The 57,671-nt window shown below is 63.5% G+C and carries 44 protein-coding genes and 1 tRNA gene (2 of these 45 running past the window's edge); 29 read left to right on the top strand and 16 right to left on the bottom strand.

Annotation, left to right across the window (positions count from 1 at the left end; translation table 11 throughout):
• Positions 1–1,933: the 3' portion of a UvrD-helicase domain-containing protein gene (locus tag ACIPHM_RS14275; RefSeq protein ID WP_400329019.1), read on the top strand. 389 nt of this gene lie to the left of the window's left edge; 1,933 of the gene's 2,322 nt are visible here — the last part of the coding sequence; its start codon lies beyond the left edge, outside the window; its stop codon occupies positions 1,931–1,933.
• Between the two features lie 138 nt (positions 1,934–2,071).
• Here ACIPHM_RS14275 and ACIPHM_RS14270 read toward each other — a convergent pair whose 3' ends face one another.
• The 3 genes from ACIPHM_RS14270 to ACIPHM_RS14260 all read right to left on the bottom strand — a co-directional run bounded on the left by ACIPHM_RS14270 (position 2,072) and on the right by ACIPHM_RS14260 (position 4,384).
• On the bottom strand, positions 2,072–2,884 hold the full coding sequence (locus tag ACIPHM_RS14270) for a BPSS1780 family membrane protein (RefSeq protein ID WP_400329016.1): 813 nt from the start codon (positions 2,882–2,884) through the stop codon (positions 2,072–2,074).
• Between the two features lie 31 nt (positions 2,885–2,915).
• Positions 2,916–3,887, bottom strand: a complete 972-nt coding sequence (locus ACIPHM_RS14265) for a homoserine kinase (RefSeq protein WP_400329014.1) — start codon at positions 3,885–3,887, stop codon at positions 2,916–2,918.
• A 125-nt stretch (positions 3,888–4,012) separates the two neighbouring features.
• Positions 4,013–4,384 carry a hypothetical protein gene (locus ACIPHM_RS14260; protein ID WP_400329011.1) on the bottom strand — a complete coding sequence of 124 codons (372 nt, stop codon included), beginning with the start codon at positions 4,382–4,384 and terminating at the stop codon, positions 4,013–4,015.
• A 354-nt stretch (positions 4,385–4,738) separates the two neighbouring features.
• Between ACIPHM_RS14260 and ACIPHM_RS14255 the strand changes: the two genes are divergently transcribed.
• Positions 4,739–5,977: a YeeE/YedE family protein gene (locus ACIPHM_RS14255; protein WP_400329008.1), complete on the top strand. Its 1,239-nt coding sequence runs from the start codon at positions 4,739–4,741 to the stop codon at positions 5,975–5,977.
• Positions 5,978–6,079: 102 nt separating this feature from the next.
• Here ACIPHM_RS14255 and ACIPHM_RS14250 read toward each other — a convergent pair whose 3' ends face one another.
• Positions 6,080–6,814 carry a TIGR00730 family Rossman fold protein gene (locus ACIPHM_RS14250; protein ID WP_400329005.1) on the bottom strand — a complete coding sequence of 245 codons (735 nt, stop codon included), beginning with the start codon at positions 6,812–6,814 and terminating at the stop codon, positions 6,080–6,082.
• On the opposite strand from ACIPHM_RS14250, the gene polA reads away from it, so the two are divergent.
• The 4 genes from polA (at position 6,815) to ACIPHM_RS14230 (ending at position 13,608) form a co-directional block, all read left to right on the top strand.
• Positions 6,815–9,553 carry a DNA polymerase I gene (polA, locus tag ACIPHM_RS14245; protein WP_400329002.1) on the top strand — a complete coding sequence of 913 codons (2,739 nt, stop codon included), beginning with the start codon at positions 6,815–6,817 and terminating at the stop codon, positions 9,551–9,553. It abuts the gene before it with no gap.
• Between the two features lie 258 nt (positions 9,554–9,811).
• Positions 9,812–11,194 carry an NAD(P)/FAD-dependent oxidoreductase gene (locus tag ACIPHM_RS14240; RefSeq protein ID WP_400328999.1) on the top strand — a complete coding sequence of 461 codons (1,383 nt, stop codon included), beginning with the start codon at positions 9,812–9,814 and terminating at the stop codon, positions 11,192–11,194.
• A gap of 246 nt (positions 11,195–11,440) precedes the next feature.
• Entirely contained in the window at positions 11,441–12,316 is an 876-nt protein-coding gene (locus ACIPHM_RS14235; protein ID WP_400328996.1) for a dienelactone hydrolase family protein, read from the top strand.
• 395 nt (positions 12,317–12,711) lie between these two features.
• Complete coding sequence (locus tag ACIPHM_RS14230; protein ID WP_400329109.1) at positions 12,712–13,608, top strand: ZIP family metal transporter; 897 nt, start codon at positions 12,712–12,714, stop codon at positions 13,606–13,608.
• A 285-nt stretch (positions 13,609–13,893) separates the two neighbouring features.
• Here ACIPHM_RS14230 and ACIPHM_RS14225 read toward each other — a convergent pair whose 3' ends face one another.
• The 3 genes from ACIPHM_RS14225 to ACIPHM_RS14215 all read right to left on the bottom strand — a co-directional run bounded on the left by ACIPHM_RS14225 (position 13,894) and on the right by ACIPHM_RS14215 (position 17,084).
• The gene (locus ACIPHM_RS14225) at positions 13,894–14,778 is read right to left on the bottom strand and encodes a sulfurtransferase (protein ID WP_400328993.1); all 885 of its coding nucleotides are present in this window, start codon (positions 14,776–14,778) and stop codon (positions 13,894–13,896) included.
• Positions 14,779–14,820: 42 nt separating this feature from the next.
• Positions 14,821–15,675 (bottom strand): DMT family transporter, encoded by an 855-nt coding sequence (locus ACIPHM_RS14220; RefSeq protein WP_400328991.1) that lies wholly within the window; start codon positions 15,673–15,675, stop codon positions 14,821–14,823.
• 293 nt (positions 15,676–15,968) lie between these two features.
• Positions 15,969–17,084 (bottom strand): aromatic ring-hydroxylating dioxygenase subunit alpha, encoded by a 1,116-nt coding sequence (locus ACIPHM_RS14215; protein WP_400328988.1) that lies wholly within the window; start codon positions 17,082–17,084, stop codon positions 15,969–15,971.
• 228 nt (positions 17,085–17,312) lie between these two features.
• On the opposite strand from ACIPHM_RS14215, the gene ACIPHM_RS14210 reads away from it, so the two are divergent.
• The 4 genes from ACIPHM_RS14210 (at position 17,313) to folE2 (ending at position 21,752) form a co-directional block, all read left to right on the top strand.
• On the top strand, positions 17,313–17,582 hold the full coding sequence (locus ACIPHM_RS14210; RefSeq protein ID WP_400328985.1) for an exodeoxyribonuclease VII small subunit: 270 nt from the start codon (positions 17,313–17,315) through the stop codon (positions 17,580–17,582).
• Between the two features lie 117 nt (positions 17,583–17,699).
• Positions 17,700–18,596, top strand: a complete 897-nt coding sequence (locus ACIPHM_RS14205; RefSeq protein ID WP_400328982.1) for a polyprenyl synthetase family protein — start codon at positions 17,700–17,702, stop codon at positions 18,594–18,596.
• A gap of 233 nt (positions 18,597–18,829) precedes the next feature.
• A complete protein-coding gene (dxs, locus tag ACIPHM_RS14200; RefSeq protein ID WP_400328979.1) occupies positions 18,830–20,746 on the top strand; it encodes a 1-deoxy-D-xylulose-5-phosphate synthase in 1,917 nt (638 codons plus the stop codon).
• 196 nt (positions 20,747–20,942) lie between these two features.
• Entirely contained in the window at positions 20,943–21,752 is an 810-nt protein-coding gene (gene folE2 / locus ACIPHM_RS14195; RefSeq protein ID WP_400328976.1) for a GTP cyclohydrolase FolE2, read from the top strand.
• 121 nt (positions 21,753–21,873) lie between these two features.
• On the opposite strand, the gene tsaD is transcribed toward folE2, so the two are convergent.
• A complete protein-coding gene (gene tsaD / locus ACIPHM_RS14190; protein ID WP_400328975.1) occupies positions 21,874–22,905 on the bottom strand; it encodes a tRNA (adenosine(37)-N6)-threonylcarbamoyltransferase complex transferase subunit TsaD in 1,032 nt (343 codons plus the stop codon).
• Between the two features lie 90 nt (positions 22,906–22,995).
• Between tsaD and ACIPHM_RS14185 the strand changes: the two genes are divergently transcribed.
• The 6 genes from ACIPHM_RS14185 (at position 22,996) to ACIPHM_RS14160 (ending at position 30,395) form a co-directional block, all read left to right on the top strand.
• Positions 22,996–24,279: an NAD(P)/FAD-dependent oxidoreductase gene (locus ACIPHM_RS14185; protein ID WP_400328973.1), complete on the top strand. Its 1,284-nt coding sequence runs from the start codon at positions 22,996–22,998 to the stop codon at positions 24,277–24,279.
• Between the two features lie 418 nt (positions 24,280–24,697).
• Entirely contained in the window at positions 24,698–25,144 is a 447-nt protein-coding gene (locus ACIPHM_RS14180; protein ID WP_400328971.1) for a GatB/YqeY domain-containing protein, read from the top strand.
• Between the two features lie 69 nt (positions 25,145–25,213).
• On the top strand, positions 25,214–27,094 hold the full coding sequence (gene dnaG / locus ACIPHM_RS14175) for a DNA primase (RefSeq protein ID WP_400328968.1): 1,881 nt from the start codon (positions 25,214–25,216) through the stop codon (positions 27,092–27,094).
• A 63-nt stretch (positions 27,095–27,157) separates the two neighbouring features.
• A complete protein-coding gene (gene rpoD, locus ACIPHM_RS14170; RefSeq protein WP_400328965.1) occupies positions 27,158–29,800 on the top strand; it encodes an RNA polymerase sigma factor RpoD in 2,643 nt (880 codons plus the stop codon).
• A 28-nt stretch (positions 29,801–29,828) separates the two neighbouring features.
• Positions 29,829–29,904, top strand: a tRNA-Ile gene (locus ACIPHM_RS14165).
• 212 nt (positions 29,905–30,116) lie between these two features.
• Positions 30,117–30,395 carry a hypothetical protein gene (locus ACIPHM_RS14160; protein WP_400328963.1) on the top strand — a complete coding sequence of 93 codons (279 nt, stop codon included), beginning with the start codon at positions 30,117–30,119 and terminating at the stop codon, positions 30,393–30,395.
• Positions 30,396–30,490: 95 nt separating this feature from the next.
• On the opposite strand, the gene ACIPHM_RS14155 is transcribed toward ACIPHM_RS14160, so the two are convergent.
• Positions 30,491–31,846: an MFS transporter gene (locus ACIPHM_RS14155; RefSeq protein WP_400328960.1), complete on the bottom strand. Its 1,356-nt coding sequence runs from the start codon at positions 31,844–31,846 to the stop codon at positions 30,491–30,493.
• Between the two features lie 123 nt (positions 31,847–31,969).
• On the opposite strand from ACIPHM_RS14155, the gene ACIPHM_RS14150 reads away from it, so the two are divergent.
• The 5 genes from ACIPHM_RS14150 to ACIPHM_RS14130 all read left to right on the top strand — a co-directional run bounded on the left by ACIPHM_RS14150 (position 31,970) and on the right by ACIPHM_RS14130 (position 38,407).
• On the top strand, positions 31,970–32,989 hold the full coding sequence (locus tag ACIPHM_RS14150) for an asparaginase (protein ID WP_400328957.1): 1,020 nt from the start codon (positions 31,970–31,972) through the stop codon (positions 32,987–32,989).
• Positions 32,990–33,007: 18 nt separating this feature from the next.
• Entirely contained in the window at positions 33,008–33,739 is a 732-nt protein-coding gene (locus ACIPHM_RS14145; RefSeq protein WP_400328954.1) for a GntR family transcriptional regulator, read from the top strand.
• A gap of 270 nt (positions 33,740–34,009) precedes the next feature.
• Positions 34,010–35,893, top strand: coding sequence for a methyl-accepting chemotaxis protein (locus ACIPHM_RS14140; RefSeq protein WP_400328951.1), 1,884 nt, complete (start codon positions 34,010–34,012; stop codon positions 35,891–35,893).
• Between the two features lie 204 nt (positions 35,894–36,097).
• Positions 36,098–36,481: a GFA family protein gene (locus ACIPHM_RS14135; protein ID WP_400328948.1), complete on the top strand. Its 384-nt coding sequence runs from the start codon at positions 36,098–36,100 to the stop codon at positions 36,479–36,481.
• Between the two features lie 312 nt (positions 36,482–36,793).
• A complete protein-coding gene (locus ACIPHM_RS14130; protein WP_400328945.1) occupies positions 36,794–38,407 on the top strand; it encodes a methyl-accepting chemotaxis protein in 1,614 nt (537 codons plus the stop codon).
• A gap of 209 nt (positions 38,408–38,616) precedes the next feature.
• On the opposite strand, the gene ACIPHM_RS14125 is transcribed toward ACIPHM_RS14130, so the two are convergent.
• Positions 38,617–40,113 carry an acetyl-CoA hydrolase/transferase family protein gene (locus ACIPHM_RS14125; RefSeq protein ID WP_400328943.1) on the bottom strand — a complete coding sequence of 499 codons (1,497 nt, stop codon included), beginning with the start codon at positions 40,111–40,113 and terminating at the stop codon, positions 38,617–38,619.
• A 195-nt stretch (positions 40,114–40,308) separates the two neighbouring features.
• On the opposite strand from ACIPHM_RS14125, the gene ACIPHM_RS14120 reads away from it, so the two are divergent.
• Positions 40,309–41,244 carry a LysR substrate-binding domain-containing protein gene (locus ACIPHM_RS14120; RefSeq protein ID WP_400328940.1) on the top strand — a complete coding sequence of 312 codons (936 nt, stop codon included), beginning with the start codon at positions 40,309–40,311 and terminating at the stop codon, positions 41,242–41,244.
• A 1-nt stretch (position 41,245) separates the two neighbouring features.
• Here ACIPHM_RS14120 and ACIPHM_RS14115 read toward each other — a convergent pair whose 3' ends face one another.
• Positions 41,246–41,563: a hypothetical protein gene (locus ACIPHM_RS14115; protein ID WP_400328937.1), complete on the bottom strand. Its 318-nt coding sequence runs from the start codon at positions 41,561–41,563 to the stop codon at positions 41,246–41,248.
• Between the two features lie 233 nt (positions 41,564–41,796).
• Between ACIPHM_RS14115 and ACIPHM_RS14110 the strand changes: the two genes are divergently transcribed.
• Both ACIPHM_RS14110 and ACIPHM_RS14105 read left to right on the top strand, forming a co-directional pair.
• Positions 41,797–43,389 (top strand): EAL domain-containing protein, encoded by a 1,593-nt coding sequence (locus ACIPHM_RS14110; RefSeq protein ID WP_400328934.1) that lies wholly within the window; start codon positions 41,797–41,799, stop codon positions 43,387–43,389.
• Positions 43,390–43,697: 308 nt separating this feature from the next.
• Positions 43,698–43,964, top strand: coding sequence for a hypothetical protein (locus ACIPHM_RS14105; protein WP_400328931.1), 267 nt, complete (start codon positions 43,698–43,700; stop codon positions 43,962–43,964).
• A gap of 208 nt (positions 43,965–44,172) precedes the next feature.
• On the opposite strand, the gene ACIPHM_RS14100 is transcribed toward ACIPHM_RS14105, so the two are convergent.
• Positions 44,173–44,901, bottom strand: a complete 729-nt coding sequence (locus ACIPHM_RS14100) for a hypothetical protein (RefSeq protein ID WP_400328928.1) — start codon at positions 44,899–44,901, stop codon at positions 44,173–44,175.
• 649 nt (positions 44,902–45,550) lie between these two features.
• Here ACIPHM_RS14100 and ACIPHM_RS14095 point away from each other — a divergent pair.
• Both ACIPHM_RS14095 and ACIPHM_RS14090 read left to right on the top strand, forming a co-directional pair.
• Positions 45,551–46,915 carry an MFS transporter gene (locus ACIPHM_RS14095; protein WP_400328925.1) on the top strand — a complete coding sequence of 455 codons (1,365 nt, stop codon included), beginning with the start codon at positions 45,551–45,553 and terminating at the stop codon, positions 46,913–46,915.
• A gap of 194 nt (positions 46,916–47,109) precedes the next feature.
• Entirely contained in the window at positions 47,110–48,324 is a 1,215-nt protein-coding gene (locus ACIPHM_RS14090) for a multidrug effflux MFS transporter (protein WP_400328922.1), read from the top strand.
• A gap of 40 nt (positions 48,325–48,364) precedes the next feature.
• On the opposite strand, the gene ACIPHM_RS14085 is transcribed toward ACIPHM_RS14090, so the two are convergent.
• Positions 48,365–50,743, bottom strand: coding sequence for a cytochrome P450/oxidoreductase (locus ACIPHM_RS14085; RefSeq protein ID WP_400328919.1), 2,379 nt, complete (start codon positions 50,741–50,743; stop codon positions 48,365–48,367).
• Between the two features lie 316 nt (positions 50,744–51,059).
• On the opposite strand from ACIPHM_RS14085, the gene ACIPHM_RS14080 reads away from it, so the two are divergent.
• The 3 genes from ACIPHM_RS14080 (at position 51,060) to ACIPHM_RS14070 (ending at position 54,859) form a co-directional block, all read left to right on the top strand.
• A complete protein-coding gene (locus tag ACIPHM_RS14080; protein ID WP_400328916.1) occupies positions 51,060–51,965 on the top strand; it encodes an IclR family transcriptional regulator in 906 nt (301 codons plus the stop codon).
• 261 nt (positions 51,966–52,226) lie between these two features.
• Positions 52,227–53,126: a hypothetical protein gene (locus ACIPHM_RS14075; protein WP_400328914.1), complete on the top strand. Its 900-nt coding sequence runs from the start codon at positions 52,227–52,229 to the stop codon at positions 53,124–53,126.
• A gap of 128 nt (positions 53,127–53,254) precedes the next feature.
• A complete protein-coding gene (locus ACIPHM_RS14070; RefSeq protein ID WP_400328911.1) occupies positions 53,255–54,859 on the top strand; it encodes an ABC transporter substrate-binding protein in 1,605 nt (534 codons plus the stop codon).
• 85 nt (positions 54,860–54,944) lie between these two features.
• On the opposite strand, the gene ACIPHM_RS14065 is transcribed toward ACIPHM_RS14070, so the two are convergent.
• The 3 genes in view from ACIPHM_RS14065 to ACIPHM_RS14055 are tightly spaced (at most 53 nt apart) and all read right to left on the bottom strand, a layout consistent with a single transcriptional unit that may run on beyond the window.
• Positions 54,945–55,835 (bottom strand): NAD(P)-dependent oxidoreductase, encoded by an 891-nt coding sequence (locus ACIPHM_RS14065; protein WP_400328909.1) that lies wholly within the window; start codon positions 55,833–55,835, stop codon positions 54,945–54,947.
• A complete protein-coding gene (gene ilvD / locus ACIPHM_RS14060; RefSeq protein ID WP_400328906.1) occupies positions 55,835–57,577 on the bottom strand; it encodes a dihydroxy-acid dehydratase in 1,743 nt (580 codons plus the stop codon). The genes ACIPHM_RS14065 and ilvD overlap by 1 nt, the downstream gene beginning before the upstream one ends.
• A 53-nt stretch (positions 57,578–57,630) precedes the next feature.
• Positions 57,631–57,671: the 3' portion of an SDR family NAD(P)-dependent oxidoreductase gene (locus ACIPHM_RS14055; RefSeq protein WP_400328903.1), read on the bottom strand. The gene runs 751 nt beyond the window's last position; 41 of the gene's 792 nt are visible here — the last part of the coding sequence; its start codon lies off the right edge, out of view; it ends in the stop codon at positions 57,631–57,633.

Below are 57,671 nucleotides of genomic sequence, written 5' to 3'. Positions count from 1 at the left end.
CGACGATGAGAAATTCCCACCCAAGAATCTCCAGTATTTCATCAACAACGCCAAGGAACAGGGCCTGCGCCCGCATGAGGTCGAGGCCAACGACGCGTTCAACCAGAAGTTCGTCGAGCTCTACGCCACGTATCAGGAGCAATGTCAGCGCGAAGGTGTGGTCGATTTTGCCGAACTGCTGCTGCGCTGTTTCGAGTTGCTAAAGCACAACGAACCGCTGCGCGTGCATTATCAGTCGCGCTTCCGTCACATTCTTGTCGACGAGTTCCAGGACACCAACAAGCTCCAGTACGCGTGGCTCAAGATGCTCGCGGGAACCCATGCCGCCGTGTTCGCCGTGGGTGACGATGATCAGAGCATCTACGCGTTTCGTGGTGCCAACGTCGGCAATATGGCCGACTTCGAGCGCGAATTTCGCGTTCGTCACATGATAAAGCTGGAGCAGAACTACCGTTCGCACGGCAATATTCTCGACGCCGCCAACGCGCTGATTTCGAACAACGCGCGGCGTCTGGGCAAGAATCTGCGCACCGACGCGGGGCACGGCGAGCCGATTCGCGTTTTTGAGGCGACCACCGATCTGCAAGAGGCGAGCTGGCTCGTCGACGAGATCAAGGGACTGGTCGCGCAAGGGCTCTCGCGGCAGGACGTGGCGATCCTGTATCGCAGCAACGCGCAGTCGCGGGTCATGGAGCACGCACTCGTGGGCGCGGGCATTGCGTACCGTGTGTACGGCGGTCTGCGCTTTTTCGAGCGTCAGGAAGTCAAGCACGCGCTGGCTTACCTGCGTCTGATCGAGAATCCGAACGACGATACGGCTTTCGCACGGGTCGTGAACTTCCCGACGCGGGGCATTGGCGCTCGCTCGCTGGAGCAACTGGCCGACGCCGCGCGTCTGTACAACTGCTCGATGTATGCCGCCGTGCCTTATATGACCGGCAAGGCGGGTACCAATCTGTTGGCGTTCGTGCGGATGATTGAACAGATGCGCAGCGATACGGGGCGCCTCACGCTGCCGGAAGTGGTCACGCACGTTATCGACGCGAGCGGCCTGATCGCGCATTACCAGACCGAGAAGGAAGGTCAGGATCGTATCGAGAACTTGCAGGAACTGGTGCACGCGGCCACGGCATTCATTGCCGAGGAGGGCTATGGGCTCGATGCGCCGGCACGGCTGGTGGCGATGCGGCCCGCGCTGCCGGGCGCGCCGGACGTGCTGGCGTCGCCCGATGGCGTGGTCGACGCCGATGCGCCGGTCGAGATGACGCCGCTGGCGGGGTTCCTCTCGCACGCGTCGCTCGAAGCGGGCGATAACCAGGCCGAAGCCGGGCAGGACGCCGTGCAACTGATGACGGTGCATGCAGCCAAGGGCCTTGAATTCACGGCGGTTTTCGTCACCGGTCTGGAAGAGGGGCTGTTCCCGCACGAGAACAGTGCGCTGGAGCTCGACGGCCTCGAAGAAGAGCGCCGGCTGATGTATGTGGCGATCACGCGCGCCAAGGAGCGGCTGTATCTGTCGTTCACGCAAAGCCGCATGCTGCATGGCCAGACGCGCTACAACGTGCGCTCGCGTTTCTTCGAGGAAATCCCCGATGAGGTGCTGAAGTTCCTCACGCCGCGGGCGCAGCCGGGGGCGCGTCTGGGGCATGCCGAGCCAGCCTGGGGGCGCGACTGGTTTGCGCGTCCGCAGACGAGTGCGCCGAAGCCGGACGAGTGGGCGGCCACGAAGTCGGAACAGGCGCTCGCGAACCGTTCACGCGCATCGGATACCGGCTTCAAGCTGGGGCAGGGCGTGTTCCATACGAAGTTCGGCGAGGGCAAGATCATCGGACTCGAGGGCGCGGGCGACGAAGCGCGCGCCCACGTGAAGTTCGGCCGCCACGGCGAGAAGTGGCTGGCGTTGGCCGTCGCAAAACTCCAGCCGATCGAGTGACGATGCGGTCATCGATTCGATGATGTCGCGGTCGCAGGCATGAAAAAGGGCACCCTTGGGTGCCCTTTGTTTTGGGTGTCGCTTCACGTTGCGTCACGTTGCTTCACGTCGCTTGACGTTGATCGACGTCTCTGGCGCTTACGCCTCGGGCGGCGAGACGTTCGGGTCGATGGCGCCGATCTCCTGCACGCCAAAGCAGCCACGATAGCTCGCGTAGAACGTGCAGTACATGATGGCGGCGAACAGCAGCGAGAGCGGCCAGATCACGAGCATCACGTACTGGAAGATGCCCAATACGGCCATCACGACCATCAGGATCATGGCGGTGGCCATCGCGAGCAACATCACGCAAAGACCGTAGACCACGAACGCGCGGAAGTTGCGAACACAGGCCGTCCAGCTGAAAAAGATGGCTTTGACGGGGGGGATGTCGTGCCAGGCGACCAATATCGGCGCGAACCAGAACAACATGGCCACCGGAATGTAGGCGAGGGCGAACGCGAGCACCGCTGCCATGCCGGCCGTGCCGTTCATGACTTCGTCGCGATTGACGCTGCCGTCGAACAGCAGCTTGTTGAGCAGTGCGCTGCCATCGAACAGCGACGAGACGAGATAGGCGATGACCGTCGCCAGCATGTAATAGCCGCCGAGGATCAGCAGTCTGCGCGCGATCTCCTTGCCGTGACCGCGAAAGCCGTCGAGCAGTACCTGCGGTAGCACCTGTTTGTTTTTGATGATGTCGCGGCAGGCGGCCATGAATCCTACCGACAGGCCCGGAACGAGCACCAGCGACACGAGTCCGCCGACCACGGGCACGATGGAAATCACCAGCATGCCGAACAGGTAGGCGAACAACAGGGTCATGATGGCGAGCGGGTTCTTGCGGAACAGCCAGATGCCCTGGCGCAGCCACACATAACCACTCTTCGGCGGGACTTCAAGCAATTGCATAGGGTTCGAATGACTCCGATTGGGCGCCGGGTTACAGCCAGGGAATGGAAACGGCTTCGATGCGTTGGCGCAGGATTCGTTCGAAATGCCCCGGATCGTGTGGCTTGAGCATTTCGGCCGCCCGAGGCAAGTGAAAATCATACAGGCGCGAGACCCAGAAGCGCAGCGCACCTGCTCGCAGCATGTCGCGCCAGTGCGACGCCTCGATGTCCGTGAGCGGGCGCACGGTTTCGTAGGCGCGCAGCATGGCGTGCACGCGGGCGTCGTCCAGCACGCCGGTCGTCAGGTCGCAGCACCAGTCGTTGACCGTCACGGCCAGATCGAACAGCCACTTGTCGCAACCGGCAAAGTAAAAGTCGAAGAAGCCGCCCAAACGCGGCGAGCCGTCTTTTTCCTTGTCGAACAGCACATTGTCGCGGAACAGGTCGCAATGGCACGGCCCTGCCTGCATGGCGCGGTAGTCGCTCGACGCGAAAAACGCTTCCTGATGCGCCATCTCGCGCTCGAGCAGCGTGCGCTCCGCATCGCTCAGGAACGGCAGCACCTGGGGCGCTGCCTCGCGCCACCACGGCAGGCTGCGCAGGTTGGCCTGCTCAAGCGTGAAGTCGCGTCCGGCCAGATGCATGCGGGCGAGCATTGCGCCGACGTGCGCGCAGTGTTCGGGCGCGGGCGACAGCTCGGAGCGCCCAGCCAGCTTGGTGACGATGGTCGCCGGTTTGCCGTTGAGCTCGCCGAGAATCTCGCCCGTGCGGTCCGGAATCGGATCGGGCACCGGCACGCTGTGATGGGCCAGATGACCCATCAATTGCAGATAGAACGGCAACTGCGTGGCCGTGAGCTTCTCGAACAGCGTCAGCACGAACTCGCCGCGCTCGGTCGTCAGGAAGTAGTTGGTGTTCTCGATGCCCGAGCTGATGCCGCGGAAATCGAGGACATTCCCCAAATCGTAGCGTTGCAGCCACTGGTGGAGCTGCTCGGGCGAGACAGAAGTGAAAACGGCCATGCGTGCGTTGAATGGATAAGACTCAGACAAACGGCCCGCGCACGGGCAGCGGGCCGCTGGTTCGAGACATACAGGAAACTGGCGCGCCGGCAATGGCGCGCGAATGGATCAGATTACCAGAGACGTCAGAATTTCAGTCCGACGGACGGCAGACGGTCGTTTTGCGACGTGTTGTCACGGGCGCGCGGCGAATTGTCGGGCGGCGTGGTCAATTGGTAGTTGGTGCCGAAACGGGAATGGACGTCGATCTCCGTGGGCTTGCCGCGATCGCGGTACTCGGTCACGGTGGTGCCCTGGTCGTTGACGTAATAGCTAGGCTTGCGCTCCTGGTTGACGTCGACCGACTGGTTGCTGGTCGCCGCGGCGCGGGCGTCCGCCTCGCGTTTGGCGGCCTGCGCGGCGGTTTCCGCGCCATCTTGGGCAAACGCATGACCGGCGAACAGCAGGCCGGCGCCGATCAGCAGGGGCAGGGCACGGGAAAAGCGCGTTTTCATCATTATTCTCCGAGGGCGGGAACGCATCTGCAACGTGCGGGGTAAGCCGGGCCGGTGCAGCGGGCTCCAATATGTCCATTCTATCAAACGTGCTCTGCTTCGCATTGTGAAATCGCGTTGGATGTGCCGTGGTTGCTTGCCTGCGCAGCGATGGTGCTTGTCGTATGAACGTTTTGTGACAGAACGCAGAGCCGGCGTGGCGACCGGCTAACGCCGAATCGGGAATTTCTATATTCCAGGGGGTTATAAGAAAATCACTAAACGGTCGTTTCCCTCGCGTTCCCCGTCTGGCATCCTGCGACGTTGTCTCAATGGGTGGCCGCGTGCCGCCCATCTGCATTCTGGAGTCAGAAAGTCATGTCGTCTTCCGCCGCTCAGGCCACCGTCAAAACGGTTCCGCCTTCGCCTTCCTCTTCCTACAATGCCCGTCCGCTGACTGTCGCGCTGCTGCTCATCGTCATTGGCATCGCCTATCTGCAGGCGACGGTCGGGCCCAAGCAGGCCGCGCTGGCCGGCGTCGGGGCATTGCTTGGTGTCGCGCTTTATCACGCCGCGTTCGGTTTCACGTCGGCCTGGCGCGTGTTCATTGCCGATCGTCGTGGCGCGGGCTTGCGCGCGCAGATGGTGATGCTCGCCGTCGGTGTCGTGCTGTTCTTCCCGGCGCTGGCCGAGGGAACGCTCTTCGGCAACAAGGTCGTCGGCCTCGTCTCGCCGGTCGGTGTGTCCGTGGCGTTCGGCGCCTTCATCTTCGGTATCGGCATGCAGCTCGGCGGCGGGTGCGCCTCGGGCACGCTCTATACCGCAGGCGGCGGCAATACGCGCATGATCGTCACGCTCGCGGCGTTCATCGTCGGCTCGGTTGTCGCCACCGCCCATCTGCCGTGGTGGGAGTCGCTGCCGCATATCAAGCCCGTCTCGCTGGTCAAGGTGTGGGGCCTGTGGCCTGCGCTCATCGCCAACCTCGCGCTGTTCGCCGCGATTGGCGTGTTCACGCTGTGGGCGGAGAAGCGTCGCCATGGCCGTGTCGTCGGTGTGCCGATGACGCACAGCGCCAAGGGCACGCCCAAGCTGCTGCGGGGTCCGTGGCCGTTGCTGTGGGGAGCGCTGGCGCTCGTGCTGCTCAATTACGCGACGCTCGTGCTCGCGGGCCGTCCGTGGGGGGTGACGTCTGCCTTCGCGCTGTGGGGCGCCAAGGCGTTCATGGCGCTCGGCGTCGACGTGGCCTCGTGGCCGTACTGGGTCAAGCAGGCCAACGTGCTGAACGCGCCGGTCTCGCAGGACGTGACGACGGTCATGGACCTCGGCATCATTCTCGGTGCGCTGGTCGCGGCATCGTTGGCGGGCAAGTTCGCGCCGGTGTGGAAGATTCCGCTGCGCTCGCTGCTCGCGGCGGTCGTGGGGGGCCTGCTGCTCGGCTACGGCGCGCGTCTGGCATACGGCTGCAATATCGGCGCGTACTTCAGCGGCATCGTCTCGGGCAGCCTGCACGGCTGGCTGTGGCTGGTGGCGGCGTTCTTCGGCAACGTGTTCGGCACGCGTCTGCGTCCGTTCTTCGGTCTGGAAGTCGAGACCACGCCGCGCGAAAGCGGCTGCTGATCTGCTTCACTCGGCGGCAGATCACCGTCTGCCAATGAAAAACGGCGCTCGCGATCACTCGCGGCGCCGTTTTTGCATTCGTGACGAAGATCACGAAGGCGCTTACAGATAGAACATCTTTTCGCTGGTTTCGGTTTCGGGCTCGATGTGGCCGTCGTAGAAGGCGAATACGGCCTTGAGGATTTCGTCCGGGTCGTCGATGACCTGCACCAGATCGAGGTCCTTTTCGCTGATGAGGCCCATCGGCAGCATGGTCGAGCGCACCCAGTCGAGCAGCCCTTTCCAGAACTCCGAGCCCACGAGAATCACGGGCACGTGACGCGACTTCTGCGTCTGGATGAGGGTGAGGACTTCGGACAACTCGTCGAGCGTGCCGAAGCCACCCGGCATGATGACGAAGGCGTCCGAGTTCTTCACGAACGTGACCTTGCGCGTGAAGAAGTGACGAAAGCGCAGCGAGATGTCCTGCCACTGATTGCCCTTCTGTTCGTGCGGCAGTTCGATGTTCAGGCCGACGGTCGGCGACGCGCCGCCATGGGCGCCCTTGTTGGCCGCTTCCATGATGCCGGGGCCGCCGCCGGAGATCACCGCAAAGCCGTTGTCCGAGAACTTGCGCGCGATGGTCATCGTCAATTTGTAGAACGGCGATTTGGGCTTGATGCGCGCGCTGCCATAGATGCTCACTGCAGGGCGGATCTCGGACAGGTACTCGGTCGCCTCGATGAACTCTGCCATAATCGTGAACATCTGCCACGACGCGCGCGCCTTCTTGGCGGTGGCGCGCTCATGGTCTGCCAACATGCGCAGACTCGGTATCTCTTTTCTTCTCTTGGTCATATGTCGGAACAGCAAAGTCTGGAAGGTAAGACGCTCTTATTGGTCGATGGTTCGAGTTATCTTTATCGAGCCTATCACGCCCTGCCGGATTTGCGCGGCCCCAACGGCGAACCTACGGGCGCGCTTCACGGCATCGTCAATATGCTGCGCCGCATGCGTAAAGACGTTCATGCAGAGTATAGCGCCTGCGTTTTCGACGCCAAGGGCAAGACTTTCCGCGATGATTGGTATCCCGAATACAAGGCGAATCGTCCGTCGATGCCGGAGGATCTGCGCGCGCAGATTGAGCCAATTCACGAAGCGGTGCGCGCCATGGGCTGGCCGCTGCTGATGATCGACGGTGTGGAAGCGGATGACGTCATCGGCACGCTGGCGAAGCACGCATCCGAGCGCGGCATGCGCGTGGTCGTCTCGACGGGCGACAAGGATCTGGCCCAACTCGTGAACGACCGCGTGACGCTTGTCAACACGATGACCAACGAAACGCTCGACGCCGCGGCCGTCACCGCGAAATTCGGTGTACCGCCCGAGCGTATCGTCGATTACCTCACACTCGTGGGCGACACGGTCGACAACGTGCCGGGCGTGGAAAAATGCGGGCCGAAGACGGCCGTCAAGTGGCTCAGCCAGTATGGCGATCTCGACCGTCTCGTCGCGAATGCCGCCGAGGTCAAAGGCGCTGTCGGCGAGAACCTGCGCCGTGCGCTCGACTGGCTGCCCATGGGGCGCAAGCTCGTGACGGTGGCGCTCGACTGCGATCTCGCGCCGCAGGTCACCTCTATCGAAGCGAGTCTGCAAACGCAGCCCGAAGATGTTGAAGTCCTGCGCGATTTCTTCTCGCGTCACGGCTTCAAGACGTTGTTGCGCGAAGCGGAAGCGGCGGTCGCCACGCAGGCCGGCGAGCCGGCCCCGGCGCCCATGGCCGACACTATCGAGCGTCAGTACGAAGCCGTGCTGACGTGGGAGCAATTCGACGCATGGCTGAAGACCATCGAAGCCGCGGAACTGACGGCGTTCGACACGGAGACGACCTCGCTCGATGCGATGCAGGCGCAACTCGTGGGTCTGTCGTTCTCGTGCGAGCCCGGTCGTGCCGCGTACATTCCGGTCGCGCACCGTGCACCGGGCGAAGTCGAGCAGTTGCCGCGTGACGAAGTGCTGGCGCGTCTGAAGCACTGGCTCGAAAGTCCCGAGCACAAGAAGGTCGGTCAGAACCTGAAGTACGACGCGCACGTACTGGAAAACTACGGCATCGCGCTGCGCGGCATTGCTCACGACACCTTGCTCCAATCGTATGTGCTGGAGTCGCACCGCAGCCACGATATGGACAGCCTCGCGTCGCGGCATCTGGGCGTGACCACCGTCAAATATGAAGACGTGTGCGGCAAGGGCGCGAAGCAGATTGGCTTCGACGACGTCACCGTCGAGCGGGCCACCGAATACGCTGCGGAAGACGCCGACATCACGCTGCGTTTGCACCGTGCGCTGTATCCCGACGTTGCGCGCGAGGCCACGCTGGAATTCGTCTATCGCGATATCGAAATGCCGACGGCGCGCGTGCTCCAGCGCATGGAGCGCAACGGCGTGCTGGTCGACACGGCGCGTCTGGCGGCGCAAAGCGATGAGATCGGCCGCAAGCTGGTGACGCTCGAAACCGAGGCGTACACGCTCGCCGGACAGCAGTTCAATCTGAATTCTCCGAAGCAGATCGGTGACATTTTCTTCACGCAACTGCAACTGCCGGTCGTCAAGAAGACGGCGAGCGGGGCGCCGTCGACCGATGAAGAAGTGCTCCAGAAGCTCGCAGAGGACTATCCGTTGCCGAAGGTGCTGCTCGAGTATCGCGGCCTCGCCAAGCTCAAGTCGACCTACACCGACAAGTTGCCGAAGATGGTCAACCCGGCGACGGGTCGCGTGCACACGAATTACGCGCAGGCCGTGGCGATCACCGGCCGTCTGGCGTCGAACGATCCGAACTTGCAGAACATTCCGGTGCGCACGGCTGAAGGCCGCCGCATTCGCGAAGCGTTCATCGCGCCGCCGGGCAGCCAACTGGTGTCGGCCGACTACTCGCAGATCGAGTTGCGCATCATGGCCCACATCTCGGGCGACGAAAGCCTGCTGCGGGCCTTCGCCAATGGCGAGGACATCCACCGTGCGACCGCGGCGGAGATCTTTGCCGTCACGCCGCTGGAGGTCTCCTCCGAGCAGCGCCGCTACGCCAAGGTCATCAACTTCGGTCTGATCTACGGCATGAGCGCGTTCGGGCTGGCGGCGAATCTGGGCATCGAGCGCGACGCCGCGAAGCAATACATCGACCGCTACTTCATGCGCTATCCGGGCGTAGCGCGTTATATGGACGAGACGCGCAAGAGCGCCAAGGCGCGCGGCTATGTGGAGACGGTGTTCGGCCGTCGTCTGTGGTTGCCGGACATCAACGGCGGCAACGGGCCGCGCCGTCAGGCCGCCGAGCGTGCGGCCATCAACGCGCCGATGCAGGGCACGGCGGCCGACCTCATCAAGCTCTCGATGGTTGCCGTGCAGCGCTGGCTGGACGACAGCGGCTTGCAGACGCGTCAGATCATGCAGGTGCACGATGAACTGGTGCTGGAAGTGCCGGATCACGAGTTGGCGGAAGTTCGCAAGCGTTTGCCGGAACTGATGTGCGGGGTGGCAAAGCTGCGCGTGCCGCTGGTAGCCGAAGTCGGCGTTGGCGAGAACTGGGAGCAGGCGCACTGAGCTTCTGCGCCATTGCGCCGTTGCGCGATGGCACGCCACGTGGCTGACGCCTAAAGTGCTTGCGTGACGTGGGGCGTAGCTTGCTGTGGCTGTCGCAATGCGTCGACACCTGACGTCACGATTGGGACCACGCAATAGCAGGAATAGGAACGCAGGAATACCCTAATCCCGCACTCTGCGGTAAGGTAATCGCTATCGCCGGTTTGGCACAGCCCGACCGGCCGGACGGTTTTCCAAGCACGGGGAGTTATTGTGAGTGTGCATCGCATTGTTGTGGTCGGCGGCGGCGCCGGCGGTCTCGAACTTGTCACCCGGCTGGGCGACAAGTACGGGCGTGGCAAGGACGTTCAAATTACGCTGGTCGACCGTTCGCTGTCGCACATCTGGAAGCCGTTGCTGCACGAGGTCGCAGCCGGGGTCATGGACACGGCGACGCATCAGCTCTCTTACGTGGCGCAGGCCAACTGGCACCACTTCGAGTTCGCGACGGGCGAGATGATCGGCCTGGACCGCGCGGCCAAGACGATTCGTCTGGCGGCGGTGCCTGCGGCGGCCGACGAAGGCGAGGGCGATCTGCTGCCCGAGCGCACCTTGCCGTACGACACGCTGGTGCTCGCCATCGGCAGCACGACCAACTTTTTCGGTGTGCGCGGCGCGCAAGAAAACACCATTGCCCTGGATACGGTCGAGCAGGCCGAACGCTTCCGTCGCCGTTTGATGGCCGCGTGCGTGCGTGCGCAGAACGCGGCCGAAACGCCGGAGCCGGCTGCTGCTGTTGCACCTGCGGCCGCCGGGACGCAACCGACCGGCGCGCTGCTGTCGCCGGCGGCGGGACATGGGCGTCCCAAAGTCAATCTCGTCATCGTGGGGGCGGGGGCGACGGGCGTGGAGCTCTCTGCGGAGCTGCGCAATACGGCGGAAGTGCTGCGCTCGTATGGTCTGAAGCTCGATCCGCGCAAGGACGTGCGCATTACCATCATCGAATCGAGCCCGCGCATTCTCAAAGCGCTGCCTGAACGGGTGTCGGGAGCGGTGGCCGGATTGCTCACCAAGCTCGACGTCGATATTCTGTGTGGCGATTCGGTGGCCGAAGTGCGTCCGAACGAAGTGACGACGACGAGCGGCAAGGTGCTGCCGGCCGACATCACGGTCTGGTCGGCAGGTATTACCGCACCGCCGGTGCTCGGCACGTTGGGGCTCGCCGTCAATCGTCTGAATCAGATCGAAGTGCTGCCGACGCTCCAGAGCAAGACCGATCCGGACATCTTCGCGTTCGGCGATTGCGCCAGTTGCGAGTGGCCGGAGCATGGGTTCGTGCCGCCGCGCGCGCAAGCCGCGCACCAGCAGGCGAGCTTTCTGGTCAAGGCGATCGACGCGCGGCTCAAGGGCCGAAGCCTGCCGACGTTCACGTATCGCGATTTCGGTTCGTTGGTCTCGCTGGGCAAATTTAGCGCGGTGGGCAATCTGATGGGCGGTCTGATCGGCGGCAGCATGTTCATCGAAGGGCTGTTCGCTCGGGTGATGTACACCTCGCTCTATCGGATGCACGTCGCCGCACTGCACGGTGTCTGGCGCATGATGCTCGATACTGTGGCGAATCGACTGCGCCGCTCCACCGTGCCGCGTGTGAAGCTGCACTGAGGTTTGTTCGCTGAGTGTTGTTGAGTATTGTTAGGGACGGCCGCGCGAGTTTCATCCTCGCGCGGCCGGCTTTTTAGGCGTTCCCGACCGTCTCACGCACGGTTTCGGATGAATCCGATCGCGCTCGCGGCGTTGTCCGAGTGCAAGCGCATTCCCTCTCTAGTAATATCCGAACGTCCGGCCTCGGGTCGGCGGCTCGTCTCGGTTTTCCCCTTCTCTTACTGACGCTTTCTCCTGGAGTGCGACATGTCGCAAGCGGATCTGGATAGTCTCGTGCCTGAAGTGGCACCGCGTAACCGGCGTGATTTTCTGAAGACCGCTGTCGGCTCGGCGTTCGCGCTGGCGGTACTGCCGGTGGCTGCCGAAACGGTCACCACCGACTCGCAAGGGCTCGACACGGGCGAACACATGCTCGACGTGCCTGGCATCAAAATGCCGGTGTACTACGCAAAGCCTGCCGGGAAAACGCATTTGCCGACGATCATCGTCGTCTCCGAGATCTTCGGCGTGCACCAGCACATTGCCGATATCTGCCGTCGCTTCGCGAAGCTCGGGTATCTGGCGCTCGCGCCGGAGTTGTTCGCACGCGCGGGCGATCCGCAGTCGCTGGGCACGATTGCCGAGATCCAGTCGCAGATCGTGGCCAAGACCCCGGACAAGCAAGTGCTGGGCGATATCGACGCAACGGTCAAATGGGCGGTCGCCAACGGCGGCGACGAGAAGCGGCTGGGCATTACCGGTTTCTGCTGGGGCGGACGCGTGACCTGGCTCTACGATGCGCACAACCCGAACATCAAGGCGGCGGTGGCCTGGTACGGGCGCATCGTGGGCGACAAGAGTGAGAGCTTCCCGCAAAACCCGATTGATATCGCGGGCAAATTGCATGGCCCGCTGCTGGGGCTCTACGGCGGCAAGGACACGGGCATTCCGGTGGCGAGCGTCGAGCAGGCACGTGAGGCGCTGGCGAAGGGCGATGCTGCATCGAAGGGCTCCACGCTGAAAGTGTTCCCGAACTCGGGGCATGCGTTCTTCGCGGATTACCGTTCGAGCTACGTCGAAGCGGACGCGAAGGAAGGCTGGACGCTGACACTCGACTGGTTCCGCAAGCACGGCGTCGCCTGAGTTGACGGCTTGCGCTGCGTGCCCGAGTTGCTGATCTGAGCTGTTCTCGATATCGCACGAGCCGTCGCGGGCTGAACTGGCTGCGCATCCGTCCGGGCGGCCGGAAATGCGGGATGTCGTAGTGTCGTGTGGATAGGGGGGGGCGCCTACGTTTGCCGATTTGCGCTGCCGACATCGCGGGCGGACCGTTGCGGGTTGAGCCGAGGGTGCTCGGGTGCCGCAAGGGCGGCCGGTTTGCCTACGTTTGCCAATTTGCGCTACCGATATCGCGGGTGGACCGTTGCGGGCTAAGCGGATGGCGTTCGCCTGGGATATCGTTGCGTCGGGCGGGTAGACGGTTTGCCTGCGACGGTAAAAGCTGGTTAAATCGCCGCCTTGCCTGCGGGAGAATCACCATCGACGCCATCTTTCTTTTCATCGTTATCGCTACGCTGGCTTCCGGCGTGCTGAGCCTTGCCGGGGCGGCGTCGCTGTCGCTGGGGCTGCTCTCCAAGCTCATCGACAAGATGGTCAGCTTCTCGGCGGGCGTGTTGCTCGGCACGGCGCTGCTGCATTTGCTGCCGGAGAGTCTGGAGTCGCACGTTGACGCGCACATCATTACGCGCTGGCTGCTCGGCGGCCTGCTGGGGTTCTTCCTGCTGGAGAAGCTGGCGCTGCTGCGTCATAGCCATCACCACGAGGGCGACGGCCATCATCACGAGCACGGCCACGACGCGCATGAGGCGGGCAAGGGCGGCTGGATGATTCTGGTGGGGAGCGCCATTCACAACTTTGCCGACGGCGTGGTGATTGCGGCGGCGTTCCTCACCGATCCCCGTCTTGGCGTTGCGGCGACGGTGTCGATTACCGTGCACGAAGTGGCGCATAAACTGGGCGACTTCATGGTGTTGCTCAATGCGGGCTTCAAGCGCCGCAAGGCGCTGGTGCTGACGTTGGCGTCGAGCCTGACGGCATTGCTGGGCGGCATGCTCGGATACTTCATGCTCGACCGCCTTCAGAGCCTGATTCCGTATTTGCTGGCGCTGGCCGCGAGCAGCTTCATCTACATCGCGGTATCGGATCTGATGCCGCAGATGCAGCGGCGAACGTCGCCGCGCGATGCGCTGCCGCAAATCCTGCTGATTGGCGTGGGGCTGGCATTGGTCGTGTGGCTCAACGGTCACGATCATGACCACGGGCACGGACACGACCATGAGAGCGGCGGAAGTGCGCTCGCGATGTCGCCAGAGGTGGGGGCGGCGCAAAGCGGCGGTGTAATGGGTGAAACAGGTGTAACGACCGGCAGCCGGTAACGCCTCGCCGCACGAGAGCGGCCGGGCACGGTTGACGCGTTGCGCCGGCAGGTGCGCACATGAGAAAGGGCGTCTCGAGAGACGCCCTTTCTCATTGAATGCCCCGGCATTGCCGCCAATCAGTCCGTATGGCTTACCGTCGCTTACAACGGCTTTGAGCCGTCTGCTGCGGATTCAGGTGGCGTTAGACGTTTAGTGACTTCGAATGACTTCGCGCGACGTCAAGCGACCCTAACCCTGCCCAGCCTCCGCCACAGCATTGGCCCCGCGCCCCGGGGCATCCGCTTACGGCTGTGCGCCGGTGGCAACCGGGCGGCGCTTGTCCGCACACCATTCGCTCCACGACCCCGGATAGAGGCTGGCGCCGTGCAGGCCGGCGACTTCCATTGCGAGCAGGTTGTGGCAAGCCGTCACGCCCGAGCCGCATTGCGAGATGACTCGCTCCGGCAGTCGGTTCGGGCCGATAACCTGCGTGAACTCTTCGCGAAGCGTGGCGGCAGGTTTGAAACGGCCGTCCGGTCCGAGGTTGTCCTTGAAGAAGCGATTGGCGGCGCCCGGAATGTGGCCACCGATCGGATCGAGCGTTTCGTTCTCGCCGCGATAGCGATCCGGTGCGCGCGCGTCGATCACCAGACGCTCATGCGAGGTGAGATTGCGCTCGATGGCGGCGGCATCGGCCGTCGTGGCCAGCGGCTCGCCCGGTGCGAAGTCACCGGCGGGCGGCTCCTCGGGCGGAGCGGCGTCGAGCGTGAAGCCTGCGGCTTCCCACGCTTGCAGGCCGCCGTCGAGCACCGCAACGGACTCGTGTCCCAGCCAGCGCAGCAACCACCACAGACGCGCGGCGTACATGCCGCCTTGCGCGTCGTACGCGACGACTTGCTGGCCCTTCGACAATCCGTAGGTTGCGAGATGTCGCACGAGCGTGTCGCGATCGGGCAGCGGGTGACGGCCGTTCTTGCCGGTCGGCTTTCCGGAAAGATCACGCTCCAGATGCGCATAGAACGCACCGAAGATATGACCCTTGACGTAGGCTTCCTCGCCGGCTGTCGGGTTGGCGAGATCGAAGCGGCAATCGAAGATGATCACCGGGGCGCCGCCGCCGGCGGCGGTTTGCATCAGCGCGTGGAGATTTTGCGGGCTGATAAGCGTGGTGAAGTGGGTGTGAATCATGACGTCTCCACAGACGGGCGTGGGGAATTCGTCCGGCGGCGATCACGCGGAGGCCGAGGGCCGGCGAAGTGCGGTCATGCCGCTCGCCACGATGAGCAGCATGCCGATCCAGCCGGCCAGTGCAGGCCAGTCGCCCCAGACAAGCATGCTGATCAGTGTAGCGAAGATTACGCCCGAGTATTGCAGATTCGCAGTGACAAGCGTATTGCCCAGGCTGAACGCCCGTGTGAGTGCGGTTTGCGCGATGAGTGCGGCAATGCCCACGCCTAGCATCAGGCCGGCGCCGCGCCACGTCAGCGCGTGCATGCCGTCGATGGCGACCCAGCCGAGGCCCAGCAATACGCCACCCGCCGAGAAATAAAAGACGATGCGCCAGTCCGGCTCGCCCGCAGCTCCCAGTTCCTTGACCTGCATGTAGGCCACGGCAGAGAACACGCCCGAGACGACGCCTGCGACCCCACCGCCCCAGGCCTGGCTATCGATAGTCGGCTGTAACAGCAGGGCGACGCCGACGAAGCCCGCGAAAACTGCCGCCACCAGTCGGAAATCGGTGCGCAGGCTCCCGCGGATCGCCGCCGTTCCCATGACGATCAGCGAAATCCAGATCGGCGACATGTAGTTGAGCGTCATTGCCGTGGAAAGCGGCAATTGGGTGAGCGAATAGAACCAGAGACCGAGCGAGATGACGCCAGCCGTGCTGCGTTTGACGTGGGAGCCCAAGTGCCGCGTGCGGATCGACTGGCCGCGAAAGCGAGCAATCGCCAGTAGGACGATCACGCCGATCAGGCTGCGGTAGAGCACGATTTCGCCGGTGTTGTATTCGTTTGCCGCCAGTTTGATGAAGAGCCCCATCAACGTGAACATGAAGGCGGAGACCAACATCCAGAGCGATTGCATGGCGAATTGTGGCCGACTGGCGGCGAGAAAGACGAATTAGCGCGTTTTGTGCCGAACGCAGGCAACGCATGCAGCACGAATCGCTGGCGCATGGTCATAAGGAAAGCATGGCGACGATTCTAACGAAAACGGCGGGCGCATGGCCCGCCGTTCAGCGAATTTTCGGCAAATATTTAATTCAGTCTCGCGAGCACCACAGCAGCACCCCTGCTACGCCATCACGGCCATCCGGTGAGATCTCGGCCGGGGGTTCCTGCTTTCTCGTGATGTGAGACGTCCTGGCCGTGCGGCGCTCAGAAGTCGCCCATCTGACGACGCAGGAACTCATGGAAATGCTGCATGCCGTCTTCCATCGGGCTCTGATACGGACCGACTTCCGACACGCCGCGCTCGAACAGGGCGCGACGCCCGGCATCCATGCGTTCGGCGATCTCGTCGTCTTCCCGCGCTGTTTCCATATACGCGGCGCGCTCGGCCTCGATGAATTCGCGCTCGAAGAGCGCAATTTCCTCGGGGTAATAGAATTCGACGATGTTCGTCGTCTTCTGCGGACCACGCGGAATCAGCCATGACACCACGAGCACGTGCGGATACCACTCGATCATCAGATGGGGGTAGTACACCATCCAGATCGCGCCGAAGTCCGGCGGCACGCCTTCGCGGTAACGCAGCAGCACGTCGTGCCACTTGCGATAGATCGGGCTGCCCGGTTTGGCGAGACCGTCGTGCACGCCTACCGTCTGCACGCTGTACCAGTCGCCGAACTCCCAGCTCAGGTCTTCGCACGAGACGAAACTGCCCAGACCGGGGTGGAACGGCACGACGTGATAGTCCTCGAGATAAACCTCGATGAACGTCTTCCAGTTGTAGTTACATTCGTGCACTTCGACGTGATCGAACATGAAGTTCGAAAAGTCGAGATGGTGTTTCACGCCGAGGCGCGAGAGGTCGGCCTGTACGTCGCGGCCCTGCGCTTCGAACAGCAGCCCGTTCCAGCTCTGCAGCGGGAACTTGCCGAGGTTCAGGCAGGGCTTCTCCGGGAAATGCGGCGCGCCGAGCAGTTCGCCCTTCGTGTCGTAAGTCCACCGGTGCAGCGGGCACACAATATTGGGTGTGTTCCCGCGACCACCTAGCATGATCGCCTGGCGATGACGGCAGACGTTCGAGAGCAGTTCGATGCCGTTATGCTCGCCCGCGCCATTGCGGACCAGCATGCGGCCTTCCTGCTCCGCCGGCAGGGCGAAATAATCGCCCGCTTCCGGGACCATCAGTTCGTGACCCACGTAGCGGGGGCCGTGTTTAAAGAGGACTTCACGCTCGCGGGCGAGGAGCGCCTCGTCGAAATACGTGTAGACCGGCAGTTGGCTCGAGGCCGGTTTCAATTGCAAAGCGCTGCTTAGATTGGACATTCCCACTCCCGACTAGCTTGAAAGCAGTGAACTACCCAACCATCGAAAAATCGATTTAGGGGAACCGACGATTATACCCGGTATGGACTTCCGGGGGCCGCTAAGTCCATGATTTACGTTAAATATTGTCCGAAAAAAGTCATCGCGACCCGTTTTGAGGCAATTTACGCTCTGCGAGCTAGTGCGCTTTTGCCGTAAAATGGAACATTCGACCCGAATTTTGCGTTTATGGCCAAGACTGCAAAGTCGCAAGACGCGGCGCCAGAGGTGCCGCAAGACCTTCCCGAGACCTACGAGGCTGCGCTAGCCGAGCTGGAAAAGCTCGTCGGGCGCATGGAGGGTGGCGAGCTGGGACTGGAGGAATCGCTGGGCGCCTATCGGCGCGGCGCCGTGCTGGTGAAGTATTGCCAGGGCCTGCTCGAGAAGGTTGAGCAGCAGGTGAAGGTGCTCGAAGGCGAGACGCTCAAGCCGCTCGAACCGGCGCGCGACGAGTTCTGAGTCGCACCCCCGATTGAGCAAGGCGGCAAGACGACCCACGACCCAAAGCGTTCCCAGGCGACACCGGGGCGCCTCAATAACACGCACGGCCTGAAGGGTACGTGCAGGACGAAGACGATGGCGGATCAGAATATCAAGGCCTGGATGCAGGCAGTGCAGGCTCGTGTGGAACAGGCGCTCGACGCCGCGCTGCCCAAGGCAGCCGATGGCGGCTCGGCGCGACTCAACGAATCGATGCGATACGCCGTGCTCGGCGGCGGCAAGCGGGTGCGCCCGTTGCTGTGCTTCGCCGCGGGCGAAGTGACGCAGGCCAGCGAGACGGCCCTGGACCGTGCGGCATGCGCGGTCGAAATGATTCACGCCTATTCGCTGGTGCACGACGATCTGCCGTGCATGGACGACGACGAAATGCGCCGCGGCAAGCCGACCGTCCACGTGCAATATGACGAACCCACCGGCCTGCTCGCCGGCGATGGCCTGCAAACGCAGGCGTTCGTGGTGCTGGGCGAAGCCACGGGCGATCTGAGCGCGGCGCAGTCGCTCGCGCTGGTGCGCGAACTGGCGCTGGCTTCGGGCGCGCTCGGCATGGCCGGCGGTCAGGCCATCGATCTGGAAAGCGTGGGTATCAAGCTCACGCAGTCGCAACTGGAAAACATGCACCGCCTGAAGACGGGGGCGCTGCTGCGTGCCTCGCTGCGTATGGGGGCGATTTGCGGCCGTGCGCTGTCGGACGACGAAACCGTCGCGCTCGATGCCTATGCGGCCGCTGTCGGACTCGCCTTCCAGGTCGTGGACGATATTCTCGATGCGACGGCCGATTCGGCCACGCTGGGCAAGACGGCGGGCAAGGATGCCGCCAACGACAAGCCGACGTATGTGTCGCTGATGGGCCTTGACGGTGCGCGCGGCTATGCCGAGAAACTGCGTGCCGACGCTCATGCGGCGAGCGCGTCGCTGGGTAACGCGGATCGTTTGCGTGCGCTGGCCGATTACGTGGTCGATCGCATCAACTGATCGAGCGTAGTGGTGTGGGCCGGCATCCGCCGTATGTGCGGAGCGCCGGCGGGACAGATTTCTGAACGGTTCCGCGAGCGCGGCAGGATTGCGTGGCGGGAGCGGTATGCAGTAGATACAAGCATGGGGCAAGGAGGGTCGGCGCGATCTCCCCACAGAACGCACCGGCAGGAGATCGGGAACAGCTCACAGGGGGTGCTGCCCGGTATAAAACGCCTATATATGGAACGACGATGTACGAACTTCTAAATACTATCGATGACCCGGCCGATTTGCGGCGTCTGGAGCGTCGTCAACTCGCGCCGCTGGCCGAAGAGCTGCGTGCCTTCGTGCTCGAGAGCGTGTCGCGCACGGGCGGCCACCTGTCGTCCAACCTCGGCACGGTCGAGTTGACGATTGCGCTGCATTACGTCTTCAACACGCCGGAAGATCGCATTGTCTGGGACGTGGGCCACCAGAGCTATCCGCACAAGATCCTGACCGGGCGTCGCGGCGCCATGGGTTCGCTGCGTCAGCTCGGCGGCATTTCGGGCTTCCCGAAGCGCGACGAATCGCCGTACGACACGTTCGGCACGGCGCACTCGAGCACGTCGATCTCGGCGGCCCTCGGCATGGCGCTCGGCGCTCGCACGAAGGGCGAAAACCGTTTCGGTATCGCGGTGATCGGCGACGGCTCGATGACAGCCGGCATGGCGTTCGAAGCGATGAACAACGCGGGCGTTCACGAAGACGTGCCGCTGCTGGTCATCCTGAACGACAACGATATGTCGATCTCGCCGCCGGTCGGCGCGCTCAATCGTTATCTGGCGCGCCTGATGTCGGGCCGTTTCTACGCCGCCGCGAAGAAGGGTGTGGAGAAGGTGCTGAGCGTGGCGCCGCCGGTGCTGGAACTGGCACGCAAGTTCGAAGAACATGCCAAGGGCATGGTCGTGCCCGCCACGATGTTCGAAGAGTTCGGCTTCAACTACATCGGCCCGATTGACGGTCACGACCTCGACTCGCTGATCCCGACGCTCGAAAACATCAAGAATCTGAAGGGGCCGCAATTCCTGCACGTCGTCACGCGCAAGGGTTACGGCTACAAGCTCGCCGAAGCGGATCCGGTGCTGTATCACGGCCCGGGCAAGTTCAACCCGGCCGAGGGCATCAAGCCGAGCACGAGCAGCAAGAAGACTTACACGCAAGTGTTCGGCGACTGGCTGTGCGATATGGCCGCTGCGGACAAGCGCATCGTGGGGATCACCCCGGCCATGCGTGAGGGTTCGGGGATGGTGGAATTCGAGAAGCGCTTCCCGGATCGTTATTACGACGTGGGCATCGCCGAACAACATGCCGTGACGTTCGCTGGTGGCATGGCGACCGAAGGCCTCAAGCCGGTTGTCGCCATCTATTCGACGTTCCTGCAACGCGGTTATGACCAACTGATTCACGACGTCGCCTTGCAGAACCTGCCGGTCGTCTTCGCATTGGATCGTTCGGGTCTCGTTGGTGCCGACGGGGCAACGCACGCCGGGGCTTACGACATTCCGTTCATGCGTTGCATCCCGAACATGGTCGTGATGGCGCCGTCGGACGAAAACGAATGCCGTCAGATGCTCTACACCGGTGTGCAGATCGATGGTCCGTCGGCTGTGCGTTACCCGCGTGGCGCGGGCACGGGCGCTGTAATCGAGCAGACGATGACGGCGTTGCCGATCGGCAAGGGTATCGTGCGTCGCGAAAGCCAGGCCGAGGCCGGGCGCCGCGTGGCGATTCTGGCGTTCGGCAGCATGGTCGCGCCGTCGCTTGCCGCTGCCGCGCAACTGGACGCTACCGTGGCCGACATGCGCTTCGTCAAGCCGATCGACGATGCGTTGATCGCGCGACTGGCGCAGACGCATGATTATCTCGTGACGGTCGAAGAGGGTAGCATCATGGGGGGCGCCGGTTCTGCGGTCGCAGAATCCCTGTTGGCCAGTGGGGGTAATCGACCCGTACTACAATTGGGCCTGCCTGATCGCTTCATCGATCATGGCGACCCGGCGTTGCTCCTGTCGGGCGTGGGTCTCGACGCCGCAGGCATCGCCAAGTCGATCTGCGAGCGCTTCGATCTCAAGCCGGCAGAGGCATCGCAGGCAGCGGGCAAGGTCACAACGAAGCTCGTCGCCTGAACCACCCGGTAGTCTTGAATGTCTGAACGATCCGGCTTGCGCGCCGGATCGTTTCATTTTGCATAGCGCTTTTCCATCGCGTGCCGGGAGTCTCCGGCACGTTCCCGGTGGCACTCGCCAGAGGCTTGCGAGCCGAGCATTGGATACGTTTGCCCATTGCCTCCCCCGTCGGCTTGCCGGCAAAGAAGGAAATTAGATGAATCAGATGAACCCCGCTTTCGTCATGCCGGACGTGCAGAGCACCGTCGACACCCGGCAGATTCCGATTCAGCGCGTTGGCGTGCGTGGTGTGCGTCATCCGCTGTCGGTGCGTCTGGCCGATGGTGATGTGCAGGCCACCATCGGTTTGTTCAACCTCGACGTGCATTTGCCAGCCGACCAGAAGGGCACGCATATGTCGCGCTTCGTGGCGCTGCTCGAAGCGAATCGCGAACCGCTGGACGTCGCCGGTTTCCGTGCCATGCTCGACAGCATGCTGGAGAGGCTCGAAGCCGAAGCCGGTCGCATCGAAGTGACGTTCCCGTACTTCATCAACAAGACGGCCCCCGTCTCGGGCGTGCAGAGTCTGATGGACTACGAGGTCACGCTCACGGGCGATGTGCGTAACGGCGAAACGCGTGTGTGGCTCAAGGTGCTTGTGCCGGTCACCAGCCTATGCCCGTGCTCGAAGAAGATCTCGCAGTACGGCGCGCACAATCAGCGCTCGCACATCACCATCGATGCCGAGATCGTGGGCGATATCGCTGTCGAGGATCTGGCGCGCATGGCGGAGGAAGAGGCGTCGTGCGAGTTGTGGGGGCTGCTCAAGCGTCCGGACGAGAAGTTTGTGACCGAGCGCGCCTACGAGAATCCGAAGTTCGTCGAAGATCTGGTGCGTGATGTGGCGACACGTCTGAACAATGAGCCGCGTATTGCGGCCTATGTGCTTCAGGCGGAGAACTTCGAGTCGATCCACAATCACAGCGCTTATGCCGTGATCGAGCGCGACAAGCGTCTGGCTGCCTGATCGCCTGATGGCCTGAAAGCTCGTTGTGACGGCACCTTCGGGTGCGTCGTCGGCGACAAAAAACCGCTCCTCGGAGCGGTTTTTTCTTGGGCGCTTGCCAGCCGTCAAGCCGGGCAGTGCGTCACGCGCTGCGTACGATGTCCGCGAGATCCCATCGCGGGCGAACGGTATAGGCGTACTCGCTGTCCGCTTCGTCCGGCCAGTGTTTGAGGCGCATGGCACCGGCAAAGGCGATCATCGCGCCGTTATCCGTGCAGAACGCGAGGTCCGGATAGTGCACGCGATAACCGCGACGACGCGCCGCTTCGTTCAGTCCTGCGCGCAATTGCGCGTTCGCGCCGACGCCGCCGGCCACGACCAGCGTCTTCATGCCGGTCTGCTTGAGCGCGGCCATCGATTTGGCGACGAGCACGTCGACGATCGCGTCGACGAAACCGCGCGCGAGATCGGCTTTTTCCTGCTCGCAGACATTGCCGCCGAGATTGCGCACTTGCGTGAGCACGGCGGTCTTCAGGCCGCTGAAGCTGAAATCGAGGTTGCCCGAGTGTTTCATCGGTCGCGGCAGATCGTAGCGGCCCGGCGTACCGAATTCGGCCAGACGCGAGACGGCCGGCCCGCCCGGGTAACCGAGGCCCAGCAGTTTGGCGGTCTTGTCGAAGGCTTCGCCGGCGGCGTCGTCCAGCGTTTCGCCGAGCATTGCGTACTGACCGAAGGCGCGGACTTCCATCAATTGCGTGTGGCCGCCCGAGACGAGCAGGGCGACGAACGGGAAATCGGGGGCGTCAGGGGCGAGTAGCGGCGACAGCAGATGGCCTTCCAGGTGATGCACGCCGACGACCGGGCGGTCGAGTGCGAAGGCCAGCGCGTTTGCGACGCTTGCGCCGACCAGCAACGCACCGGCCAGTCCGGGGCCTTGCGTGTAGGCGATGGCGTCGACGGCAGAGAGCGGCTTGCCCGCTTGTGCGAGCACATCTTCGGCCAGCGGCAGTGCGCGACGAATATGGTCTCGCGACGCCAGCTCGGGCACCACGCCACCGTACTCGCGGTGCATGGCAATCTGCGAATGCAGCGCGTGCGAGAGCAGCCCGGCCTCAGTATCGTAGAGGGCGAGCCCGGTTTCGTCGCAAGAGCTTTCAATGCCTAGAACCAGCATGGCGGGAGGAGATGCGCGTGGCGTCAATGAATGTGGGTAACCCGGAAGTATACCAGTCGACCCCATCGCCTGCCGGTTACAATGCGCGCCATGGAAAAGTTCGATGTAGCGATTGTGGGTGCTGGCGCGGCCGGCCTGATGTGCGCGGCCGTGGCTGGGCAACTGGGCCTGCGCGTGGTGCTCATCGATCATGCGACGCGTCTGGCGGAGAAAATCCGCATCTCGGGCGGCGGACGCTGCAATTTCACCAATATCAATGCCGGGCCGGCGAACTATCTGTCGGAGAACCCGCGTTTTTGCCGTTCCGCGCTCGCGCGTTATACGCCGCGAGATTTTTTGGATCTGCTCAAGTGTCACCGCATCGCGTGGCACGAGAAGCATCGCGGGCAACTCTTCTGCGACGAAAGTGCCGAAGACGTCATCGAAATGCTGCGAAAGGAGTGCGCCGCGGGTCACGTGCATTGGCGTATGCCGTGCGCGGTGCATACCGTGGCCTACACCGAGGCGGGTGGGGTACATCGCTATCATTTGACGACAGATGCCGGGCATATCGCCGCCAAACGTCTCGTGATCGCGACCGGCGGTCTGTCGATTCCGAAAATCGGGGCGACGGACTGGGGCTACCGCATCGCGCGTCAGTTCGGGCTGGAGATCGTCGAGCCGCGTCCGGCGCTGGTGCCGTTGATGTTCGACGCCTCCACGTGGGCGCCTTTCGCGGGCTTGTCGGGGCTGTCGCTGGAGGTCGAGGTCAGCACCGGTAAGGGCAAGGAGGCGGGCAGTTTCGTTGAGGACCTGCTCTTCACGCACCGAGGTCTGTCCGGCCCCGCCATTCTGCAAATCTCCAGCTTCTGGACGCCCGGGCAACCGATCACACTCGATCTGGCGCCATCTTCGGATATCGCGGCGGCGCTGTTCGAGGCGAAGGGGGCGTCCAAGCGTCAATTGAGCAACCTGCTGGCACAGTGGGTGCCGGCGCGGCTGGCCGACGCCTGGGTCATCAACAGCGGACTCTCTGCGCAGGCACGTGTTCAGGAATTGCCGGACAAGGCGTTGCGGGCGTTGGCGCAGGCGTTTTCTGGCTGGACGCTCAAGCCTTGCGGCTCGGAGGGATGGCGCAAGGCGGAAGTGACGCGCGGGGGTGTCGATACGCGGGCCTTGTCTTCGGCCACGCTGGAGGCTCGCAGTCAGCCGGGGCTGCACTTTGTGGGCGAAGTCGTCGATGTGACGGGGTGGCTGGGCGGCTACAACTTCCAGTGGGCGTGGGCATCTGCCGTGGCGTGCGCGCGGGCGATGTCTGAAAGTATCCATCCCGCTCAGGCGGCTGCGTCGGGCTCGGGTGAGGAGAGTCGAGCAACACCGACGGGCGCCCAGTGACGCTTGACGCCGACGAATGACGCCAGCAGGGGACGCGCTGTCATAGACGGGCACTCGGACGCTGTGCTACGCTCTCTCCTTCGTGGAGACGGCGCTATCTCGGTTGCAACGATCGTTTCGGCACATTGCCGATAGCGGTTCGAGGCGCCTCCGAGGCATTTCCTCGTGATTAGCGTCCAACACGCCAACGGTGGCGGGCGTGCGCCGGTGCCGAGGTGGCCGAGTCTCCGGCGAGCCCGCTTGTGATCGCATGTGCGATCGTTTCCTCAAGCGGGTTTTTGCGCTTTATACCCCTGCTTGTCCCTGCGCCAGTGCGTCGGCTGCGGCCGCGGGCGGTGAGTGTCCCACCGTAGTCGTCCTTTTCTTTGGGGCGGCATGCACTACACTGAAACGTAATCGAATTCCGGAATCCCAGCTCATGAGTCTGAAAGAACGCATCAACGAAGACATGAAGACGGCCATGCGTGCCAAGGCTGCCGACAAACTGGGGACCATCCGGCTGCTGCTCGCGGCAATCAAACAGAAGGAAGTCGACGAGCGCATCACGATTGACGATGCGGCCACCGTCGCCATCGTCGACAAGCTGATCAAACAGCGCAAGGACTCCATCAGCCAGTTCCAGGCGGCTGGTCGCACCGATCTGGCCGACAAGGAGGCCGCTGAACTCGAAGTGCTTCAGGTCTACATGCCGGCGCAGCTCTCGGCAGACGAAGTCGCGCAAGCGGTCAAGGCGGCCGTGGCTCAGACAGGCGCCGCTGGCCCGCAGGACATGGGCAAGGTGATGGGCGTGCTCAAGGGCCTGTTGGCCGGGCGCGCCGATATGACCGCCGTGTCCGCGCAAGTGAAGGCGGCGTTGGCTGCGTAACCCGGTGGTGCGGTTCGGTGCCGTCGCGCGTGCGACGGTGCGGCACCGCGCTGCGATGGCATCGATCCAGTGATTCCCCAGTCGTTCCTGCAGGATTTGCTCAACCGCGTCGATATTGTCGAGGTGGTGGGTCGTTATGTGCAGTTGAAGAAGGGTGGCGCGAACTTCATGGGGTTGTGCCCCTTTCATAACGAAAAGTCGCCCTCATTTACCGTAAGTCCCACCAAGCAGTTCTATCACTGCTTCGGGTGTGGTGCGCACGGCAGCGCGATCAGCTTCCTGATGGAGCATGCCGGGCTCGGATTTGTCGAAGCTGTTGAGGAGTTGGCCCGCAATGTCGGGCTGGATGTGCCGCGTGAGGCGCCGATGCCGGGCGCGCCAGCCCCAGCCGCGCAGCGCGCGCAAACGCTCGGTCTGGTGGACGTGATGACGCGTGCCTGCGACTACTATCGCAAGCAATTGCGCGGTGCGCCGGTCGCCATCGATTATCTGAAGCGACGCGGGTTGACGGGCGAAATCGCCGCGCATTTCGGTCTGGGCTATGCCCCGGATGGATGGCAGAACCTCGAGACCGCGTTCGAGAATTACCGTGACGACCAGTTGGTCGACGCCGGTCTCGTCATCGAGAGCGAGAAGGGCGAAGCGGGCAGCACGAAGCGACGTTACGACCGTTTCCGCGATCGGATCATGTTCCCGATCCGAAACACGAAAGGCCAGGTGATTGCCTTCGGCGGCCGCGTGCTGGACAAGGGCGAGCCCAAGTATCTGAATTCTCCCGAGACGCCGCTCTTCAGCAAGGGCAGCGAGTTGTACGGGTTGTTCGAAGCGCGCATCGGTATTCGCGACGCGGGTTACGTGCTGGTGGTCGAAGGATACATGGACGTCGTTGCGCTCGCGCAACTGGGCTTCCCGCATGCGGTGGCCACACTCGGCACCGCGTGTACGCCCATGCACGTGCAGAAGCTGTTGCGCCAGACCGAAACGGTGGTGTTCAGTTTCGACGGCGACGCGGCGGGCCGCCGGGCAGCGCGCCGCGCGCTCGAAGCGTGTTTGCCGCATGCCGACGACAACCGGAGTTTCAAGTTCCTGTTCCTGCCGAGCGAGCACGATCCGGACAGCTACGTGCGCGAGCACGGCACGCAAGCGTTTGCCGACGAAGTGTCGCGCGCCATGCCGATGTCGCAGTTCCTGATCGGCGAGGTGACGGCCGGCAAGGAGATGAATCAGCCGGAGGGCCGGGCCCGGGCGCTATTCGAGGCCAAGCCGCTGTTGCAGCAGATGCCGGCGAACGCATTGCGCGGCCAGATCATCCATGCGCTTGCCGATAGGGTCGGCAGCTCGGTGGAAGAGGTCGCCGAGTTGTGCGAGTTGCAGATCGGCGCGGCACGCCGTCAGAACGCGTGGGACAAGACGCCGGCCAAGCGCGAGAAGCGTCGCGTGGTGGGCACTGAGCACAGGGCCTTGCAGAATCTGCTGATGTTCCCGGCGCTTGGAAACGAATTGACGCAGGAAGAACTCAGGATCTTGTGCGAAGTGGGGCAGCACGCCGAGATTTTTTCGGAAGTGCTGACGCATTGCCGCGAGATGGGCGCGCAGGCCGACTTTCGTTATATGTCGGCTCGGCTGCGGACATCGCCGAATTGGGCGAGTTTCGACGACATCATTCGCGAAATTCTCTCGTTTGGTGAAAATACCCGCGACCTGATGCCCGACCCAAATGACGAGGCGCAGGTTGAGCGTCGCGAGGAGCAGATTGCCCTGCGGCTCACCGAGCTGCGCAGCGCAGTCCAGCGCCTGCAGTACGACCGGCTGTGCGAAGAAGTGGAGACGATTTTCAAGCGGGCGTCGCTGACGTCCGATGAATTGCGCCACGCTCAGGCGCTGTCGCGGCAACGCGACGAACTGAAGCGGTGGCTGGCTACGGCCGGCACAGGAGGCACGCGAAGTTGAGGTAAGCCCGCGTGCTACAATAGAAGGTTTTCAGTGGGCTGTTTTCTGGCAAGCGAGATCGCTATGGCAAAGATGACAACGACCAGCGGAAAAAAGACGGTTATCCCTTCACCGACGGCAAAGCGCGCGACAAGCGCGGCGGCGGCATCTGGTGGAAGGGGGGCGTCTCGTTCTGCGAAAGCTGGCGTTGTAGGAAAAGCCGGTGCGGCGTCGCAAGCCACGAAGAAAACGGCCAGCCAGGCAAGTTCGGCGAAACGTACTACGCAAGTTAAGGCAGCCGCCGGCGCAAAACAGACGACCGGCAAGACGGCTGCGAAGGTGACCGATGTCACCAAGCGCAAGAGTGCGACCGCCGCAACGGTGGGGGCTGCGAAGGCAGCCAAGCCGACGGTGAAGTCCGAGCCGCCCGTCAAGGCCGTCAAAGCGGCCAGGGCGGCAACGGCCACGAAGGCGACGGCCGGCGGGAAACCGCAGGCTCGACAACCCGCTGAAAAAAGCGCGAAGAGCGCAACCACCGCCAAGGCTTCGGGCCTGGCGGGCAGGAGTACGCCTGCAACGCGAGCCCCACGCAAGACCGGGGCTTCCAGCAAACCGGAGGCAGTGGTGGAGGTTACGCCGGCAGCAGTTGAGCCGGTCGTCCCAAAGGCACGCGGCAGAGCCGCGAAGACCGCCGCCCCGGGGGCGCAGAACGTTGCAGCGAATACTAACGATCAACCCGTGAACGAAGATCAGACCAAAGTGGAAAAGCAGAAGGCGCGTGATCGCCGGGCAAAAGAGAAAGCACTGCTCAAGGACGCATTTTCCTCGCACCAGCCCGGTACGGCCGAGGAACTTGAGGAGCGTCGTGGCAAGCTGCGGACACTGATCAAGCTGGGCAAGGAACGAGGCTTCCTGACCTTTGCAGAGATCAACGACCACCTCCCCGACGATGTGGTGGAGGGTGATGCGCTGGAAGGCGTGATCGCCACGTTTAACGACATGGGCGTTGCCGTCTACGAGCAGGCACCCGATGCCGAAACGCTCTTGCTGAACGACAATGCGCCGAATGCTGCAACGGACGACGAAGTCGAGGAGCAGGCGGAAGCGGCCCTGTCGACGGTCGATTCCGAGTTTGGCCGCACGACCGATCCGGTGCGTATGTACATGCGCGAAATGGGTACGGTCGAGTTGCTCACGCGCGAAGGTGAAATCGAGATCGCCAAGCGCATCGAGGAAGGCCTGAAGCACATGGTGCAGGCCATTTCCGCGTGCCCCACGACGATTGCCGAGATTCTGGCGATGGCCGAGAAGGTCGAGCGTGAAGAGATGCGCATCGACGAAGTGGTCGACGGCCTGATCGATCCGAACGCGGAAGCCAATGCGGCAGCAGCGGCGTCGGATGACGAAGACTTCGACGCCGACGCTGACGCAGAAGAGGAAGAAGAGGAAGAAGAAGGCGACGACGAGGACGATAGCGGCGGCAGCGGCGGCGGTGCTTCGGCAGCGCAGGTCGAGCAGCTCAAGCGCGACTCGCTCGCCAAGTTCGCCGTGATCGCCGATTGGTTCGGCAAGATGCGTCGTGCGTTCGAGAAGGAAGGCTACCAGTCGAAGCCGTACGTGAAGGCTGGCGAGTCGATCCAGGCAGAGCTGATGACGATCCGCTTCACCGCGCGTACCGTCGAGCGTCTGTGCGACACGCTGCGCTCGCAAGTGGACGAAGTGCGCAACATCGAGCGTGCGATCCTCAACATCGTGGTCGACAAGTGCGGCATGCCGCGCGCGGATTTCGTGTCGCGTTTCCCGGGCAACGAAACCAATCTCGACTGGATCTACACGGTCGTGGCCGACAACAAGGGCTACAGCTCGGTGGTCGAGCGTAACGTGCCGGCCGTACAGGAATTGCAGCAAAAGCTGATTGACCTGCAAGCGCGTGTGGTGTTGCCGCTGACCGAGTTGAAGGACGTCAATCGCAAGATGTCGGAAGGCGAGCGCCGCGCCCGCAAGGCCAAGCGCGAGATGACCGAAGCAAACTTGCGTCTCGTGATTTCGATTGCGAAGAAGTACACGAACCGTGGCCTTCAGTTCCTGGATCTGATTCAGGAAGGCAACATCGGCCTGATGAAGGCGGTGGACAAGTTCGAATACCGTCGTGGTTACAAGTTCTCGACGTACGCGACGTGGTGGATTCGTCAGGCCATCACGCGATCGATCGCGGACCAGGCCCGTACCATCCGTATTCCGGTGCACATGATCGAAACGATCAACAAGATGAACCGGATTTCGCGTCAGATTCTGCAGGAAACCGGTGTTGAACCGGATCCGGCGACGCTGGCCGAGAAGATGGAAATGCCGGAGGACAAGATCCGCAAGATCATGAAGATCGCGAAGGAACCGATCTCCATGGAAACGCCGATCGGTGACGACGACGATTCGCATTTGGGTGATTTCATTGAAGATACCGGCACGGTAGCGCCTGCTGACGCCGCGTTGCATGGTAGTATGCGCGACGTCGTGAAGGACGTGCTCGATTCGCTGACCCCGCGTGAAGCCAAGGTGCTGCGCATGCGTTTCGGTATCGAAATGAGCACGGACCATACGCTCGAGGAAGTCGGCAAGCAGTTTGACGTGACGCGCGAGCGTATTCGTCAGATCGAAGCCAAGGCACTGCGCAAGCTTCGTCACCCGAGCCGCTCCGACAAGCTCAAGTCGTTCCTCGAAGGCAATTGATTGCGCCTGAGCGAGCGCCAGTAGTTGAGGGCCGTTAGCTCAGCGGTTAGAGCAGGGGACTCATAATCCCTTGGTCGCTGGTTCGAACCCAGCACGGCCTACCAATATCTACGCGGCCTTGCGCCTGTGTTTTGAAAGTGCCCGCCCTTTGTGGCGGGCATTTTTTTGCCTATCGTGGACTGACGAGCAGGGAAATCGTGCGCGGCGCAGTCGATTCGGGTGTATCGCAAACACTTTGATAACGCTGACGTACGAACGGCCGCCGGCCCATATGGGTTGTGATCCGAACGGAAATGGAAATGGAGTGGGGGCGGGAATGGAAGTGGAAGACGGCGTGATCGATGCGCACGACGAACAGTCCGGACGGTTCATCGTGCGCTTCGGATCGGGAATCTACGCATTGTTCGAACTGCTTCGGCAGCCCGGACAGGAGAAGGGCAGCGAGCGGCTCGCGGTTGGTGACACGGTTCGCGCTGCGCCGGACAGCGTCGGCAAGATCGTCATGCTGAACATGTCGCGCAAGCGGCCGCTTCTGGTGACTGGACTGACCGGCCCGAGCAGCGAGCCGGCGTGTCGTCTTGCGATGCGCGAGTAACGCGAGTTTCCACTCGGACTCGCGCCGGCCGTCTCGTGATGAATCGCTTCGATGGGGCGTTCGAGGCGGCGCGTTGATGCCACGCGCCGGGCGCGTCACACCGACACCGTCTCCCCCTCGCGTCGGCCCAACTTCGGTCCGACGCCGGGTTTGACCTGCAACATTGCGAAGACACCGACCGCTGTCGCCACCGAAGTCGCAATGAACATCGACGAATAACCATACTTCGCCGACAGAATGCCCGCCAGCGTGGGTGCCAGCACCGAGGCAATGTTCGCGATGAAGTGCATCAACCCGCTAAATGTGCCCACACGCGTTGGCGCCGTGTCGATCACCACCGCCCAGTAAACCGAGTTCGGCAGCGCATTGAGCGCATTGCCCAGCGTCATCAGCGCGATCACGGCCCACACGCTCTGCGCCTGCGACACCATCAGGAAGCACAGCGTCGTGCAGGTCAGCGACGCTGCCGCAAACCAACTGCGCGCGATCACCAGCTTGCCCGTCTTGCGGTACAGCCAATCCGAAATGCGACCGCCGAGCAGCACCGTCACGCACGCGCCCGTCCACGGAATCATGCCGATGTACCACAGCGACGACAGCGTGAAGTGGAACTCGTCCGCGAGATATTTCGGCGTCCACGTCAACAACATGAAGTTCACATAGACGAACGCGAAGTAGCCGATGGAGTTGAATACCAGCGTCTTGCTCTTGAAGAAGCTCCACCACGGCATATCGCTTGCTGCCGCAGCCGCCGACGGATTGTGCGCCGGGCGTCCCGCCTGAATCAGTGCCACTTCAGCGGCATTCACACGAGGATTGTCCTCCGGGCGATTCGTATAGACGCGCGCGAACAGCGCAATCAGCACGAAACCCGCAACGCCGAGCACGATGTACATCGTGCGCCAGCTATCGGTCAGCAACAACAGTCCGACCGCGACCGGTGCCGTGAGCAGGGCGCCCAACGGCGTGCTCAGCAGCCCGATCGACACGGCGAAACCGCGCTCCGACGGCGACGCCCACGCCGACATCGTCTTGTTGATGATGGAGTAGGCCGGTCCTTCGGCAAACCCGAACAACACTCGAATCGTGGCGAAGCCCGTGAGCGCCGATCCACCGAATACCGCGATGCCCAGATCGCCCGCCCAGATCATTGCGATGGCAAACGCCGACCACGCCACGCCCGCAATCACCCAGACTGTCTTCGCGCCCAGCCGGTCGGCCAGCGCGCCGCCGAACAATGCCCCGAACATGTAGCCATAACCGAAGTAGCCCAGCACCGCGCCCCAGCCCGCCCGGTCGAAACCGTATTCGGCCGTGATCTGCGCGGCCGAATACGAAATGGCCCCGCGATCGATGTAGTTCACAAGGGCGATCACCACGATCAGTGCGAACACCGCGAATCGGTATCGCGTCGCCCCGGCGGCCAGATGGCCCACAGTTGTTGGTTGCATGACGTCTCCTGAATATTGATGTCTCTGGCGGATTTCTGCGAAGTTGCCGATGCCCTTCGCAAACGATTGTCGATTATATATAATGCACAATGCATATCAACTGAAATCTAAAAATCGTCCTCCATGCCCCACTCACATCCTGTGCTTCCCCTGGTTGCCGTCGCCTCGCTCGGCGGCACGATCAGCATGACGCCCTCCGACGCTGCCGGCGGTGTTGTCCCCACGCTCGACGCCACGCAACTGGCCCGCTCGGTGCCTGGTCTGTCTGACGTCGCAACGATCCGCACGGCGTCGCTTCGTCAGTTGCCGAGCGCCTCGCTGGGCTACGACGACCTGATGGCGGCCCTCGCCTGGGCCGAGCAGCAAATCGAGGAAGGGGCGAGCGGCGTCGTGCTCACGCAGGGCACCGATACGCTGGAGGAGACGGCCTTCCTGCTGGATCTGTTCTGGAAGTCGCCTGCGCCGCTGGTCATTACCGGTGCGATGCGCGCGCCGCAGGCCGCAGGTGCCGACGGCCCCGCCAACCTGTTGGCCGCCGTGCGCACGGCCTGCCACCCGGACAGCACCGGGCGCGGCGTGCTCGTGGTGATGAACGACACCGCCCATTACGCGCGCTGGGTCAGCAAGAGCGACGCGCTCGCCGTGCAGGCGTTCGCCTCGCTCGACGGCGGTGCCGCGGCACGTCTTGTCGAAGGCCGTCCGACGTTTTTCCATGCGCGCCCGGTGCGCGCGCAGTCGTTGCCGCGTCCGGTGCGCGACTGGCCGAAGGTGGCGTTGGTGAGTGCCGTGCTGGGAGACGACGGCGAGTTGGCCGAGATGGCGGTGAGGGGCGGATACGAAGCGGTCGTGATTGCCGCGCAAGGTGCGGGGCATGTGTCGTTCGGATTTGCGCAGCGCATTGGGGAGCTGACATCGCAAGTGCCGGTGGTGATCGCGAGTCGCGCGGCGGCTGGCTCGACGGCTTCGCAGACTTACGGCTATGTCGGTGCTGAAATCGACCTCGCGCGTCGCGGCGCGCATCTGGCCGGCTGGCTGTCCGGGCTCAAGTCGCGACTGCTGGTGAGCGCGCTGCTGGCCACGGGTACGGCGCCCGCCGAGCTCGGAGATGCGCTGGCAAATTGGAGTAAACTCACGCGTCAATAATCTTCACACGGCACCCCTTTGAAAAGCACGTCCTCCGCCTCTGCTGCTGTGCCGGGCGTCGCGTCCGGCACGGCCAGCACCTCCGGCCGCCGTCGGCTCACGGCGTATCAATACGCCATCGAAACCCTGCGCACCGAGATTCTGCAAGGCCGGTTGAAGGCGGGCGACCGCCTTCGGCAGGACGATCTCGCGCGTCGCCTCGAAATGTCGACCACGCCGGTGCGCGAAGCGCTGCGCACGCTGGTCTCCGAAGGTCTGGTGTTTTTCGACGTCCATCGCGGTGCTGTGGTGCGGGGTCTGACCATCGACGACGTCAACGAGCTTTACCGCTTGCGCATGACGCTCGAGCCGATGATGGCCGAGCAGGCGATGGCCACGATTCGGGATGAGGACATCGCACACGCCGAGGCGCTGCATATCGAGATGCTCGCGACCTCGGATGTCGTCAAATGGACGGAGCTCAATCAGGCCTTTCACGCGGCGTTGTGGACGTCGCAGGACAACTCGCGTCTCGCGCATCTGATCAAGACTTTGCGCGATGCGTCCGGCCCGTACATCGCGCTGTCGCTTTACATGCGGCCCGTGCACGTCGACGTGAGCAATCAGGAACACCAGAAGATGCTCGACGAGTATCGCGCTCGCGACGTGGCCGCCGCGCGCAAGCACACGCAGGCTCACCTCGACGCCACGCTGCACATCATCGTCAAGGCCATCGAGCAAACCGAAGCGGAAGCGGCCGCTAACGAGTGAGGCTTGCTGCCCGGCCGGTAGTGCCCCGCGCGGTGCCGGCTGTCATTGTTTGCCGTTTGCATCCCTGATGTTTCGCTATCCGTAACGAATCGTGCGCGAGCGGTGGCGGCGTACTTCGGTGCATTTCGATGAGTTTTGGGGTTAACACCTAAAGTTTTCTCAACGCACGCCGTAATTCCCTGGGTGGATTCTCCCACCTCGTGGAGCCGGTAGCCTGGGTGCCGGTCTCCTGTCTTTTGACCCCCGTAGCCGCAGGCCCATCCCGACAGCATGACAGTCTCTTCGCTTAGAACACGCATCATTCTGATCGCGTGTGCCACCGTCATTGGCGCACTGATCCTCTCCGGCATTACCACCTACGTCATCGTGCGCAGCAGCATGATGTCAACCATTTCGAACACGCTCGATGCCGTGGCACGTGGCAACACGCTGGCCGTCGAGCGCTGGGCGGCTGCCAAGGGCCAATCGGTCGTGGGCACCGCCGCCGCCGTCGAAAAGGGCGAGCAGGGTGTGGCGCTCACGAAGTTACTCGGCGCCACCAATGGCTTCCCGATTTCCAGCATCGGCTGGAGCGACAAGTCGTATTTCTCGAGCGGCCCCACGCCGCCGGACTACGATCCGACCGCACGTCCCTGGTATAAGGGCGCGACCGGCGCGGGCAAGCTGACGGTCGTCAAGCCGTACGCCGACATTGCGTCGGGCAAGCTGTACGTGTCGTTTGCCGCACCGATCATTCGTGAGGGCCAGACGCTCGGTGCCGTGAGCGGCGCCGTGCCGCTCGACGCCGTGCAGGACGTCGTCAAGGCCGTGCACCCCACGCCGTCGAGCCTTGCATTCGTGGTCTCGCGCGACGGCCTCGTGATCGCGCACCCCGACGAAAAGCGCATGCTCAAGCAGTCGAGCGACCTCGCCGCCACGCTCACGCCCGACGCGCTCGCCAAGCTCGAACATGCCACCGAGCCGATGGAAGTCGACCTCGATGGCGTGGCCAAGCTGGTCAAGGCGCAGCCGGTGCCCGGCACCGACTGGCTCTTCGTCGTCGCCCTCGACAAATCCGAAGCCACGGCAGGTTTGTCGAGCGTGTTGAGCGGCACCGTCATCTCGTTGATCGTCCTGACGCTGTGCGCCATCGGTATCGCCAGCTTCTTTACGTCGAAGGCCTTCCGCCGACTCTCGCAAGTGCGCGACGCGATGGATACCATCGGCTCCGGCGGTGGCGATCTGACCCGCCGTCTCGATGTCATCGGTCATGACGAAGTCGCGCAAATCTCGCGCTCGTTCAACGCTTTCGTGGACAAGATCAGCACCGTCATGCTCGACGTGCGCTCCGGGGTTCACGGCATGACGTCGGCCACGAGCGAGATCGAAATGGGCAACCGCGATCTGTCGCAGCGCACCGAAGCGTCGGCGGGCACGTTGCAGGAGACGTCGGCGGCGCTGACCGAACTGACGGCGAGTGTCAAGCAGACGGCCGAGGCCGCCGAGCACGCCACGCGCCTTGCCACCGATGCGAGCGACGCGGCAGCGCGTGGCGGCGATGTCGTCACGGGTGCCGTCACCACGATGAGCGAAATCGCGCAATCGTCCGAGCGCATCACCGAGATCATCGGTGTGATCGACGGCATCGCTTTCCAGACCAATATTCTGGCGCTCAACGCGGCCGTCGAAGCCGCCCGTGCTGGCGAGCAGGGCCGCGGCTTTGCCGTGGTGGCCGGGGAAGTGCGCACGCTGGCGCAACGCAGCGCCGCAGCCGCGCAGGAAATCAAGACGTTGATCGAAGCCTCGGTGCAGAACGTCAAGAGCGGCACGCAGCGCGTGCAGGCAGCGGGCAATACGATGGGTGAAATTGTCGACGGCATCGGCCGCGTGCGTCGCCTGATCGGCGAGATTCACACGGCGATGATGGAGCAGAGCACCGGCATCAGCCAGATCGACCGCAGTGTGGCAGAGATGGATCAGTCGACGCAGCAGAACGCGGCGCTGGTCGAAGAGTCGGCCGCCGCATCGGCCATGCTCAGCGAGCAGGCGCGCAATCTGGCCGATACGGTCGCGCTGTTCCAGTTGCGCGAACATAGCCGTCACGGTGCCACAGTGGTTCATGCACAGCTCGGTGCGCGTGGCCCGCAGCGCGACGAGCCGGCGCTGGCTGCCTGAGTATCCGAACGTTTCACCTCCCCGCTAGGCGAGACCGGCGCTATGCCGCCGGTTGCCGCCCGCCCGCCGGATTTTGCCGCACAATAGGCCGCACGCCGGCGGGTTCTCTTCAAGACTTCCCAGCCTCCCGATCCTTCGACGCCGCTTCGCGTCGACCGAGCGATATTCGCCGGCGGTGTCCCCAATATTCCGAGGAGATGCGTCATGGCGAATCAGCAAAACCAGCCGAGTCAGTCGAGTCATCAGTACGCAGGTGGATGCCATTGCGGTGATTTGCGCTTCACCGCAAATATTGATTTATCCAAAACAATTGTGTGCAATTGTTCGATCTGTAAGAAGCGTGGATTGATTCTCGCTTTCGCGCCGATCGCGGAGTTTTCGCAAATCGCGGGTGCAGGAAAAGCGCGGGAATATCTTTTCAATAAGCACCGCATTCGTCATCAGTTCTGTCTCAATTGTGGCGTCGAGGCATTCGCCTTTGGCGAAATGCCGGACGGATCGAAAATGGCAGCCATTAACGTGCGCTGCATTGACGACATCGATCTCGATTCCGTTCACCCCACGCCGTTCGACGGTGCCAGCCGCTAAGCACGGACGCTGCATACCCGGGCCCGATTTCGTATTGGGCGAAAGATCGGGCAATCGTTGTTCAATTGATTAATATCTCATTTAATAGATTATTGAATATATATTGATGGATATTATTGAGCGCTTCAGTTGTCGTCGGGTTTGCTTTGCGAAACCGGCGCAAGAAGAATACGGATGCTGGTTTTATTTTTCGATTTTTGAAATATTTTGAAAGCCAGCTCGTGAGAATCAGGGGTTTATTGGCTCAAGTTTCTTGAATGGTTGCCCGTTACTGCATGCGATTGTTCTTGTTTTGTCGCATATGGAGCGGGCATGAAGTTCTTGGGTAGTCTCAAAATCGGCACGCGGTTGACCGTCGGATTTGCCGTCACGCTGGTCCTGTTGTGCATTGTGGGCGGCATGGCCGTGTATCAGGCGTCGCGCATTTACGGTGGCACCCGCGACCTCGCTGATAACTGGCTGCCCAGCGTGCAGACGCTTGGCACCGCGCAGGTGGCCGCCAACTCGGCGCGCCGGGCAACGCTGGCCATGCTGCTCGCCGCGTCCGATGCCTCGCGCTCGGACGAGATCGGCAAGCGCCGGGCCGCGATCGACCTGATGAACAAGACGCTCGACAGCTACAACAGCATGGTCGCGTCGAGCGAAGACCGTCGCGCGTACGACGCCGTGAAAGAGGCCTGGTCGAACTATCTGGCCATCGACAATCGCGTCGCCGAGCTGGAGTTGGGCGACGATACCGCAAAAGAGCAGGCGCGCACGCTGGTCACGACCGACGCCGTCAAAAATTTTGGCGCACTGAGCGATCGGCTCGCCGAACACGTAGCCGTCAATCGCGCCGGTGCGAACGCCGCAACCGATGCCGCCGCAAGCGACTACCAGACCGCTTTCGTCGCGACCATCGTGCTGATTGTGCTGGCGCTCGCCGTGGCTGTTGTCATCGCGTGGCTCATCACGCGCTCGATCACGGTGCCGATCGGCCGCTGTGTGGAGATTGCGCAGACGGTGGCGCGTGGCGATCTCAGTTCGCATATCGACGTGCACGGACGGGACGAACTCGCCCAACTGCTGGGTTCGCTCGCGGATATGAACGGCAAGCTCGCGCAGGTCGTGGGGCAGGTGCGCAACACCAGCGAGAGCATCGCGACCGGCTCGGCGCAGATTGCCGCGGGCAACACCGATCTGTCTTCGCGCACGGAGCAGCAGGCGGCGTCGCTGGAGGAGACGGCGGCGAGCATGGAAGAGCTGACGACGACCGTCAAACAGAACGCCGACAATGCGGAGCAGGGCAACGTGCTTGCCTCGACTGCATCGCAGATTGCCCAGCGCGGCGGCGAGGTGGTGCGTCAGGTGATCGAGACGATGCGCGAGATCTCGGACGGCTCGGCACGTGTGGCCGATATCACGAGTGTGATCGAGGGCATTGCGTTCCAGACCAATATTCTGGCGCTCAACGCGGCGGTCGAAGCGGCCCGTGCCGGCGAGCAGGGACGTGGCTTCGCCGTGGTCGCAGGCGAAGTGCGCACGCTCGCACAGCGCAGCGCCAACGCCGCGAAGGAGATCAAGGAGTTGATCGATGCGTCGACGCGTCAGGTCGGCGAGGGCGCGAAGCTCGTCTCCGAGGCCGGCGGCACGATGGACGAAGTGGTGAATGCCGTCAAGCGCGTGACCGATCTGATGGCGGAAATCGCTGCCGCGTCGACCGAACAGCGCACCGGCATCGAGCAGGTGAATCAGGCAGTGATGCAGATGGACACGGTCACGCAGCAGAACGCCGCGCTGGTGGAAGAGGCCTCGGCTGCCGCGCAGTCGATGGCAGCGCAATCGAGCGGCTTGCGTGAGTTGGTGTCGATCTTCCGGATCGAAGGCTCGGCCAATCTGCGGCCCGCCATGCGTGAGGGGCATCAAGTCCCCCGAATCGCCGCCTGAGTTTCTTGACGGGCTGATTCGCGCCTTGCGACGCCATAAAAAACGGCTCGCCTGAGCAGGCGAGCCGTGAATGCCGGAACGCTCTCACCAGCGTTCGGGCCATGGAACCGCATGCGTCCCATGTTCTTCTCGGCACCAACGTGTGCGGTCGATGCCGGTCAATCGGCTTCGGGCCGCTCGCCCCCCGGCGTTGGCGGCCAACGCCGATGTCATTTCCCCGCCAGCATCGAGCCGCGCTCGCGCAGGTTGACGTGCAACCCGAACGCCCGCTCCAGCGCGTGGGGCGTTTGTCCGCCGTAGCGTAGCGCGTCGCGGTAGTAGTCGCGCAGCACTTCGCGATAGCTCGGGTGCGCGCAGTTATCGATCACGAGATTCACGCGCTCGCGTGGCGCGAGGGTGCGCAGATCGGCCAGGCCCTGTTCCGTCACAATGATGTCCACGTCGTGCTCGTTATGGTCGACGTGCGGCACCATTGGCACGATGCTCGAAATCTTGCCGTCCTTGGCAATCGATTTGGTCGCGAAGATCGCCATGCGGGCATTGCGGGCGAAATCGCCCGAGCCGCCAATGCCGTTCATCATGTGCGTACCGCCGACGTGGGTGGAGTTCACGTTGCCGTAAATATCCGCTTCGAGTGCGGTGTTCAGCGCGATCAACCCCAGGCGCCGGATGACCTCCGGATGATTGCTGACCTCTTGCGGGCGCAGCACGAGCTTGTCGCGATAGCGCTCCAGGTTCTTGAACACGCGATCCTGCACCGCCTGCGACACCGTGATCGATGAGCCCGAGGCGAACACCATCTTGCCCGCCTCCATCAGATCGAACGTCGAGTCCTGAAGCACTTCCGAATACATCGTCAGGTCTTCGAACGGGGAATCGATGAAGCCCGTGAGCACGGCGTTGGCAATGGTGCCGATGCCCGACTGAATCGCGGGCAGCGTGCGCGGCAGGCGCCCGCGCGAGACTTCGTGCTGGAAGAATTCGATCAGATGACCGGCGATGTTCTGCGTGTCGGCGTCGGCGGGCAGCGCGTTCGACGCGCTGTCCGGCGTATCGGTAATGACGATGGCCGCGATCTTCTCGGGCGCAATCTTCACCACGTTCGTGCCAACGCGGTCGCGCACGTCGACGATGGGCAGCGGTGCGCGGTGCGGGCGCTGACCCGGAATCCAGATGTCGTGCATGCCTTCGAAGGCGAGCGGCTGCGCGAGGTTGATCTCGACGATCACTTTTTTCGCAAGAATCGCGAAGCTCGCCGAGTTGCCGACCGACGAACTCGGCACCAGCCCGCCGTCTTCCGTGATGGCGACGGCTTCGATGACAGCCACGTCGAGCTTGCCGAACTGACCGGTGCGCAGGAATTCGACCGTCTCGGACAAATGCTGATCGACGAACATCACGTCGCCGCGATTGATCGCGCTGCGCAGCGTGGTGTCGACCTGGAACGGCAAGCGCTTGGCGAGTACGCCGGCTTCCGTGAGGGTCTTGTCGGAGTCGTGCCCCAGCGATGCCCCGGTGATCAGCGTGATCTTCATGGGGTGGGCCTTCGCCCGCCTGGCCAGTGCAATCGGCATGTCCTTGGCGTCGCCGGCGCGGGTGAACCCGCTCATGCCGACCACCATGCCGTCGCCGACGAGCTTGGCAGCGTCGTCTGCGCTCATCACCCGGTCGCGAAGCGACGCCGGGCGAATGCGGTCTTCAAACATCGTGAGGCTCCTCGTCTCTCTTATTCGAATCTCTTGATTTCTCGGCGCGACCGCTATGCATGAGCCGGTCTGCGCGTGACTCGAAGTGTATTGACCCGTCGGCTACATTTCCAATATATTGAACACGTTGTTTTCATACTTTTAATGTATTGACGATGCGAAGCCCGACGGCATCGGGCTTACGGGGGAGCGGTCATGGAATTGCGGCATCTGCAATATTTCATTGCTGTCGCACAGGAGCGGCATTTCACGCGGGCGGCGGCGCGTGTGGGCATACAACAGCCGCCGCTGAGCTTGCAGATCCGGCAACTTGAGGCGGAGCTGGGCGGCCCGTTGTTTGTGCGTTTGCCGCGCGACGTCGTGCTCACGGAATTGGGTGAGGCGTTCTTGCCGGAGGCGCGGCAGATTCTGGAGCGGGTGGAGCGTGTCAAACGGCGCATGCAGCAGATCTCTCGGGGCGAGGCGGGGCACATCCGCATCGGTTTTGCCGGGGCGACATATTTCGAGCCGAGCATTCCCGCGTGGATTCGCGACTTTCGTGCCCGTTATCCCGATGTGCAACTGCATCCGCAGCAGAGCAATACCGCGAGTCTGTTGAATGCGCTGGTCGAGGAGGCTGTCGATGCGGCGTTCGTGCGCACGCCGTTCGAAGTGCCGCCGGGAATCGTGAGCGTGCCGGTCGTCGACGAGCCGATGGTTCTCGTTCTGCCGCTCGGGCATCCGATGTGTGCGCGCGAGCGGGTGCCGCTCGCCGCGCTCGCGCAGGACGAATTCATTTTGCTGCCGCGCGAGATCAGTCCCGCTCTGTACGACCGCACGATTGCGGCCTGTGAGGCGGCGGGGTTTCGTCCGAAGCAAGGGCAGGAGGCGCCGCAGATCACTTCGATCGTGCCTATGGTCGCGGCGGGCTTCGGGGTATCGCTGGTGCCCGCGTCGGTGAGCCAGATCCGCACGCCCGGCATGGGGTTCTGGCCCATCGACGCCATCGACGGCAAGGTGCCGCTAGCGCCGATCAGCCTCGCCTATCGCGCGGATCACGGCTCGGCGGCGCTGGCGCGTTTCATTGCGATGTTGCCGGCTCGCCCGTCGGACCTCTCGGAGGCGCCAGACACCGCCGATAACGATCAGTGAGCTAGTGGTAGCCGCGCTGACGCGGGCTCGGCGAGGCGTTGTCATCGGCGGGCAGCCAGCCATGCGCACGCAGTTTGCCAACGAGCAGCGGGTGGATCAGCACGGCGTAGAGCAGGCACGTTGCCGGCAGCGAGAGCACCAGCACCGATTCGTTCCAGAGTAGGGCCGGACCGATGGCGAGCACCGTCCAGACGAGGGCGTGCCAGATGAAGCCATAGGCGAGCAGGTAGAGCGGGCCGAGGAAAAAGGCCGCGATGCACGACAGATACGAAATTTCGATGACGTCCTCGTTCGCCGGATTGCGAAATTTGAGTGTCATGGCGAAATCGTCTTCAGAAAGAGGAATTGCCAAGGTAGCCGAGCCCCGACCCCATTTCGTCCCACGCTCGCACGCTTGTCGCGGCTTGGATGCGAGGCAATTCAGTGCAATGCGATGCAACGCGAAGCGTCGAGCGTCCCACCGTATGGCATTCCGATCTATCCATGCAGCGGTGCGCTACACTGCGACGACGCTCCGCCGCGATCGGGGCACTACCGTGGACGCCACGCTTCATGAAAACTTTCAGAAGGCTGACCCGCTGGTTGCCGGTACTCATTGGGGCTGTCGCGGGCATGCTGGCCCTGCTGCTGGTCGGACAGATCGTGCAGACCCGCGTCGACGACTTTCGCCTGCGCGCGTATGTGCAGGACATCATGGGCTTCATGAGCGACGCCTCGATCTCCAGCCGCAACGCGCTGGAAGATGCGATGTACGGCGGCGTAGTGCCCTGCACCGATGCGGACATTCTCGCGTTGCGTCGTGTGGCGATGCGCAGTCCCTATTTCCATGACATCGCACGGGTTCACGATTCGCGTCTGTTGTGCTCGGCGGTGTCGGGACGGTTCGACCCTGCGCCGCTATTGCCGCCGGCCAGTCATGAAACGCGCTCCGGCGTGAAGCTCTGGCATACGCTCACGGGGATTGTGACGCCCGGCGTGCAGGCCACGGCCATCGGCATGGGCGACGTGGTGGTCTTCAGCCCGCCGGTGCTGCCCGAGCGGCTCGCGACCCCGCAGCCGGGCTTCGCGTCGGTGGCATCAACGGGCGACATGCGCTTTCAGTTCTGGCGCGCCGGGCGGTTCGAGGACCAGCAGCGCGTGACTTTGGGGCAGACGTCGGGCTGGCTCGACTTCGGCACATTGCGTCAGTTCTCTGCGTGTTCGAGCGACGTGGATGTCTGCGCGTCGGCGGTGTACGTGTCGTCATGTATTCTGACCAATTCGTGGGGATTGATGCTCGCGCTGACGATCGGCGCGCTCGCCGGTGGTTCGATGGGCCAGTCGTGGCGTTCCCGCCAGCGCTATCGGACATCCATCGACTGGGTGACGCAACAGGCCGCCGAGTCGGGCGGCGTTCACGTCGTCTACCAGCCGCTGGTGCGTCTGAGAGACGGAAAGATGGTCGGCGTGGAGGCGCTGGCGCGACTCAACGACAGCACGGGCAATCCGATTTCGCCGGATATGTTCATCCCGATTGCCGAGCGACGCGGCGTGATCGGGCTGATTTCGCGTCAGGTCACGCGTCGCGCGCTGATCGAGATGCACGGACGCGCCCTGGCCGATCCGGAGTTCCACATCAGCATCAATCTCGCGGCGACCGACATTGTCGACCGCACATTCCACACGTATCTGAATCACGTGGCGTCGTCGCTGCGGGTTCCCCGTGCGCAGATTGCGCTCGAAGTGACCGAGCGCTCGACCGACAACATGACGCGGCTTCGCGAAGCACTCGATCGGTTGCGTGTCGACGGCTATCAGATTCACATCGACGATTTCGGCACCGGGTTTTCCAATCTGGCATACCTGTCGACGCTCAATGTCGATGCGCTGAAGATCGATCGCATGTTCACGCATGCCATTGGCACGGATACGGTGGGTAGCGCCATCGTCGATCAGATCTGCAAGATGGCGGCGCTGCTCAAGGTGGATGTCATCGTCGAAGGCCTGGAGACGCAGGCGCAGGCCGATTACATGTTGGCGATCGATCCGGAGGTTGTGGGGCAGGGATGGTTGTTCGGCAAGGCGATGGCGGCAGACGATCTGGCGCCCGTCACAAACGTCACAAACGCGGCAACGGCGGTAAATACCCGTGGCGCAAGCGCATAAAACGGGGGAATTGCCCGAGCGGCGGGGCGCAATGGGGTGAGACGATCGGGGGACGCATTAGCAACCGCCGGTAATAATTTCGGCGCCCGCATCAGGCAAATCACCGAGAGTAACGACAATGATTCGGGACTACAGTGAAATCACCGTGGTCCTGATGTGCCCCCGACCTCCACGGATTGTCCGGCTCACCGCCCTGGTGGGCCGCTTTTTTTTTCGTGCCGTTGGCGAAATTCCTGAACATGTTACGATTCTTCGAAAAACAGCATTGGCCGACAGATCCATAGCTGCCGCTTTACAGAGGGGGACACGTGACAGACTCATTCAGATTTTCTTGGCGCTACGTCAGCAACACGCCTCCGGGGCGTCCGTTCGAGCTGGCAGGTGCGGTGACGCCGCGCGCCGACAGCCGATTCGATGGCGCGGTGGATGCGTATTGCAACGGCGACTACATCGGCCGTTGCGAATTCTCGAGTATCGACGCCAACTGTGCGTCCGAGGCTGCGGCGCAGATCCGCAAACGTATCGAGTGCCGCATCGAGGATCGCGTGGCGAACGAAAGCAAGACGTCGCACTGACCACTGCGTGGATTGTCGCTAAGCGTCACTGGGCGTTGTACTCACCCTCCGCACTGCAGGATTCACCGCGTATCGGGACCGCGTTCGGTCTTCGGTCAGCACTCGGCCTCGACTCACCATCGATTCAACCTTGACTCGGGCTCGATCACGCGCGCGTTCAGCGCACATCAGAGATTCGCTCGCGTTTGCCTGAGCGGCCGCTGGCCGTTCAGCGCCAGCGATAGCAGCAGCGCCCGCCCCAACCACCCCATCCGCGCCCCCAGGAAACGGAGAACGACACGTTGCTAAGCCACGGCGACGGTGCATATGCCGGGTAAATCGGCGCATAGGCCGGATATCCCGGATACCCCGGATAGGTGGGGTAGGTCGCATACGTCGGATAGGCCGAATATGCCGGATAGGTCGGGTAGGCGGCGTAAGTCGCATACCCTGGATCGGACGAATACGCGACGGCACCCGATGACGGCACTCGCGACGTCGGCGGCGGTACGTAATCGGGTGGCACCGGCGATCCGTTCGGATAGTTGGGGTAGGCCGGCGGTCGCGCCGGTTGCGCTGGCGGTCGATAATCCGGCGGGACAGGCGAGCCATTGCCCGGTTGGTAGTCGGGCGGCACGGGCGACCCGTTCGGATACGCCGGCGGTGAAGACCGAGGCGCGGCCGCGCCAGCAGGCGGAGGCGGCATGGGCGACGATGTCACCGTGGCCGTCGCAACGCGCGGCGTCGGCACCGGGGCTGTCGTGACTTCCGGACTGCCGATGGAACCCGGCGCAGCGCGCAGCGCTTGTGGCGCATCGGGGTTCGGCGAAAGCGTGAGGGCGCCTCCCGGATACTGGACGACATAGCAGCCGGCGAGCGGCAAAACACAGAGCAGGGGGGCGAGCGGCGCGATTTTCATGGCGTCGAGTGTAGCGCAGGAAAGTGCGCCCACAGCCACGCCGTCTCCGCGATTGCATTACGTCTCGTTAATTCCCACCCGACCGGCGCGCTCGGGACATCACGAAATCGACAGGCAAAAAAAACGGCCAGCGCGTTGCTGGCCGTGAAATCCACCAGGAGGAGGTGGAGGAGACAGGTGCAACTATATCAGGGAAATCCCTAGACGGGTAAACCTTCGCCGAAAAAATAGGTAGAAAAACCACAACTGCGACAATTCGTCGCTTTTTCAGGCGCGAATCGTCTGCTTCCTTGCTCCATATACGTCTGCGCCGAGCGGCAGAGACATGGTTGCCTCGTCGCGATGGAGAAAAACCACAGAACTGACGGACGTCTCCCGCAGACGAACAGGAGGAGCGACCCCCGCCGACGCAACGCGCGAACCGCTGCCAACCCTTGTCTGGCAAGGGCTGAGAATCCACGTCTTGTCTAAGTGTTAACACCAAGCATCGATTTACGTTGGGAGAGATAAACTTCCGCAAAGCGTAAATTCGTGCGCGAGTGGGCGACACCGTTCGTCCGCCGATCCTCCGCACGAAATGCCTCGCGGCCCCAGAAGGCGGCGAGGTGCCTGCGAGGCAACGTAGGGAAAAGCCGGCGCCTCGACCGGGACGCAATACCACGAAGTTGCGAGAATGTTTGGAGACAGAATGAAAGCAGCAGAAGTGAATGTGGGCACGCTGATCGACGAGAGTCGACTGGGCACCTATCAGTGGTGGGTGATCGCGTTGTGCGCGATGTGCCTGGTGGTGGACGGTTTCGACGTTCAGGCGATGGGCTATGTGGCGCCGGTCGTGATTCGCGAGTGGGGCATCGCCAAGGAAACGCTCTCGCCGGTCTTTGGTGCGGGGTTGTTCGGCATGCTGGTCGGCTCGCTCACGTTTTCGGCGCTGGCCGACAAGCTGGGTCGCCGCCCGGTGCTGATCGGTGCAACATTGTTCTTCTCGGTGTGCATGATCGTCACCGGTTTCGCGAATACGATCACCGAACTGGTCATCTGGCGCTTTGCCGCCGGGCTGGGTCTGGGCTGCATCATGCCCAATGCGATGGCGCTCGCCGGTGAGTACAGCCCGCGCCGCATTCGTGTCTCGCTCATGATGATCGTGTCGTGCGGTTTCACGCTGGGCGGTGTGGTCGGCGGACTCATCACGGCCGCCATCATCCCGAGTCTGGGCTGGCGCGCCGTGTTCTTCATCGGCGGGGCCATTCCGTTGGTGCTCGGCGTGCTGATGTGGGTCTCGTTGCCCGAATCGATTCAGTTCCTGATGTTCAGGAAGCGCGGGAATCACGACGACGCGCGCATTCGCAAGCAGTTGCTGCGCGTGGTGCCGAACGCCAATGTGCCTATGAACGCCCACTTCGTGCTCGACGAACAGAAGGCCAAGGGCGTGCCGTTCATCGAACTGTTCAAGGACGGCCGCGCTCGCGTAACGCTGCTGCTGTGGGTCATCAACTTTGCCAACCTGCTCGACATGTACTTCCTGTCGAACTGGCTGCCCACGGTGATTCGCGATGCCGGCTATTCGACGCAGGTCGCCGTGATGGCGGGGACCGCGTTGTGGGCGGGCGGTGTGATCGGCACGCTGTTGCTGGGCCGTGTGATCGACCGCGTGGGCTTCACCAGTGTGCTGGCCGTCACGTTCCTGATCGCGATTGCGGCAACGGCGGCCATCGGCAATCCGATGGTGATGGTGTCGATGGTCGCGGTGTTCGTTGCGATTTTCTTCGCAGGCTTCTCCATCATTGGCGGACAGCCGGCACTCAACGCGCTGGCCGCGACGTATTACCCCACGTCGTTGCGCTCGACGGGGATTGGCTGGAGCCTCGGCATCGGCCGCATCGGCTCGGTGCTGGGCCCGGTGCTCGGCGGCGCGCTGATGCACCTGCAATGGTCGTCGTCTTCGCTGTTCCTGGCAGCGGCGGTCCCGGCGTGCGTTTCGCTCGTCGGCGTGCTGGCCATTGCCCGCACCCAGCGTCGCGACGGCGGGAGTTTGCGCGCGGCCACGGCCGGTTGATCGCACGATGCATGGCGCGTGAAGCGCCGCTCGCGCAGGCTCGACCATGAGCAGCGGTTAGGTGTGCGATAACCATCGAGTATGAAAGTGCGACGCCCGCCGGCGTTATCATGGCGGGCGTCGTTTCGTCGTTCTTCTTTGGGCGGCGTCTCTTGCGACGCGACAGGCTTCGTCCACAAAAATCAGAACGATAAATGACCTCGACGTCCGAACTCTCTCCTGCGTTGCCCTCCGAGCGCGTGCTGCTCGGCATTCTCGGCTTGTTCATGATGATCGCGCCCGCATCCACGGATATGTATCTGCCGGGGCTGGTGACGATGCGTCACGAACTCGGCGCGAGCGCAGCGGCGGCGCAACTCACGCTGTCGTACTTCTTCCTCGGATTTGCGTTTGGACAACTCGTCTGGGGGCCGCTCGCGGATCGCTTCGGACGCCGCAAACCGATGGCCGCAGGCATCGCGTTATACGTCTTCGGCAGCATCGGCTGCGCGTTTGCCGACAGCATCGATCACATGATGATGTGGCGCTTCGTGCAGGCCCTGGGGGGGTGCGCCATGCCCGTGATCGCGCAGGCCATCGTGCGCGATGTCTACGGGCCGCGCAACAGCGCCCGCGCGTTCTCGATCATGCTGCTGGTGATGAGCGTGGCGCCGATCGTTGCGCCGCTGGTCGGCGGACAGATGCTGCGTTTCACGACGTGGCGGGTGATTTTCGGCATCCTGGCCGTGTTCGGCGTGGGCGCGTTGCTCGCGTTGTGGCGTTTGCCGGAGACGGGGGCCGTGCATGCCCGTCAGCCCGGTGGCCCGCGCGCTATCGTCATGTCGTACTGGCATCTGCTGCGCGACGCGCATTTCGTCGGCTACATGCTGGCGGGCGGGGCGGTCTTTGGCGCGTCGTTCACATACATTACCGGCACGCCGCTCGTGTACATGGAGTACTTCCACGTTTCGCCGCAGTTCTTCGGGGTGCTCTTCGGCATCAACATCGTGGGCATGGCATTGATGACGATGTTCAACTCGCGCCGTGTCGGGCAGATAGGGCCGTATCGATTGATGCGCATCGGCATTATCGGCTGCGCCATCGTCACTGCCGTCTTGTGTGCGACGGTGTGGCTGGGCTTTGCGTTGCTGCCGCTGATAGTGGTGATGCTGTTCCTGTTCATGTCGCTGCGCGGCATCATCACGGCGAATTCGGTGGCGGGGGCGCTGGCGAATCATCCCACGCGTGCGGGCGCTGCGGCGGCGCTCGTGGGCAGCGTGCAGTATGGCTTCGGCTTCGCCGCGGGCGGGCTGCTCGGCTTGCTGAACGACGGCTCGCCGCGTCCGCTCGTCACGCTCATGTGCGGTTTTGCGGTGCTCGCGCTGATCGCACTGATGACGATGCTGCGCAAGCCGCAGAGTGCGCATTGAGCGAACGGCAAGGCATGAAGAGCGTACCGCGCGCGACGTCTTACAACGCCAGCACCAGCTTCTTGCCGCAGGCGCGCGAGCAGCAGGACATCATCTTCGTATTGGCGTCGCGCTCGGCGCGTGTGAGCACCACATCGCGGTGATCCACGTCGCCCTCCAGCACCTGCACTTCGCACGAGCCGCACAGGCCTTCTTCACAGTCGCTCTGCACATCGATATTCGCCGCGCGAAGCGCCGTGAGCAGTGTCTGACCGGCCGCCACCGTCACCGTAATCCCCGAATCCTTGAGCGTGACTTCGAACGCATGCTCCTTCTCGGGATCGAGCGTGCCCAGTTGCGACTGGAAGTGCTCAACGCGCAGCGTGTCGTGCGGCCAGTGCGCGCTGCATTGCGCCAGGGCGTCGAGCATGCGCACCGGACCACAGGCGTACACCTGCGTGCCCTGGTGCGGCGTGGCCAGCAGGCTGACGTAATCGGCGCGACGTCCTTCGTCCTTCACCCACAGATGCAGGCGCTCGCCGTGCAACGCCTGAAGCTCGTCGATCAGCGCCATCGTGCGGCGGCTGCGGCCGCTGTAATGGATTTCGTAGTCGATGCCCAGCACCTTGGCGCGACGCGCCATCGCGGCAATCGGCGTCACGCCGATGCCACCCGCCACGAAGATCGCGCGCGAGATCGTTTCATCGAGACGGAAGTGATTGCGCGGGCCGCGAATGCGCAGCCGGTGGCCCGCGCTCACCTGCGTGTGAACCCAGTTCGAACCGCCGCGGCCTTGCGGCTCGTGCAGGACTGCCACTTCCAGTGCGCCAGCGTCCGCGGGATCGCCGCACAGCGAATATTGACGTGACAGCCCCGTCTCGCCGCACTCGATATCGATGTGCGAGCCAGGGGCCCAGCGCGGCATGGCGCGGCCGTTAGGCGCGATCAGGCGCAGCTTGACGATGTCCTCGGCCACGGGCGTGACGGACTCGACGACCACCGGGCGCGTCACGCTGTGTCCCGAGGGCTCGCCGATGCGCACCGGCGACTGGCGCGAGAGCACCGACGCATCGAGACGCTCCGGATTTTGCGTCGCATCCCACTCGACCCACACATGCTCCGGGCCACGGAACGACGTGTTCGGCACATAGGTGAACTGTTGCGCGGCGAGCTTCATGTGCGGCAGGCGGCGCGTGAATTCTTCGAGGAAGATCTGCATTTCCATGCGGGCGAGGTTCTTGCCCATGCACTGGTGCGAGCCATAGCCGAAGGTCAGTTGATCGCTGGCGTTCTCGCGGCGGATGTCGAACAGATCGGCATCGGCGAAATGCGCTTCGTCGTGGTTGGCGGACGACGTCACGATCAGCAGCTTCGACCCGGCGGCAATCTCGATGCCGCCGATGTTGACGTCCTTCGTCGCGAGACGTCGCCATGCCGCGACCGAGCCGTTATGACGCAGGCACTCTTCCACCGCATTGGGAATGAGCGACGGGTCTTCGCAGATCTCGCGCCAGACGTCCGGATGCGAGAGCAGCAGCTTCATGGCGTTCGCCGTGGCATTGGCCGTGGTCTCGTGCGCCGCCACGATGCCGGCCATCATCATCGAGTGCAGATACGAATCGGTGACCACTTCCGGGAAATCCTTTTGCTTGCGAATGCCGTATTGCATCCAGCCCGGGCCATCCGGGTTCTGACGCATCTTGTCGAGAATCTTGCCCGCGAGCTGCCAGAAGTTGCCCACGGCATGCGCAACGGCGACCTGCTCCTCGGGCTTCGGACGTCCCCAGGTGTTGACCGTGTGCGCGATGGAGTACTCGCGCAGCTTGTCCATGTCTTCTTCAGGCACGCCGAGGAAGTGCAGCGCCACCGTGAGCGGCACTTCCCACAGCATCTGATCGACGAGGTCGGCGCGGCCATCGTTGACGAAGCGGTCGACGTATTCGCGCGCGAGCTGGCGCACCAGCGGCTCGTGATGCTTGAGGTGCTCGGGGGTGAACGGCTCCATCAGCACGCGACGGCGCGGCATGTGTGCCGGTTCATCTTCGTTGACCAGCGTGCGGTTCAGGGCGAAGCCGTACGACGCGAGCACCGCGTTGGCTTCCGGGCCCGTCGGCGTGATTTTCTCCAGCGCAATCGACGGGCTGAAGGTGATGTTGTCGCGGAAGATCGCTTTGATATCGTCGTAGCGCGTCACGACCCAGTAGCCGAGTTTCGGGCTGTAGAACACCGGCTCCTGCTCGCGCGCCCAGCGCACGTATTCCGGCGGGTCTTGCTGGTAGCCGTCTTCGAACGGATCGAACTCGGCGGCGCGTGCGCTCACCGGGCAGCCGTTCGGGGCGCGCGCGGCAGACGTCTGATGAAACGGACAACCGCCTGCGCTGGCGGCGGCCGTGCCTGCATTGCCGGCAGTGCCGGGAGTGGGGGAAATCGTCTGGCTCATCCGTTCGCTCTCTGAGGCTCTCTTGGTCGGGTGCGACGGCGGGCCAGACACGGCTCGCGGCGACACACGCAATAAAACAAGTGTAGAGGAGCGTTGCCCGATGCGGCAGCGTGTCCCCGGCAACACCCGGCACTGGCGCGCCCACGTAGGCAGGGACGTCTCCTCGGTCCGATGTGATCTGCCCTTGCGGTGCGCTCACATTCTCTGAATCTATTAAGCGTAAATATAATACGCATTGCGTAAATTGGTGGACTGGGGTTAACCTCTAGGCGTGTCGACGCCGGACAACGTCGATTTGCATCTTAAAATCTCGCCGATGACGACAAGCAAAAGACCCACAGCAGGTCGCCCGCCCCACGCGGCCGCGCTTTCGCGCGAGAAGGATGGCATCGAGGCCTCCGGCAACGACACCGGCGACGCACCGCGTGAGCGCGGCCGTCGTCAGCGCGTGCAATCGGCCGAGACCGGCATGGTCGTACTCAAGGGACTTGCCCGCCTGGGCGGTCGTGCCAGCCTCACCGCGCTCGCGCAGCACGTGCAGCAGAGTCCCGCCAAGGTCCATCGCTATCTGATGAGTCTGGTGGAAGAAGGCCTCGTCGCACAGGACGCCGACTCGCAGCACTACTACCTCGGGCTCGAAGCCATGCTCCTCGGCGTGGCCGCCATGCGTCAGGCCGATCCGGTGCGCGCCGCGGAGCCAGCGCTCGTGCGCTTGCGTGAAATGTTCGACGTTACCTGTTTCATCGCCGTGATGGGCAACAAGGGGCCGACGATCGTGCGTTTCGAAGAGCCCGGCCTGCCGGTGACGATCAACGTGCGGATCGGCTCGGTCATGTCCGTCCTCTGGTCGGCCGCGGGTCGCGTCTTCCTCGGCCTGCTGGACGATCCGCAAGTCCTGGCCATGGCCGAGAGCGAACTCTCGCATGCCAGCCCCGAACACCGGGCACAGCTTGAAGGCGCCGACCCCATCGGTGTGCTACGTGCGTCGGTGCGTGCCGAGCAGGGCACGAGCGTTCGCGATACCAACCTGACCGGCATCAGCGCCATCGCCGCCCCCGTCTTTAATTACGACGGCCGGCTCGTCGGCGTGATCACGGCGCTTGGTGCGACGGGAGGCTTCGACGCGCGTATGGACGGCCCCATCGGCGAAGCCGTCCGCCGCGAGGCGCTGGCCGCCAGCCATGCGCTGGGCTACCGCCCGCCGCTGCCAGCGAGCGCCTGACCCCATCTCGAAGACATTTTCCCAATCCGCAGGGCCGATGCGCCAGCCGCGATCGCGGCTGACCGCATCTACGCTTCTTCCCGTCCTCCTTACGTTTTCCACGTATCTAACCAGCCCCACGGGTGACATCTTTTGTGTCGCCCCCTGTGCTATTATTTGATAATGATTCTCATTAACAAATGAAGGGTCGCCGATGACAATGCCCTTGAGCAAAGCTGTGAGTGTTATCGGGAGCCCCGCCTGTGGAGGTCGTAATTGTTGATGTTGAAACGAACGGTCGATCCGACCCCGCGCGTGGCATCGATTCCAACGCCTTCAATGACTTACGTGCCGCTAGGGCAGTTCGGACAGGGGGAGCGCAAGCTCTCGGGAGGTGCGCAGAATCGGGCGCTGGCGAGCAGCGTGAATCGCCAAGCGCGAGCCGAAGCGGCCGGCGAGGCGTCCGATCTGGCGCAAAGGCCGTTCCCTCAATGCGCGGGTGATGAACTCTGGCTATGGCGCTTTTTGCTGGCCGGGCGTCCCTTTGGCGCGACGGGCGCGGCAGCGGGCGGCCTTGACGACGGCGCGACGTGGCTCTCGGCCGCCGAGCATTCCCTCGCGCGCCGCCTGCCTCGCGCGCAGATGCGTCATCGCTTTCTCTCGGAGCGCATTGCCCTGCGCTGGATCTTCGGCCGCTGGTTCCGCTGTTCGCCTTCGCAGGCGCCTGTCCCGACGGCCACACCGGGCGTGTCGTCGCTCGAATGCGACGGCCCGCATGGCAAGGTATGGGTCGACATGGCGCACGCCGGATTGTGGCTCTTCGTCGCAATGGGGCAGGGTCCGGTGGCGCTGGCGGCCCACGCACCGGCGCCGCTCGGGGCGGACGACGGCGCGTCGGCGATCGTTCAGGCGGCGCAGGCGAGTCCGCCGTCCAACCCATTCGATCCGTTCGCCGTGGCGCGCGATGCCGCCCATCGCTTGTGCCTGGCGCGTCTTGCCGGGGAAGGGGAAGGGCTGGCGGCGGGCACCGAGGTTCCGCTGCTGGCGCACCCGTACGTCAGCGTGCCCTACGCGGGGCGCACGCGCTATCTCTACGATATGTCCGTGAGTTCGCGGCTGACGGTGGTGGCGGCCCGCGACAGCATCGTCCATCGCATGCGGGCCTTCGGTTGGCAGAACTGACCTTCGGTTTTGGCATTTGTGAACGCGCATATATGCATATGCTGCGGCGCAAAGGCAGTCGTCCTGAATTTGCGCTATTCTGCCCCGTTGTTTCGCCACCCGTCATCGACTTCCTGGAGAAGAAGCTCATGCGCCGCCGTTCGCGTCATACGCTCGCCGCCGTTCTCACCGTCCTTGCCTTGCCCATGGTGCCGCTCGCGGCACAGGCCAAGCCCCTCACCGTTTGCACCGAAGCCAGCCCGGAAGGGTTCGACGTCGTGCGCTACAACTCGCTCACCACGACCAACGCGTCGGCCGATCCCGTATTCAACCGTCTGGTCGAATTCGATGCGGCGCAAGCCAAGGTCGTGCCGAGTCTGGCGACCAAGTGGGACGTCAGCCCCGATGGCCTGACTTACACGTTCACGCTGCGCCCGAACGTCAGCTTCCACAGCAACGATCTCTTCAAGCCGACGCGCCCGTTCAACGCCGATGACGTCGTCTTCACCTTCGATCGCATGCTCAACGACAACGCGCCGTGGCACAAGCTCACGCCGTCGGGGTTCCCGCATGCGCAATCGCTCTCGCTGGGCAAGCTGATCAAGTCGGTGCAGAAGGTCGACGACAACACCGTGCGTTTCACGTTGTCCGAACCCGATGCCGTGTTCCTGTCGATGTTGTCGATGGGCTTCGCGTCGATTTATTCGGCCGAGTACGCAGACAAGCTCGTCGCCGCGAACAAGACGGATGAACTCAACGCGCGTCCGATCGGCACGGGCCCGTTCGTCTTCCGCAGCTATCAGAAAGACAGCGTGGTGCGTTACGACGCGAACAAGGCGTACTTCGGCGGCGCGCCCGCCTCGGAGCGCCTGATCTACACGATCGTGCCGGACGCCGCCGTGCGCGCGCAGAAGGTCAAGGTGGGCGAGTGCCAGATCGCGCTGTCGCCCAAGCCGCTCGACGTGCAGGCCGCGCGCAGCGACAAGGCGCTCAAAGTGGTGGAGACGCCCGCGTTCATGACGGCGTTCGTCGCCATCAACACGCAACACAAGCCGTTAAACGACGTGCGGGTGCGTCAGGCGCTCAATCTCGCCTTCGACAAGCCGAGCTACGTCAAGCAAGTGTTCGAAGGCACGGCCACGCCGGCGGTCAATGTGTACCCGCCAAACACGTGGAGCTACGCCAAGAACGTGGCGGACTATCCGCACAACATCGACAAGGCGAAGAAGTTGCTCGCCGACGCCGGTTTCCCGCAAGGTTTCGAGACGACGATCTGGACGCGTCCGGCGGGCAGTCTGCTCAATCCGAACCCGCGCGTGGGCGCGGAGATGCTGCAAAGCGATCTGGCGAAGATCGGCGTGAAGGCGCAGATCAAGACAGTGGAGTGGGGCGAGCTGATTCGCCGCGGCAAGGCGGGCGAGCACGATCTGCTGTTCATGGGCTGGTCGGGGGATAACGGCGATCCGGACAACTTCCTCACGCCGCAGTTCAGCTGCGCGGCGGTGACCTCCGGCACGAACTTCGCGCGCTTTTGCGACGCCAATCTCGACAAGCTGATCAGCGACGGCAAGCGCACGCCCGACTTCGCGGCGCGCACCGCCAAGTATCAGGCCGCGCAGAAGACGATCAAGGACGATGCGCTGTGGATTCCGCTGGCGCATCCGGTGGCGTCGGTGATCACGCGTGCCGATGTGTCCGGCTACCGGGTAAGCCCGTTCGGCCGTCAGGACTTCTCGACGGTCACGGTCAAGTAAGCCGCTCGCGAATGAAGAAAAGCCATGCCCGGCAACGGACATGGCTTTTTTTCGACGTTCGCGCGCCGGTTTCAGACATCAAGCCTCAAGCGTCAGGCGAGCTCTCAATCTCGCCGATCCGGAAGATCTGAGACAGATCCCAATCCGCCATGCCGCGCTCTGCGGCGTCCTTCAGCAGCCGCCGTACTTCGGGCAGCACGCGCTGCATGGTCGCGCTCGTGTGCGCCAGTTCGGCAATCGCATCGAGATCCTTGAGAATCACGCGGACCGTGCCGGTGGCAAATTCGGGCGGCGTCACCATGCGCGGCCACAGCGTTTGCAGCAGGACCGAATCGGCCCAGCCGCCTTGCAGCGCCGAGGGCACTGCGCCCGTGTCGATGCCGCTGCGCTTGGCGAGCACGAAGGCCTCGGCCAGTCCGGCAAGCGTGGTGGCGACGATGGCCTGATTGGCGAGCTTCGTGGTCTGGCCTGCGCCAATCTCACCCATGCGCGTGACGCGCGACGAGAAGGCGCGCAGCACCGGCGTCACCGCTTCGATGGCATCGGCCGGGCCGCCAGCCATGACGGCGAGTGTGCCGGCTTCGGCGCCCCCCGTGCCGCCCGACACGGGGGCGTCGATCCAGACGCTGCCCGTCGCCGCATGCCAGCGTTTGGCGAGGTTGCGGGTCAGCGCCGGCGACAGCGTCGAATGGTCGACGATAAAGCGCGGTGGCGTAGCGGCATGCACCAGACCGTGCTCGCCGAACACCACGTCCTCGACGGCCTTGCCGTCGCCCAGACACAGCAGGGCGATGTCGACACATTCCCCGAGCGCCTGCGGGGTGACGCAGGCGATGGCGCCCGCGCCGGTCAGCGCGCCCAGTTTCGCGGCAGAACGGTTCCATACGGCGACCTCGTGTCCGGCGGCCAGCAGCCGCTGCGTCATGGGTTCGCCCATGCGGCCGATGCCGCAAAAGCCTACGCGTGGGTTAGTCATCAATTCGAGTCCTCGTGGGTTGGCGTCTCCCCGATCGAGGCTTCGTAGGGCCACGGCACGGCCCCCGAATGGGTCACCGCGCCCAGCTTGGCCGGCCGCACGAGCGCTTCGTACTTTTCCAGTACGCCGCCCAGACGGCCGCGCACAAACGGTTTGGCCTGCGCGGCCCGTGCGGCGAGTTCCTCGTCGGAGAGTTCGACGTCGAGCTTACCCTTGATTGCGTCGATGTGTATCGTGTCGCCGTCGCGCAGCAGACGAATCGGTCCGCCCGCGGCCGCCTCGGGACCGACATAGCCGATGCACATGCCGCGCGTGGCGCCGGAGAACCGCCCGTCGGTGAGCAGCGCGACCTTTTCCCCCATGCCTTGCCCGTAGATCGCCGCGGTGACGCTGAGCATCTCGCGCATGCCCGGCCCGCCCTTGGGGCCTTCGTTGCGGATCACCAGCACGTCGCCTTCGCGATACGTTTGTGCCGACACGACGGCCATGCAGTCTTCTTCCGTCTCGAAGACGCGGGCGGTGCCCGTGAAGACCCGTTGCTTGAGGCCGGCGGTCTTCAGTGCCGCACCGTCCGGCGCAAGGTTGCCGCGCAGCACGACCAGCCCCGCGTTGGGCGAGAGCGGCTCGTTGTGCGGCTTGACGACACGGCCATCGGGGCCGGGAAACGCGCGCAGCGCCACGGCCAGCGTCTCGCCCGTCTGGGTGAGCGTGTCGCCGTGAATGTGGCCGCCTGCGAGCAGGGCGTTGAGCACCGCGGGCACACCGCCGACGTGGTGCAGATCGACAGCGAGAAAGCGTCCGCCGGGCTGCATGTCGCCGATGAGTGGCGTGCGGGCGAGCACTTCGGAGACGTCGTCGAGCGTGAACTCGATACCGGCCTCATGCGCAATCGCGGGAATGTGCAGCATGGCGTTGGTCGAGCCGCCAGTGGCCGCGACGGCGGCACAGGCGTTCTCCAGACTCTTGCGCGTGACGAGATCGCGCGGCAGCGGGCCGCCATTGCGCAGCGCGCGCATCACGTTCTCACCGGCACGTCGCGCAATCGCAATCCGTTCGCTATACACCGCGGGCACCATCGCGGAGCCCAGCGGCGCGAGCCCCAGCACTTCCGCGACCATCGCCATCGTGTTGGCGGTGAACTGTCCCGGGCACGAACCGGCGGTGGGCGTGCAGCGCTTTTCGATACCGCGCAACGTCTCGGCGGACATATCGCCGCGCTGCGCGGTGCCTACCGCTTCGATGGCGGTGAGGATGGTGGCCTGCGAGCCGTCCGGGGCGACGCCCGGCAGCATGGCGCCCCCGAACAGGAAGATGCCGGGGACGTTCACGCGCACCATGCCCATCAGAATGCCGGGCAGCGTCTTGTCGCAGCCCGCCACGCCGACGAGCGCGTCGTAACAATGGGCGCGCACGAACAGCTCGACGCTGTCGGCAATCGTTTCGCGCGAGACCAGCGAGAAGCGCATGCCCGAATGGTTCATCGACGTGCCGTCCGATACCGAGATGGCCGAGCCGCGAATCGGCACACCGCCCCCGGCCGCGACACCGAGACGGACGTTGTCCGAAATCTGGTTCAGCGACATGGAGCAGGGCGTGTTCTCGCCGAACGTATCGACGATGGCGACGAAGGGCTTGTCGATGGCGGCATCGTCGAGGCCGGTGGCGCGCAGGAAGGCGCGGTGCGGGGTGCGCGTCACGCCTTCGGTGACCGTGCGGGAGCGGTGTTTGTGCAGATCTGTCATGGGGACTTCCTTGTCCTTTTTGGGCTTGCGCCGCGCACAAAGCGCGCAGGCGCTTACGTATTGAGCAGCAAGCCGTTTTCGATGGCGAGCACCT

The sequence above is a fragment of the Pandoraea sp. NPDC087047 genome, from assembly GCF_044745225.1.
In the GTDB taxonomy this organism is placed as follows: Bacteria; Pseudomonadota; Gammaproteobacteria; order Burkholderiales; family Burkholderiaceae; genus Pandoraea.
This window is presented reverse-complemented; position numbering and strand designations above follow the sequence as displayed.

Bases quoted from the DNA above. Each gene is read 5' to 3' on its own strand.
- ACIPHM_RS14270 (WP_400329016.1), bottom strand. From the start codon at position 2,884: ATGCAATTGCTTGAAGTCCCGCCGAAGAGTGGTTATGTGTGGCTGCGC.
- ACIPHM_RS14265 (WP_400329014.1), bottom strand. From the start codon at position 3,887: ATGGCCGTTTTCACTTCTGTCTCGCCCGAGCAGCTCCACCAGTGGCTG.
- ACIPHM_RS14260 (WP_400329011.1), bottom strand. From the start codon at position 4,384: ATGATGAAAACGCGCTTTTCCCGTGCCCTGCCCCTGCTGATCGGCGCC.
- ACIPHM_RS14255 (WP_400329008.1), top strand. From the start codon at position 4,739: ATGTCGTCTTCCGCCGCTCAGGCCACCGTCAAAACGGTTCCGCCTTCG.
- ACIPHM_RS14250 (WP_400329005.1), bottom strand. From the start codon at position 6,814: ATGACCAAGAGAAGAAAAGAGATACCGAGTCTGCGCATGTTGGCAGAC.
- polA (WP_400329002.1), top strand. From the start codon at position 6,815: ATGTCGGAACAGCAAAGTCTGGAAGGTAAGACGCTCTTATTGGTCGAT.
- ACIPHM_RS14235 (WP_400328996.1), top strand. From the start codon at position 11,441: ATGTCGCAAGCGGATCTGGATAGTCTCGTGCCTGAAGTGGCACCGCGT.
- ACIPHM_RS14225 (WP_400328993.1), bottom strand. From the start codon at position 14,778: ATGATTCACACCCACTTCACCACGCTTATCAGCCCGCAAAATCTCCAC.
- ACIPHM_RS14220 (WP_400328991.1), bottom strand. From the start codon at position 15,675: ATGCAATCGCTCTGGATGTTGGTCTCCGCCTTCATGTTCACGTTGATG.
- ACIPHM_RS14215 (WP_400328988.1), bottom strand. From the start codon at position 17,084: ATGTCCAATCTAAGCAGCGCTTTGCAATTGAAACCGGCCTCGAGCCAA.
- ACIPHM_RS14210 (WP_400328985.1), top strand. From the start codon at position 17,313: ATGGCCAAGACTGCAAAGTCGCAAGACGCGGCGCCAGAGGTGCCGCAA.
- ACIPHM_RS14205 (WP_400328982.1), top strand. From the start codon at position 17,700: ATGGCGGATCAGAATATCAAGGCCTGGATGCAGGCAGTGCAGGCTCGT.
- dxs (WP_400328979.1), top strand. From the start codon at position 18,830: ATGTACGAACTTCTAAATACTATCGATGACCCGGCCGATTTGCGGCGT.
- folE2 (WP_400328976.1), top strand. From the start codon at position 20,943: ATGAATCAGATGAACCCCGCTTTCGTCATGCCGGACGTGCAGAGCACC.
- tsaD (WP_400328975.1), bottom strand. From the start codon at position 22,905: ATGCTGGTTCTAGGCATTGAAAGCTCTTGCGACGAAACCGGGCTCGCC.
- ACIPHM_RS14185 (WP_400328973.1), top strand. From the start codon at position 22,996: ATGGAAAAGTTCGATGTAGCGATTGTGGGTGCTGGCGCGGCCGGCCTG.
- ACIPHM_RS14180 (WP_400328971.1), top strand. From the start codon at position 24,698: ATGAGTCTGAAAGAACGCATCAACGAAGACATGAAGACGGCCATGCGT.
- rpoD (WP_400328965.1), top strand. From the start codon at position 27,158: ATGGCAAAGATGACAACGACCAGCGGAAAAAAGACGGTTATCCCTTCA.
- ACIPHM_RS14160 (WP_400328963.1), top strand. From the start codon at position 30,117: ATGGAAGTGGAAGACGGCGTGATCGATGCGCACGACGAACAGTCCGGA.
- ACIPHM_RS14155 (WP_400328960.1), bottom strand. From the start codon at position 31,846: ATGCAACCAACAACTGTGGGCCATCTGGCCGCCGGGGCGACGCGATAC.
- ACIPHM_RS14150 (WP_400328957.1), top strand. From the start codon at position 31,970: ATGCCCCACTCACATCCTGTGCTTCCCCTGGTTGCCGTCGCCTCGCTC.
- ACIPHM_RS14140 (WP_400328951.1), top strand. From the start codon at position 34,010: ATGACAGTCTCTTCGCTTAGAACACGCATCATTCTGATCGCGTGTGCC.
- ACIPHM_RS14135 (WP_400328948.1), top strand. From the start codon at position 36,098: ATGGCGAATCAGCAAAACCAGCCGAGTCAGTCGAGTCATCAGTACGCA.
- ACIPHM_RS14130 (WP_400328945.1), top strand. From the start codon at position 36,794: ATGAAGTTCTTGGGTAGTCTCAAAATCGGCACGCGGTTGACCGTCGGA.
- ACIPHM_RS14125 (WP_400328943.1), bottom strand. From the start codon at position 40,113: ATGTTTGAAGACCGCATTCGCCCGGCGTCGCTTCGCGACCGGGTGATG.
- ACIPHM_RS14120 (WP_400328940.1), top strand. From the start codon at position 40,309: ATGGAATTGCGGCATCTGCAATATTTCATTGCTGTCGCACAGGAGCGG.
- ACIPHM_RS14115 (WP_400328937.1), bottom strand. From the start codon at position 41,563: ATGACACTCAAATTTCGCAATCCGGCGAACGAGGACGTCATCGAAATT.
- ACIPHM_RS14110 (WP_400328934.1), top strand. From the start codon at position 41,797: ATGAAAACTTTCAGAAGGCTGACCCGCTGGTTGCCGGTACTCATTGGG.
- ACIPHM_RS14095 (WP_400328925.1), top strand. From the start codon at position 45,551: ATGAAAGCAGCAGAAGTGAATGTGGGCACGCTGATCGACGAGAGTCGA.
- ACIPHM_RS14090 (WP_400328922.1), top strand. From the start codon at position 47,110: ATGACCTCGACGTCCGAACTCTCTCCTGCGTTGCCCTCCGAGCGCGTG.
- ACIPHM_RS14085 (WP_400328919.1), bottom strand. From the start codon at position 50,743: ATGAGCCAGACGATTTCCCCCACTCCCGGCACTGCCGGCAATGCAGGC.
- ACIPHM_RS14080 (WP_400328916.1), top strand. From the start codon at position 51,060: ATGACGACAAGCAAAAGACCCACAGCAGGTCGCCCGCCCCACGCGGCC.
- ACIPHM_RS14075 (WP_400328914.1), top strand. From the start codon at position 52,227: ATGTTGAAACGAACGGTCGATCCGACCCCGCGCGTGGCATCGATTCCA.
- ACIPHM_RS14070 (WP_400328911.1), top strand. From the start codon at position 53,255: ATGCGCCGCCGTTCGCGTCATACGCTCGCCGCCGTTCTCACCGTCCTT.
- ACIPHM_RS14065 (WP_400328909.1), bottom strand. From the start codon at position 55,835: ATGACTAACCCACGCGTAGGCTTTTGCGGCATCGGCCGCATGGGCGAA.
- ilvD (WP_400328906.1), bottom strand. From the start codon at position 57,577: ATGACAGATCTGCACAAACACCGCTCCCGCACGGTCACCGAAGGCGTG.